The organism is Mesorhizobium sp. EU05-FHT14A09 (genome assembly GCF_058790995.1).
Genome location: NZ_JBYTDF010000002.1, coordinates 783,336 through 837,683, shown reverse-complemented (window position 1 = coordinate 837,683; position 54,348 = coordinate 783,336). Strand labels below are relative to the sequence as shown.

General features: G+C 62.1%; 59 protein-coding genes, 1 other RNA gene and 1 pseudogene (2 of these 61 running past the window's edge). 33 read left to right on the top strand and 28 right to left on the bottom strand.

The genetic code is table 11. The annotated features are described in order from the left end of the window. Window positions 1-3,013: the 5' portion of an indolepyruvate ferredoxin oxidoreductase family protein gene (locus AC3WTO_RS11480; RefSeq protein WP_492460823.1), read on the bottom strand. It extends 428 nt beyond the left edge of the window; only the first 3,013 of its 3,441 coding nucleotides appear in the window; the start codon lies at window positions 3,011-3,013; the stop codon falls past the left edge of the window. 152 nt (window positions 3,014-3,165) lie between these two features. Between AC3WTO_RS11480 and AC3WTO_RS11475 the strand changes: the two genes are divergently transcribed. Next, a complete protein-coding gene (locus AC3WTO_RS11475) occupies window positions 3,166-3,624 on the top strand; it encodes an Lrp/AsnC family transcriptional regulator (protein ID WP_492460822.1) in 459 nt (152 codons plus the stop codon). Window positions 3,625-3,626: 2 nt separating this feature from the next. Here the strand turns inward: AC3WTO_RS11475 and paaZ are convergent, their stop codons facing one another. From paaZ to paaA, 7 genes are read right to left on the bottom strand one after another with little or no spacing between them, the layout of a single operon-like run. Next, entirely contained in the window at window positions 3,627-5,687 is a 2,061-nt protein-coding gene (gene paaZ, locus AC3WTO_RS11470; protein ID WP_492460821.1) for a phenylacetic acid degradation bifunctional protein PaaZ, read from the bottom strand. Between the two features lie 39 nt (window positions 5,688-5,726). Then, a complete protein-coding gene (locus tag AC3WTO_RS11465) occupies window positions 5,727-6,494 on the bottom strand; it encodes a Phenylacetic acid catabolic protein (RefSeq protein WP_492460820.1) in 768 nt (255 codons plus the stop codon). Beyond that, window positions 6,484-7,557 carry a 1,2-phenylacetyl-CoA epoxidase subunit PaaE gene (paaE, locus tag AC3WTO_RS11460; protein WP_492460819.1) on the bottom strand — a complete coding sequence of 358 codons (1,074 nt, stop codon included), beginning with the start codon at window positions 7,555-7,557 and terminating at the stop codon, window positions 6,484-6,486. The genes AC3WTO_RS11465 and paaE overlap by 11 nt, the downstream gene beginning before the upstream one ends. A 7-nt stretch (window positions 7,558-7,564) precedes the next feature. Next, window positions 7,565-8,068 carry a 1,2-phenylacetyl-CoA epoxidase subunit PaaD gene (gene paaD, locus AC3WTO_RS11455; protein ID WP_492460818.1) on the bottom strand — a complete coding sequence of 168 codons (504 nt, stop codon included), beginning with the start codon at window positions 8,066-8,068 and terminating at the stop codon, window positions 7,565-7,567. A gap of 7 nt (window positions 8,069-8,075) precedes the next feature. Further along, on the bottom strand, window positions 8,076-8,837 hold the full coding sequence (paaC, locus tag AC3WTO_RS11450; protein WP_492460817.1) for a 1,2-phenylacetyl-CoA epoxidase subunit PaaC: 762 nt from the start codon (window positions 8,835-8,837) through the stop codon (window positions 8,076-8,078). Next, a complete protein-coding gene (gene paaB, locus AC3WTO_RS11445; protein WP_054313507.1) occupies window positions 8,837-9,121 on the bottom strand; it encodes a 1,2-phenylacetyl-CoA epoxidase subunit PaaB in 285 nt (94 codons plus the stop codon). The genes paaC and paaB overlap by 1 nt, the downstream gene beginning before the upstream one ends. A gap of 17 nt (window positions 9,122-9,138) precedes the next feature. Further along, window positions 9,139-10,137 carry a 1,2-phenylacetyl-CoA epoxidase subunit PaaA gene (paaA, locus tag AC3WTO_RS11440; protein WP_492460816.1) on the bottom strand — a complete coding sequence of 333 codons (999 nt, stop codon included), beginning with the start codon at window positions 10,135-10,137 and terminating at the stop codon, window positions 9,139-9,141. Window positions 10,138-10,512: 375 nt separating this feature from the next. Between paaA and AC3WTO_RS11435 the strand changes: the two genes are divergently transcribed. Next, a complete protein-coding gene (locus AC3WTO_RS11435; protein ID WP_492460815.1) occupies window positions 10,513-10,920 on the top strand; it encodes a GNAT family N-acetyltransferase in 408 nt (135 codons plus the stop codon). 24 nt (window positions 10,921-10,944) lie between these two features. On the opposite strand, the gene AC3WTO_RS11430 is transcribed toward AC3WTO_RS11435, so the two are convergent. Next, complete coding sequence (locus tag AC3WTO_RS11430) at window positions 10,945-11,118, bottom strand: hypothetical protein (RefSeq protein WP_492460814.1); 174 nt, start codon at window positions 11,116-11,118, stop codon at window positions 10,945-10,947. 201 nt (window positions 11,119-11,319) lie between these two features. Further along, window positions 11,320-11,946 (bottom strand): TetR/AcrR family transcriptional regulator, encoded by a 627-nt coding sequence (locus tag AC3WTO_RS11425; protein ID WP_492460813.1) that lies wholly within the window; start codon window positions 11,944-11,946, stop codon window positions 11,320-11,322. 102 nt (window positions 11,947-12,048) lie between these two features. Between AC3WTO_RS11425 and AC3WTO_RS11420 the strand changes: the two genes are divergently transcribed. Next, window positions 12,049-13,563, top strand: a complete 1,515-nt coding sequence (locus AC3WTO_RS11420; protein WP_492460812.1) for an FAD-dependent monooxygenase — start codon at window positions 12,049-12,051, stop codon at window positions 13,561-13,563. 1 nt (window position 13,564) lies between these two features. Here the strand turns inward: AC3WTO_RS11420 and AC3WTO_RS11415 are convergent, their stop codons facing one another. Continuing rightward, the gene (locus tag AC3WTO_RS11415; protein ID WP_492460811.1) at window positions 13,565-13,702 is read right to left on the bottom strand and encodes a hypothetical protein; all 138 of its coding nucleotides are present in this window, start codon (window positions 13,700-13,702) and stop codon (window positions 13,565-13,567) included. Between the two features lie 95 nt (window positions 13,703-13,797). Here AC3WTO_RS11415 and AC3WTO_RS11410 point away from each other — a divergent pair, with 95 nt between their 5' ends. Together AC3WTO_RS11410 and AC3WTO_RS11405 are read left to right on the top strand one after the other, a co-directional pair. Beyond that, window positions 13,798-14,781, top strand: a complete 984-nt coding sequence (locus AC3WTO_RS11410; RefSeq protein ID WP_492460810.1) for a LysR substrate-binding domain-containing protein — start codon at window positions 13,798-13,800, stop codon at window positions 14,779-14,781. A gap of 85 nt (window positions 14,782-14,866) precedes the next feature. Continuing rightward, the gene (locus tag AC3WTO_RS11405; protein WP_492460809.1) at window positions 14,867-16,030 is read left to right on the top strand and encodes a GGDEF domain-containing protein; all 1,164 of its coding nucleotides are present in this window, start codon (window positions 14,867-14,869) and stop codon (window positions 16,028-16,030) included. Here the strand turns inward: AC3WTO_RS11405 and AC3WTO_RS11400 are convergent. From AC3WTO_RS11400 to AC3WTO_RS11370, 7 genes are all read right to left on the bottom strand, one after another. Further along, window positions 16,024-16,461 carry a c-type cytochrome gene (locus tag AC3WTO_RS11400; protein ID WP_492460808.1) on the bottom strand — a complete coding sequence of 146 codons (438 nt, stop codon included), beginning with the start codon at window positions 16,459-16,461 and terminating at the stop codon, window positions 16,024-16,026. The genes AC3WTO_RS11405 and AC3WTO_RS11400 overlap by 7 nt on opposite strands. 3 nt (window positions 16,462-16,464) lie before the next feature. Continuing rightward, entirely contained in the window at window positions 16,465-16,971 is a 507-nt protein-coding gene (locus AC3WTO_RS11395) for a c-type cytochrome (RefSeq protein WP_492460807.1), read from the bottom strand. Next, window positions 16,964-17,503, bottom strand: coding sequence for a methylamine dehydrogenase light chain (locus tag AC3WTO_RS11390; RefSeq protein WP_129411057.1), 540 nt, complete (start codon window positions 17,501-17,503; stop codon window positions 16,964-16,966). The genes AC3WTO_RS11395 and AC3WTO_RS11390 overlap by 8 nt, the downstream gene beginning before the upstream one ends. Before the next feature lie 133 nt (window positions 17,504-17,636). Beyond that, window positions 17,637-18,236, bottom strand: coding sequence for a methylamine dehydrogenase accessory protein MauD (mauD, locus tag AC3WTO_RS11385; protein WP_492460806.1), 600 nt, complete (start codon window positions 18,234-18,236; stop codon window positions 17,637-17,639). Continuing rightward, on the bottom strand, window positions 18,236-18,802 hold the full coding sequence (locus AC3WTO_RS11380; protein ID WP_492460805.1) for a MauE/DoxX family redox-associated membrane protein: 567 nt from the start codon (window positions 18,800-18,802) through the stop codon (window positions 18,236-18,238). Before AC3WTO_RS11380 ends, mauD begins: the two co-directional genes overlap by 1 nt. Window positions 18,803-18,807: 5 nt before the next feature. Beyond that, a complete protein-coding gene (locus AC3WTO_RS11375; protein WP_492460804.1) occupies window positions 18,808-19,965 on the bottom strand; it encodes an amine dehydrogenase large subunit in 1,158 nt (385 codons plus the stop codon). 327 nt (window positions 19,966-20,292) lie between these two features. Then, window positions 20,293-21,312 (bottom strand): AraC family transcriptional regulator, encoded by a 1,020-nt coding sequence (locus AC3WTO_RS11370; RefSeq protein WP_492460803.1) that lies wholly within the window; start codon window positions 21,310-21,312, stop codon window positions 20,293-20,295. A gap of 371 nt (window positions 21,313-21,683) precedes the next feature. Between AC3WTO_RS11370 and AC3WTO_RS11365 the strand changes: the two genes are divergently transcribed. Further along, window positions 21,684-22,592 (top strand): cytochrome c3 family protein, encoded by a 909-nt coding sequence (locus AC3WTO_RS11365; RefSeq protein WP_492460802.1) that lies wholly within the window; start codon window positions 21,684-21,686, stop codon window positions 22,590-22,592. An 18-nt stretch (window positions 22,593-22,610) separates the two neighbouring features. Here the strand turns inward: AC3WTO_RS11365 and AC3WTO_RS11360 are convergent, their stop codons facing one another. Beyond that, complete coding sequence (locus tag AC3WTO_RS11360; protein WP_492460801.1) at window positions 22,611-22,910, bottom strand: DUF982 domain-containing protein; 300 nt, start codon at window positions 22,908-22,910, stop codon at window positions 22,611-22,613. Window positions 22,911-23,200: 290 nt separating this feature from the next. On the opposite strand from AC3WTO_RS11360, the gene AC3WTO_RS11355 reads away from it, so the two are divergent. Then, on the top strand, window positions 23,201-23,728 hold the full coding sequence (locus tag AC3WTO_RS11355; RefSeq protein ID WP_492460800.1) for a DUF4142 domain-containing protein: 528 nt from the start codon (window positions 23,201-23,203) through the stop codon (window positions 23,726-23,728). Window positions 23,729-23,810: 82 nt separating this feature from the next. Beyond that, window positions 23,811-24,680, top strand: a complete 870-nt coding sequence (gene ligD / locus AC3WTO_RS11350) for a non-homologous end-joining DNA ligase (RefSeq protein ID WP_492460799.1) — start codon at window positions 23,811-23,813, stop codon at window positions 24,678-24,680. Window positions 24,681-24,734: 54 nt separating this feature from the next. Here the strand turns inward: ligD and AC3WTO_RS11345 are convergent, their stop codons facing one another. Continuing rightward, on the bottom strand, window positions 24,735-25,172 hold the full coding sequence (locus AC3WTO_RS11345; protein ID WP_492460798.1) for a CBS domain-containing protein: 438 nt from the start codon (window positions 25,170-25,172) through the stop codon (window positions 24,735-24,737). Between the two features lie 218 nt (window positions 25,173-25,390). Here AC3WTO_RS11345 and AC3WTO_RS11340 point away from each other — a divergent pair, with 218 nt between their 5' ends. Together AC3WTO_RS11340 and AC3WTO_RS11335 are read left to right on the top strand one after the other, a co-directional pair. Continuing rightward, the gene (locus tag AC3WTO_RS11340) at window positions 25,391-25,555 is read left to right on the top strand and encodes a DUF3309 family protein (RefSeq protein WP_129411046.1); all 165 of its coding nucleotides are present in this window, start codon (window positions 25,391-25,393) and stop codon (window positions 25,553-25,555) included. A gap of 18 nt (window positions 25,556-25,573) precedes the next feature. Continuing rightward, window positions 25,574-25,963, top strand: a complete 390-nt coding sequence (locus tag AC3WTO_RS11335) for a hypothetical protein (protein WP_492460797.1) — start codon at window positions 25,574-25,576, stop codon at window positions 25,961-25,963. A gap of 18 nt (window positions 25,964-25,981) precedes the next feature. On the opposite strand, the pseudogene AC3WTO_RS11330 reads toward AC3WTO_RS11335, so the two are convergent. Beyond that, window positions 25,982-26,839: pseudogene (locus AC3WTO_RS11330) on the bottom strand (ABC transporter ATP-binding protein); the annotation flags it as partial. A 233-nt stretch (window positions 26,840-27,072) separates the two neighbouring features. Here AC3WTO_RS11330 and AC3WTO_RS11325 point away from each other — a divergent pair. Then, a complete protein-coding gene (locus tag AC3WTO_RS11325) occupies window positions 27,073-29,394 on the top strand; it encodes a Tex family protein (RefSeq protein WP_492460796.1) in 2,322 nt (773 codons plus the stop codon). 49 nt (window positions 29,395-29,443) lie between these two features. On the opposite strand, the gene AC3WTO_RS11320 is transcribed toward AC3WTO_RS11325, so the two are convergent. Then, the gene (locus AC3WTO_RS11320) at window positions 29,444-30,340 is read right to left on the bottom strand and encodes an alpha/beta fold hydrolase (protein WP_492460795.1); all 897 of its coding nucleotides are present in this window, start codon (window positions 30,338-30,340) and stop codon (window positions 29,444-29,446) included. Window positions 30,341-30,734: 394 nt separating this feature from the next. On the opposite strand from AC3WTO_RS11320, the gene AC3WTO_RS11315 reads away from it, so the two are divergent. Both AC3WTO_RS11315 and AC3WTO_RS11310 read left to right on the top strand, forming a co-directional pair. Further along, window positions 30,735-31,565 carry a class I SAM-dependent methyltransferase gene (locus AC3WTO_RS11315; protein WP_492460794.1) on the top strand — a complete coding sequence of 277 codons (831 nt, stop codon included), beginning with the start codon at window positions 30,735-30,737 and terminating at the stop codon, window positions 31,563-31,565. A 161-nt stretch (window positions 31,566-31,726) separates the two neighbouring features. Continuing rightward, window positions 31,727-32,872, top strand: a complete 1,146-nt coding sequence (locus tag AC3WTO_RS11310; RefSeq protein WP_492460793.1) for a GGDEF domain-containing protein — start codon at window positions 31,727-31,729, stop codon at window positions 32,870-32,872. Window positions 32,873-32,998: 126 nt separating this feature from the next. On the opposite strand, the gene AC3WTO_RS11305 is transcribed toward AC3WTO_RS11310, so the two are convergent. Beyond that, window positions 32,999-33,697: a TetR/AcrR family transcriptional regulator gene (locus AC3WTO_RS11305; protein WP_492460791.1), complete on the bottom strand. Its 699-nt coding sequence runs from the start codon at window positions 33,695-33,697 to the stop codon at window positions 32,999-33,001. On the opposite strand from AC3WTO_RS11305, the gene AC3WTO_RS11300 reads away from it, so the two are divergent. Further along, window positions 33,696-34,241, top strand: a complete 546-nt coding sequence (locus AC3WTO_RS11300) for an anthrone oxygenase family protein (protein ID WP_492460790.1) — start codon at window positions 33,696-33,698, stop codon at window positions 34,239-34,241. The genes AC3WTO_RS11305 and AC3WTO_RS11300 overlap by 2 nt on opposite strands. Here the strand turns inward: AC3WTO_RS11300 and AC3WTO_RS11295 are convergent. Continuing rightward, a complete protein-coding gene (locus AC3WTO_RS11295) occupies window positions 34,216-34,764 on the bottom strand; it encodes an AAA family ATPase (RefSeq protein WP_492460789.1) in 549 nt (182 codons plus the stop codon). The genes AC3WTO_RS11300 and AC3WTO_RS11295 overlap by 26 nt on opposite strands. Window positions 34,765-34,891: 127 nt before the next feature. Continuing rightward, window positions 34,892-35,248, bottom strand: a transfer-messenger RNA (tmRNA) gene (gene ssrA / locus AC3WTO_RS11290). Window positions 35,249-35,387: 139 nt separating this feature from the next. On the opposite strand from ssrA, the gene AC3WTO_RS11285 reads away from it, so the two are divergent. The 9 genes from AC3WTO_RS11285 (at window position 35,388) to AC3WTO_RS11245 (ending at window position 45,178) form a co-directional block, all read left to right on the top strand. Then, window positions 35,388-36,413, top strand: a complete 1,026-nt coding sequence (locus AC3WTO_RS11285; protein WP_492460788.1) for a LacI family DNA-binding transcriptional regulator — start codon at window positions 35,388-35,390, stop codon at window positions 36,411-36,413. 70 nt (window positions 36,414-36,483) lie between these two features. Next, window positions 36,484-37,794, top strand: a complete 1,311-nt coding sequence (xylA, locus tag AC3WTO_RS11280) for a xylose isomerase (RefSeq protein ID WP_492460787.1) — start codon at window positions 36,484-36,486, stop codon at window positions 37,792-37,794. A 39-nt stretch (window positions 37,795-37,833) separates the two neighbouring features. Then, window positions 37,834-38,895 carry a sugar phosphate isomerase/epimerase family protein gene (locus tag AC3WTO_RS11275; RefSeq protein WP_492460786.1) on the top strand — a complete coding sequence of 354 codons (1,062 nt, stop codon included), beginning with the start codon at window positions 37,834-37,836 and terminating at the stop codon, window positions 38,893-38,895. A gap of 2 nt (window positions 38,896-38,897) precedes the next feature. Beyond that, window positions 38,898-40,073, top strand: coding sequence for a Gfo/Idh/MocA family protein (locus tag AC3WTO_RS11270; protein ID WP_492460785.1), 1,176 nt, complete (start codon window positions 38,898-38,900; stop codon window positions 40,071-40,073). Beyond that, window positions 40,070-41,605 (top strand): sugar ABC transporter ATP-binding protein, encoded by a 1,536-nt coding sequence (locus AC3WTO_RS11265; RefSeq protein WP_492460784.1) that lies wholly within the window; start codon window positions 40,070-40,072, stop codon window positions 41,603-41,605. Before AC3WTO_RS11270 ends, AC3WTO_RS11265 begins: the two co-directional genes overlap by 4 nt. 28 nt (window positions 41,606-41,633) lie before the next feature. Beyond that, a complete protein-coding gene (locus AC3WTO_RS11260; RefSeq protein WP_492460783.1) occupies window positions 41,634-42,638 on the top strand; it encodes an ABC transporter permease in 1,005 nt (334 codons plus the stop codon). Between the two features lie 67 nt (window positions 42,639-42,705). Then, the gene (locus AC3WTO_RS11255; RefSeq protein WP_492460782.1) at window positions 42,706-43,653 is read left to right on the top strand and encodes a substrate-binding domain-containing protein; all 948 of its coding nucleotides are present in this window, start codon (window positions 42,706-42,708) and stop codon (window positions 43,651-43,653) included. Between the two features lie 269 nt (window positions 43,654-43,922). Next, window positions 43,923-44,234, top strand: coding sequence for a DUF2853 family protein (locus AC3WTO_RS11250; RefSeq protein WP_326895828.1), 312 nt, complete (start codon window positions 43,923-43,925; stop codon window positions 44,232-44,234). 149 nt (window positions 44,235-44,383) lie between these two features. After that, entirely contained in the window at window positions 44,384-45,178 is a 795-nt protein-coding gene (locus AC3WTO_RS11245; protein WP_492460781.1) for a thymidylate synthase, read from the top strand. A gap of 37 nt (window positions 45,179-45,215) precedes the next feature. On the opposite strand, the gene tsaA is transcribed toward AC3WTO_RS11245, so the two are convergent. After that, on the bottom strand, window positions 45,216-45,707 hold the full coding sequence (tsaA, locus tag AC3WTO_RS11240; RefSeq protein ID WP_492460780.1) for a tRNA (N6-threonylcarbamoyladenosine(37)-N6)-methyltransferase TrmO: 492 nt from the start codon (window positions 45,705-45,707) through the stop codon (window positions 45,216-45,218). A 1-nt stretch (window position 45,708) separates the two neighbouring features. Continuing rightward, window positions 45,709-45,915, bottom strand: a complete 207-nt coding sequence (locus AC3WTO_RS11235; protein ID WP_101935060.1) for a TOBE domain-containing protein — start codon at window positions 45,913-45,915, stop codon at window positions 45,709-45,711. A gap of 207 nt (window positions 45,916-46,122) precedes the next feature. Between AC3WTO_RS11235 and modA the strand changes: the two genes are divergently transcribed. The 4 genes from modA (at window position 46,123) to AC3WTO_RS11215 (ending at window position 49,276) form a co-directional block, all read left to right on the top strand. Then, window positions 46,123-46,905, top strand: coding sequence for a molybdate ABC transporter substrate-binding protein (gene modA, locus AC3WTO_RS11230; protein ID WP_492460871.1), 783 nt, complete (start codon window positions 46,123-46,125; stop codon window positions 46,903-46,905). Window positions 46,906-46,935: 30 nt separating this feature from the next. Then, the gene (gene modB / locus AC3WTO_RS11225) at window positions 46,936-47,640 is read left to right on the top strand and encodes a molybdate ABC transporter permease subunit (protein WP_492460779.1); all 705 of its coding nucleotides are present in this window, start codon (window positions 46,936-46,938) and stop codon (window positions 47,638-47,640) included. Next, window positions 47,637-48,749 (top strand): molybdenum ABC transporter ATP-binding protein, encoded by a 1,113-nt coding sequence (gene modC / locus AC3WTO_RS11220; protein WP_492460778.1) that lies wholly within the window; start codon window positions 47,637-47,639, stop codon window positions 48,747-48,749. The genes modB and modC overlap by 4 nt, the downstream gene beginning before the upstream one ends. Window positions 48,750-48,934: 185 nt before the next feature. Further along, entirely contained in the window at window positions 48,935-49,276 is a 342-nt protein-coding gene (locus AC3WTO_RS11215) for a winged helix-turn-helix domain-containing protein (RefSeq protein ID WP_054308175.1), read from the top strand. A gap of 20 nt (window positions 49,277-49,296) precedes the next feature. On the opposite strand, the gene cobF is transcribed toward AC3WTO_RS11215, so the two are convergent. After that, window positions 49,297-50,058, bottom strand: a complete 762-nt coding sequence (cobF, locus tag AC3WTO_RS11210) for a precorrin-6A synthase (deacetylating) (protein WP_492460777.1) — start codon at window positions 50,056-50,058, stop codon at window positions 49,297-49,299. Window positions 50,059-50,178: 120 nt separating this feature from the next. On the opposite strand from cobF, the gene AC3WTO_RS11205 reads away from it, so the two are divergent. The 6 genes from AC3WTO_RS11205 to AC3WTO_RS11180 all read left to right on the top strand — a co-directional run. Then, window positions 50,179-51,189 (top strand): DUF4424 domain-containing protein, encoded by a 1,011-nt coding sequence (locus AC3WTO_RS11205; protein ID WP_492460776.1) that lies wholly within the window; start codon window positions 50,179-50,181, stop codon window positions 51,187-51,189. Next, on the top strand, window positions 51,189-51,707 hold the full coding sequence (locus tag AC3WTO_RS11200; RefSeq protein ID WP_492460775.1) for a dihydrofolate reductase: 519 nt from the start codon (window positions 51,189-51,191) through the stop codon (window positions 51,705-51,707). The genes AC3WTO_RS11205 and AC3WTO_RS11200 overlap by 1 nt, the downstream gene beginning before the upstream one ends. Window positions 51,708-51,857: 150 nt before the next feature. Continuing rightward, window positions 51,858-52,955 carry an FtsH protease activity modulator HflK gene (gene hflK / locus AC3WTO_RS11195; RefSeq protein ID WP_492460774.1) on the top strand — a complete coding sequence of 366 codons (1,098 nt, stop codon included), beginning with the start codon at window positions 51,858-51,860 and terminating at the stop codon, window positions 52,953-52,955. After that, on the top strand, window positions 52,955-53,866 hold the full coding sequence (gene hflC, locus AC3WTO_RS11190) for a protease modulator HflC (protein WP_492460773.1): 912 nt from the start codon (window positions 52,955-52,957) through the stop codon (window positions 53,864-53,866). The genes hflK and hflC overlap by 1 nt, the downstream gene beginning before the upstream one ends. A 2-nt stretch (window positions 53,867-53,868) precedes the next feature. Next, complete coding sequence (locus AC3WTO_RS11185; protein ID WP_101935069.1) at window positions 53,869-54,054, top strand: DUF2065 domain-containing protein; 186 nt, start codon at window positions 53,869-53,871, stop codon at window positions 54,052-54,054. Window positions 54,055-54,177: 123 nt separating this feature from the next. Continuing rightward, on the top strand, window positions 54,178-54,348 hold the 5' end (the start) of the coding sequence (locus AC3WTO_RS11180) for a DegQ family serine endoprotease (protein WP_492460772.1). 1,362 nt of this gene lie beyond the right edge of the window; the window shows 171 of its 1,533 coding nt (coding positions 1-171); its start codon is at window positions 54,178-54,180; its stop codon lies beyond the right edge, outside the window.

Genomic DNA, 54,348 nt, shown 5'->3' with positions numbered 1-54,348 from the left:
AACCGGTCTGCATGTGCAGCCGCGCCACCTCATATTCGTCCTTGTAGGACATCAGCTTGAACAGTGAGCGCGCCACAGCTTCGGTCACGGCTTCGGAGCCGGAAGACCGCTCGGCATCGCGAACCCGATCCACTGTCGCGCGATAACGCTGCGCCCAGGCCCGATCCTGATAGTCCGTAAGGAAAGCCTCGCGCCGGGCAATCATCTCGTCCAGGCTTTCGGCTGCCGCCGCCGGCAGATCGGGAGCAAGTGCGCGCGGGTCGGCGGCAGCCAGTCGGCCGGCGGCAAAGGCCTGTCTGTTGCGTTCGACCGCGACGCCGTTCAGCTCGATCGCCCTTTGCAGCGCGTTGTGTTCGATCGGCACCAGCCCGCGCTGCCAGGCATAGCCCAGCAGGATGATGTTGGCGAAGACGGCGTCGCCGAAGAGCCGCTCGGCAAGGGCATTGGCGTCCAGCGCACGCACATTGTCAGCGCCGGCTACCCGCTCGATTTCTTTGAGCCGGCGGCGCGTCGAAAGATCGGCATCGCGCAGCCGCACGATATCGCCGGTCGGCATTTCAGCCATGTTCACCACCGCCTGCATTCCAGCCCTGTAACAGCCGGAAGCCTTGGGCGATGATGACACCACGATGTCGCCGCCGATCAGCGCATCCGCGGCACCGGCATCGATACGGACCTGGTTGATGTGTGTGGGCGTTGCAGCCAGCCGGATGAAGGAGAGCACCGGGCCGAACTTCTGCGCGAAGCCTGTGAAGTCGAGCACCGAGCTGCCTTTGCCCTCCAGATGCGCGGCCATCGAGATCAGTGCGCCGACGGTTACCACGCCAGTGCCGCCGACACCGGTCACAAGAAGATCGTAGGGATGATCGAGCGAGGGAAGGCTCGGAGAGGGCAGGGCCACAGCGCGGGCACCAAAATCCTCGCTGCTCGCCTGTCGTTTGCGCCTCACCGCGCCTTCAACGGTCACGAAACTCGGGCAGAAGCCATTCAGGCACGAGAAGTCCTTGTTACAGTTGGAAAGATTGATCCTGCGCTTGCGGCCGAACGGCGTTTCCTTCGGTTCGACGCTGAGGCAGTTGGACTCGACCGAGCAGTCGCCACAACCTTCGCAGACCAGGTCATTGATCCAGGCAAAACGCTTGGGGTCTTCCATCGTGCCGCGCTTGCGCCGCCGCCGCTTTTCGGTGGCGCAGGTCTGTTCGTAGATGAGCACGGAGACGCCCTGCACCTCGCGCAGGTCACGCTGCACGGCATCGAGCTGTGAGCGGTTGTGCAGCGTCACGCCCGAGGGAAATGCCGCGATGCTGAACTTATCCGGCTGATCGGAGACGAGCGCGATGCGGTCGACGCCTTCGGCACGCACTTCCTGCGCGATCGCCTGAACGCTGATTGGGCCATCCACCGGCTGGCCGCCGGTCATGGCGACCGCGTCGTTGAACAGGATCTTGTAGGTAATGTTGGCCTTCGCCGCGATCGCCTGGCGGATCGCCATCGAACCGGAGTGGTAATAGGTACCTTCGCCGAGATTCTGGAAGATGTGGCCCTTGCCGGTGAACAGCGAGGAGGCTGCCCAGTTCACGCCTTCACCGCCCATCTGGATCAACGACGTCGTTTCACGGTCCATCCAGCTTGCCATGAAGTGGCAGCCGATACCGGCCAGCGCCTTGGAGCCTTCCGGCACCTTGGTGGACGAGTTGTGCGGGCAGCCGGAACAGAAATAGGGCGTGCGCACCGCGCCCGGCACCTGGATCAGCCGTTCCGATTCCGGCAGCAGGGCTGCCGCGCGGTCGAGCAAGCGCAGGTTCGGGAATACCATGTCCAGCCGCTTGGCGACGATCGGTGCCAGCATGCGCGGCGACAGCTCGCCAATCCACGAGATCAGGCGGTTGCCGTCCTCGTCGCGCTTGCCGACCATCGAGTGCGGCTTGTGACCGGGATAGTCGTAGAAATACTCCTTGAGCTGGCTTTCGATGATGCCACGCTTCTCCTCTACGACGAGGATCTCTTTCTTTTCCTTGACGAACTCCAGTGCGTCGCGGCGCGCCAGCGGCCACACCATGCCGACCTTGTAGATGTCGATGCCAAGCTTGCGGCATGCCTTCTCGTCCAGCCCGAGCAGCCGCAGCGCTTCCATCAGGTCGAGATGGGCCTTGCCGGTGGTGACGATGCCGAAACTGGCATCGGCGATGTCGTAGATGCGGCGGTCGATCGGGTTCGCTTCGGCAAAGGCATAGACGGCCATCTTCTTGGCCTCCATGCGTTCTTCGATCTGCGGACCGGGCAGGTCGGGCCAGCGATAATGCAGGCCGGTCGGCGGCGGCGTGTAGTCGGGCTGCTGGAACCGGCGGTCGGGGACGACTTCCACCGACTGGCCGCTCTCCACGGTTTCCGAGATCGCCTTGAAGCCAACCCACATGCCCGTGAAGCGCGACAGCGCATAACCATACTCGCCGAAGGCCTGATATTCGCCAACCGATGCCGGGTTCAGCGTCGGCATGAACCAAGCCATGAAAGCGACGTCGGACTGATGCGGCATCGAGGACGACACGCAGCCATGGTCGTCACCGGCCACCACCAGCACACCGCCATGCGGCGAGGAGCCATAAGCATTGCCGTGCTTCAGTGCATCGCCGGCGCGATCGACACCTGGCCCCTTGCCGTACCACATCGAAAACACGCCTTCGACGGTCCGCTCCGGATTGGTCTCGACCTGCTGCGAGCCGAGCACGGCGGTGGCGGCAAGGTCCTCGTTCACGGCCGGCAGGAACTCGATGCCGTGCTGCTTGACGAGATCCTTCGCGCGCCAAAGCTCAAGGTCGACGCCGCCCAGCGGTGAGCCGCGATAGCCGGAGACGAAGCCGGCCGTGTTGAGGCCGCGCTCCTTGTCGCGCCGCGCCTGGTCGAGCGTGATGCGCACCAGCGCCTGGGTGCCGGTCAGAAAAACACGGCCGTCCGTGTTCGTGTAGCGATCGTTGAGATTGTAGTCGGCAAGCGAGGGGGCAGCGTCAGCCACGGCCGGATCTCCCAAGAGGGTATCATCCAGTTCAGTCTACGCCTGCTGCCTGAAATATCCTGCCAGTCTTACCTTTGATCGAAGACGATGTGGTCAAATTAACCAAAAAGGGATATTCGATCGGGAAAATAAACCGAAAGGGGGAGATTTCCATGCAACTCACCGAGCCGGACAGGATTCTGCTGCGGCTGCTGCAGCAGGATGCGCGGATCTCCAACCAGGAACTGGCGGAGAAGGCCGGCATGTCGGCGTCCGCCTGCTGGCGGCGGGTCAGGTCGCTGGAAGAGGCCGGCATCATTTCCGGCTATGGCGCCGTCGTCGATCCGATGAAGGCCGGGCTGAATTTCTCGGCGGTGGTGCATGTCATGCTATCACGGCATGAGGCCGAGCATCTCGCCACTTTCGTTTCACGCGTCGCCGCGCGGCCGGAGGTGCTGGAGTGTTTTTCAACCACCGGCGAGGCCGACTACCACCTGCATGTCGTCTGTCGCGACAAGGATGCCTATAACGACTTCCTAGAGCATTTCCTGTTCCGGCTGCCTGGCATTGCCCATGTACGCACCAATCTGGTGCTCAAGGACATCAAAGTGCACGGGCAGGTGCCGGTTTAGGCCTACTGCGGCCAGGTCTTTGCCACCATAGTCAGGACGTCATACTGCGCCACGATCTGCGTGTCCTGGTTGGTCACCGTGCAATCCCAGCGCACCTCGCCATAATTTTCGGTCTCACGCGGATTGATCTGCTTGGCCGTCAACGTCACCTGCAGCATGTCGCCCGGGTTGACGGGCGTGAGGAAGCGCAACGAGTCCACGCCGTAATTGGCGAGCACCGGTCCCGGCGCCGGATCGACGAACAGGCCGGCGGCGAAGGAGACGATCAGGTAGCCATGCGCCACGCGTCCCTCGAAGAACGGGTTCGCCCTGGCCGCTTCCTCATCCATATGGGCATAGAAGGTGTCGCCCGTGAAATTGGCGAAATGCTCGATGTCCTCCAATGTCACCATGCGCGTGCCGGTCACCAACTGGTCGCCGATTTCCAGTTCGGCGAGCGATTTGCGGAATGGATGCACGTCGTCGTGCCTGGCTTTCGCTCCGTGCGTCCAGCGGCCGGTGACTTCCGAAAGCAGCCAGGGTGCCGCCTGCACCGCGGTGCGCTGCATGTAGTGCTTGACCGAGCGCATGCCGCCCAGTTCCTCGCCGCCGCCGGCGCGGCCGGGGCCACCATGCACCAGCACCGGCAGGGGGGAACCGTGGCCGGTCGAGGACTTCGCGCTGGCACGATTGCCGATCATGACGCGGCCGTGCCAGGGCCCAAGTGCGTGCACCGTGTCGCGTGCGAATACCGGATCGTTGGTGAATACGGATGCGACCAGGCTGCCCTTGCCACGCCGTGCGAGTGTGGCGGCTTCCCCGGCGGTTTCGTAAGGGACGATCGTGCTGACTGGCCCGAACGCCTCCACGTCATGCACCGCTTTCGCCGCATCCGGCTTGTCGCAATAGAGCAGGATCGGGCTGAGAAACGCGCCTGTTTCGGCATTGCCGGAGGCGACATTCGGCTTGTCCGGATCGCCGGCGACGATTTCGGCATCGCCCTGCAGTTCCTTGATGCGGGCACGTACCTCGTCGCGCTGCGCCAGGCTCGCCAGCGGCCCCATCTTGATGCCTTCCTCGCCAGGATTGCCGAGCGGCGTCTTGGCAAGCCGGTCGCCGAGCGCCTTGATCAGCGCTTCGACGCCGGCACGCGGTGCGATCACCCGGCGGATGGCCGTACACTTCTGGCCGGCCTTGGCGGTCATTTCACGCGCCACTTCCTTGACGAAGAGGTCGAATTCCTCGGTGCCGGCAACCGCATCCGGCCCGAGGATCGCCGCGTTGAGAGAATCCGCCTCCATGGTGAAACGCACCGAGTTTTCGACGATCGTCGGGTGTGCCTTCAGCTTGCGTCCCGTCGCAGCCGATCCGGTAAAGGTCACCACGTCCTGGCAGTCGACATGGTCGAGCAGGTCGCCGACCGAACCGCTGATCAACTGCAAGGCACCTTCGGGTAGGATGTCGAGATCGATGATCCGGTGCACCATCAGTTCGGTCAGATAGGCGGTCTGGCTGGCCGGCTTGACGATGGCCGGCATGCCGGCGAGCAGGGTGGGGGCGAGCTTCTCCAGCATGCCCCAGCAGGGGAAATTGAAGGCGTTGATGTGGATCGCCACGCCTTCGAGAGGTGTCAGGATGTGCTGGCCGGAAAAGCTGTTGTCACGCGACAGCAGCTCGACGTCGCCATCGACCAGCGTGTGCGTGTTGGGCAGTTCGCGCCGACCCTTCGACGCGTAGGAGAGCAACGTGCCGATGCCGCCTTCGATGTCGATCCAGCTGTCGGTGCGGGTCGCACCCGTTGCCGTCGACAGCGCATAGAATTCTTCCTTGGCTTCCATTAGCGCCTGGCCGAGTGCCTTCAGCATCAGTGCGCGCTCGTGGAAGCTCATTTTGCGCAGTGCCGGGTTGCCAGTTTCGCGGCCAAAACCGAGCGCGGCCTTGAAATCAATGCCGCTGGCGTCGATCAGCGCGACCGGCTCGCCGGTCGCGGCATCGAGCAGCGACACTGCCTTGCCGGCGCCGCGGACCCATTGCCCGGCGATATAGGATTCCAGCTGGCGGACAGTGTTCACGGGCGCGTTCATGGCTGGCTCCTCGATGGCTCTGAAAGGCAAGGCAGGGGATCAGCGCAGGCCGATGTCGCCCAATAGATTGTCGACCTGGCGTGCCCATTCGACCGCGAGTTCCGCGTTGCCGGTGTGGCGCAGGCCGAATTTCTTCTGCGTGTCGAAATGCTGGGAAGCAGCGGCGCCGAAACTTGCCGCGACGCGTGGTCGCCAATAGGCGATTGATGCCGCCAAAGCAGGCTTGTTGGCCTTGTCCTGCAGCAGCTTGCGCAAGCCTTCCTCGCCGAGCTCCATGTGCCGGCGCTCGCGCGGCAGGATCGCCCGGAAAATGTCACCCAGCGGCTGATAGGACAGGCTGGAAAATTCGTCGAGCTGGATCGTCACCGCCCGGCCCATCAGCACGTTCATCACGACGGCATCGAGCCAGCCCTGCAGCGGATAGTGCAATACTGCCAGCCGCATGTCGGACCCGTGGCGGGCCGCACCCAGGTCGCTGTCGCGGGCGACGCGCGCGGTCCAGGGGTGGTGGCTGGCATAGCGGGAGATGTCGGCGCCGAACTCACCCATCACGGCAAGCACGCGCTCGGCATGGTCGAGTTTCTCCAGCACGATGCGGGAAGCGGCGATGCGCTCCTTGATGCCGGGCCCTTGATTGACGATGTCGGCAAAGCCTGCAGCGCCCGCAAGCTCGCTGTCGACGAAGGTCGCCATCAACCGCAGCAGTTCACCGCGATAGCGCGGCGGCGCATTTTCCGGTGTCGTCAGCTTGCCGCCCTGAGCGAGATAGTCTTCCAGCGGCATGCTTTCTTGCGGGTCACTGGTCATAGGTCACCACCACGTGATCCGACAAAGGATGGCACTGGCAGGTCAGAACATAGCCCTGGCGCACCTCGTAGTCTTCCAGCGCGTGGTTGGTCTCCATCTCCACTTCGCCTTCCAGGACCATGGCGCGGCAGGTCGAACAGACGCCTGCCTTGCAGGCGAACGGTGCGTCGAGACTGGCCGCCAAAGCGGCCTCCAGGATGGTTTCGCCCTTCTTCGCCATCTCGATGACGCGGGTGGAACCGTCGAGCGTGATCGTCGCCTTGCAGGTCTCGGCCTTTGCGCTGTCGGCCGCTGTCTTCACGACATGCTTCGCGCGGCGCGGGGCCGAAGCAAACAGCTCGAACTTGATCTGATCGTCGCGCAATCCGTGTTCGCGCAGCGAGGCAGCGATCGCCAGCATCATCGGCTCAGGCCCGCAGATGAAGGCCATGTCGATGGCGGCGATGTTGATCCAGCCCTTGAACAGCCGCGCGCATTTTTCGGCATCGATGCGGCCCGAAAACAGGTCGATTTCCTGCGCCTCGCTTTCCAGCACATGCACCACGTTGAAGCGGCCGAGATGCGTGTTCTTGATGTCCTCCAACTCCTCGCGGAACATGATCGAGTTGATCGAACGGTTGCCGTAGATCAGCGTGAAGCGCGACCTGGGTTCGCGCGCCAGCGTCGTCTTGATCAGCGACAGCACCGGCGTGATGCCGCTGCCGCCGGCGAAGCCGAGATAGTGGCGGCCCGCCTCGGGCTGCAGCGGCACATGGAAGGCCCCCATCGGCGCCATGGCCTCGAGAGCATCGCCCGCCTTCAGTTCCTCATTGGCCCAGGTCGAGAAGGCGCCACCATCGACGCGCTTGATGCCGACCTTGAGCAGTCCTTCGTCCCTGCCGACGCAGATCGAATAGGAGCGGCGCAATTCCTCACCGTCGAACGAGCGGCGGAAGGTCAGGTACTGGCCCTGCGTGAAGTCGAAGGCTGCGCGGTCCTCGTCACGCGGGGCAAGCGTCACCACGACGGCGTCGCGTGTCTCGCGCCGGATGTCCGTGACCTCAAGGGGAAAGAAGCGGGCCATCGGCGCCTCAGATGCTCTTGAAATAATCGAAGGGTTCCAGGCACTCGGTGCAGCGGTAGTGCGCCTTGCACGGTGTCGAACCGAACTGGCTGATGCGTTCGGTTTTCGTCGAGCCGCATTGCGGACACGCGACAATCAGAGGCTTGAGTGCTCCGGCGCAGGCGGCCGTGCCTTCCTGGGGCGGGGCGATGCCGTAGGCACTGAGCTTTTCCCGACCCTCGGCGCTGATCCAGGCCGTGGTCCATGCCGGCGACAGCTGCCGCTTGAGTTCGAGCTTTTCGATGCCATGTTCGACCAGGGCCCGTTCGATCTCGATGTTGATGACGCCGGTCGCCGGACAGCCTGAATAGGTTGGAGTGACCGTCACTTCCAGCGTGTCGTCGCGCCAGGCGACATCGCGGATTATGCCGAGATCGATCAGCGAGATGACCGGGATTTCCGGATCCGGGATCTCGGCGAGCCAGGACCAGATCTGGCTGAGGCGAGGGCGGGTGATCGTGGCGAGCGTCATCGCGGCCTCACCATCTCGCGCCGGGATAAGCGCGCTGCAGGAACTGCATTTCGGCAAGGATGAAGCCGAGATGCTCGGAATGCACGCCGCGCTTGCCGCCCTTCTGGGCATAGCTCTTGTCCGGTGCCTTGAGCGTAGCCTCGGCCAAAGTGCGGCCGACATGCTGATCCCACGCGGGCCGTAGCGAGGCGGGTGCGGGGGCTGCGCCTGCCGTCTCCAGCTCTTCGTCCAGCGCATCGCCGAGGAACATCTCGCCGGTATAGGGCCACAGGAAATCCAGCGCCGACTGCATGCGGGCCTGGCTTTCGCCTGTCCCATCACCCAGGCGCACGACCAGATCGGTGCTGCGCTCGAGGTGATAGGCGACTTCCTTGGAGGCCTTTTCCGCGATCTCGGCAATGCGCCTGTCGCTGGAGTTGGTCAGCGCCTTCAGCATCGGCAGATGCCAGGCATCGAACAGGAACTGGCGCATGATGGTGCGGCCGAAATCGCCATTCGGCTGCTCGACCAGCAACAGGTTGCGATAGTCGGAGGTGTCGCGCAGGAAGGCAAGGGTATCCGCCGTCTTGCCGTTGCCTTCGCTCTCGCAGGCAAGGCCGAGCCACAACTGCGCCTGGCCGACATGGTCGAGCGCGGTGTTGGCGAGTGCAATGTCTTCCTCAAGCGCTGGTGAATGGCCGCACCATTCGGAATCGCGATGGCCCAGGATCAGGCAGTTGTCGCCCATGCGCAGCGCGAATTCCGCAATGGCCGCAGATGTGGCGCTCATTACATGTGCCCCACTTCGTCCGGCACATCGAAGAAGGTCGGGTGCCGGTAGACCTTGGAGTTGGCCGGGTCGAACAGAGGGCCTTTGTCGGAGGGCGCGCTGGCTACGACATCGGAGGAGCGCACCACCCAGATGCTCACGCCTTCATTGCGGCGGGTGTAGACGTCGCGTGCATTGTGGATTGCCATCTTGGCATCCGGCGCATGCAGGCTGCCGACATGGCGATGGTTGAGACCATGCTGGCCGCGGATGAAGACTTCCCACAGGGGCCATTCGCTTGTCATGACAGGCTCCTTTTCGGTTACGCAGCGGCTGCCGTCGTCTTGTGGACGGCGTGTTTTTCGGCATGAGCGGTGAGTGCATCCCGGAACCAGGCGCCGTCGTCCCAGGCCTTGCGGCGGGCTTCCAGGCGCTCACGATTGCAGGGACCGTTGCCGGCGATCACCTCAAAGAACTCGGTCCAGTCCGGCTCGCCGAAATCATGGCCGCCTTTCTCCTCATTCCACTTCAGGTCGGGATCGGGAACGGTGAGGCCCAGGAATTTCGCCTGCGGCACGGTCTGGTCGACGAATTTCTGGCGCAGTTCGTCGTTCGAATCCTGCTTGATGTTCCAGGCCATCGATTGGGCGGAGTGCACCGAGGCATCGTCCGAAGGGCCGAACATCATCAATGACGGCCACCACCAGCGGTTCAGCGCGTCCTGCGCCATCGCTTTCTGTTCGGGCGTGCCGTTGCAGAGCACGGTCAGGATGTCGAAACCCTGGCGCTGGTGAAAGCTCTCTTCCTTGCAGATGCGAACCATGGCGCGCGCATAGGGCCCGTAGGAGCAGCGCTGCAGCGGCACCTGGTTCATGATGGCAGCGCCGTCGACCAGCCAGCCGATGGCGCCGATGTCGGCCCAGGTCAGCGTCGGATAGTTGAAGATCGAGGAATACTTCGCCTTACCCGAATGCAGTTGTCCGTACATCTCGTCGCGGCTGATGCCGAGCGTTTCGGCGGCGCAATAGAGATAGAGACCGTGGCCGGCCTCGTCCTGCACCTTGGCAAGCAGGATCGCCTTGCGCTCCAGCGTCGGTGCGCGCGTGATCCAGTTGCCTTCGGGCAACTGGCCGACGATCTCGGAATGGGCATGCTGGGAAATCTGCCGGATCAGCGTCTTGCGATAGGCTTCCGGCATCCACTCCTTCGGCTCGATCTTCTGGCCGGCATCGATGCGCTCCTGGAATGCGCGCTCCTGCGGCTCCATCTCGTCCAGGCTTTTCACCCGGGCCGCGTCCGTCTTGACCATCTGCGCATACATGGCGACGTCTCCTTGCTTGACCGCGTCAGGCTGGTTCGAGGCTCGATGTGACGGCAGGAAGGGACGCAATCATGTCTGCGCGGGCCACTGATGGCGGGCGGGTTTTCCGGCCGACCGGCATGTGAACCGCATTGCGGACAGTGCCTACTGGCACAGCTTTCCTCCCTGTCGGACAGTTCTCTCGTGTAATTTACCGACCGGTCGGTCATTTAATTGCACAAAATGGTTGGGAGATCAATCGCAAACTGCGGCCGAGGGTCGGCTTGCACTCGATCTGGAACGACAATCTCGTCGCGCCGCCGTCATGCGCGCTTCCTATCGGGAAGGTATCGGCAAAACAGATCATAAGGATTCGAGGTGGAGATCAGGCATCCCGTGCCAGACGACGTTTCTTTTCTAGCGCAGCTGATGACCGAGCTTGGCTATCCGACTTCCATCAAGGACATGGCGGCTCGGATGACGGCCGTGACCGGACGGACAGATCATGCGGTGTTCGTTGCGGTCGAGGATAGTGTCGTGGCGGGAATGGTCGCGGTCTTCACTTCGCCGTCACTTTACAGGAACGACCTGCAAGGCGCGATCGTCGCACTCGTTGTCTCCTCCCGCTTCCGCGGACGCGGGATCGGCTCGCTGCTCGTGGAACGGGGAGAAGGCTGGCTTCGTGACAACGGCGTCGGCTACGTCACCGTGAAGCCGAGCAGGCATCGTGAAGATGCCCACCGCCTGTATGCTCGGCTTGGATACGAGCATAGCGGCCTGCGGTTTTCAAAAAACCTGGCTTAGCTGCTGTATGTGCGGCCTCGCCGCCTAGTGCTTTGCCCTTGGAGCCTCGTTCAAGATCGAGGAAACCTCGACGCGAGCTATCTCGAGGAGATGCGCCAGCATGTCGTGACCGTCGCGAGCAGCCTCGTCGATCTGCAGGGCGAGGGCTTTGCGGATGTTTTCCAGCTTTTTTCGCTGACGATCGTCAAGCCGATACATCGGTGGTCCCAGCCGGCGGCTAGAGGGCCCATCCCGTCATCGGAATGGGCCCCACTAATGGACAAAGGCACGTGGGTTTTATCTCTATCTCAACTTCGCCTGCCTGTCATGCTTAGCGCGTTAAATACCTCGTGAGAGCATCGAAGCCCGGCTTCGAACGAGAGGCCGCCGCCTGGCGTATTTCATCGGAAGCTTTCGGGGTCAGGCGTAAGGCGTGTTGGCGAGTGCGGCATCGACGCCGGCAAAGCCCCGTTCCATGACGCTCATCAACGCGACTTCAGTCTTTCGGTTTGCACGAAAGACACGCAATGCCTCGCGGTAGGCGACAACCAGGGTGGCCATCAGCATTGTCGCCGCCAGGTTCGCTTCGGGATCCGAGCGTGGCCTGCCTGCCGCGTCGGACAACATGGCAGCGAGGTCATTCGCCAGCGTCACCTGCAGTTCGCAGGCGCGCGCCGTCAGCGTCGGGCTTTCTGCCACCATGCGCCAAAACTGGATGGGGCGATCGTCGATCCGGAACAACGGGTGTTGCTCATCGACCAGCCTTCGCATCAATGCCTGGAAAGCCTGAACCGGCGCTTGCCCGTTTCGCTCGACGAGCGCCTCGCGCACCAACTGCCGGACTTCCTCCTCGCGATCGAAGACGAGGTCTTCTTTCCGGGCGAAATAGTTGAACACGGTCTTCCGCGCGACGCCGGCTTCTCGCGCGACGTCCGCGACGGAAACCTGATCGAAGCCGCGCTCGACGAACAGCAGCGTCGCGACATTGGAGATCGCCTGTCGCGTTTCTTGTTTCTTGCGGTCTCGATGGCCGGGCTGATTTGACATGTCGAGCCCTATACCATAGATATTTTTACACTTAGTGTAAAAATATTGGTTTCGACGTTGCGATGAGATGTCGCTTGCCGCGTATCCTATGAGGGCTTTCCCATGATCTATGATGTTGTCATTGCCGGTGCAGGCCCGGTGGGCCTGTTCCTCGCCGGTGAGCTGCGCCTGGCCGGGCTCTCCGTGCTGGTGCTGGAGCAGGCCGAAAATCCGCATTCACCCCTGAAGAGCCTGCCATTCGGCATGCGGGGGCTTTCGGTGCCGACGCTCGATGCGTTCCACCGTCGCGGACTGCTGGACGATGTCGTTGCAGCGCAGGGCGCGATGAATGGCAACGCATCGGCCGCCGTTCACTGGGCGCAGCAGCCACGACGTCCGGGCGGCCATTTCGCCGGCATTCAATTCTTCCATGATCACATCGCTGCCGAGAGGTGGTCCTATCGCCTGCCCAGCCCAAGCGGCACGGGCATGGCCGTCGAGATGCAGTCCCTCGAAGCCGTCTTTGCCGACCATGCCAGCGCCGCTGGCGTGGAGATCAAGCGCGGTTTCGGTGTCGAGGGCTTCGATCAGTCCGATGACGGCGTGGCCGTTCGTGCCGGCGGCGAGACTTTCCACGGGCATTGGCTTGTCGGCTGCGATGGCGGCCGCAGCACGGTGCGCAAGGCCGGCGGCTTCGAATTCGTCGGCACAGATCCCGAATTCACCGGCTATTCGCTCGAAGTCGAGCTTGCCGACCCGGACAAGCTGGAGCCGGGCCGTCACTACACGGCGACAGGCATGTACACCTACGCACGGCCCGGAACCATTGGGATGGTCGAGTTCGACGGTGGTGCTTTCCACAGAAGCCAGCCCGTCACGCTCGATCATGCGCAGGCGGTATTGCGTCGGGTGTCCGGCACTGATGTTTCCGTGACGTCGCTTCGTCTGGCCACCACCTGGACCGACCGCGCCTACCAGGCAACCGTTTATCGAAAGGGGCGGGTGTTGCTTGCCGGTGACGCTGCCCACATCCACTCTCCCCTGGGTGGCCAAGGGCTCAATCTGGGGCTCGGTGATGCGATGAACCTTGGCTGGAAGCTTGCCGCCACGATCCGCGGGCAGGTGCCGGAAGGCTTGCTCGACAGCTATACCGAGGAGCGGTACCCGGTGGGGGCGCAGGTGCTTGACTGGTCGCGCGCTCAGGTCGCGCTGATGCGGCCAAGCCGCAGTTCTCGTGCTCTTGAAGCCATCATTCGTGACCTCATCGGCACGCGCGACGGGGCGACATATTTCGCCGAGCGCGTGTGGGGTGTTTCGCTTCGCTATGACCTCAGCGGCAGCCACCCGTTGGTCGGCAGAAATGCTCCCGATTTCGAACTGGCTGATGGAACCAGGCTCGGCGAGCTGCTCAGGACCGGCAAGGGGCTGTTGCTGGATTTTGACGGCCAGGCGCCTCTCCGGGAACTCGCAAGCCGTTGGAGCGACCGGATCGCCTATGTTGCCGGTCCGCCCAAGGATCGCCTCGGCCTCAGTGCCGTCCTGTTGCGTCCCGATGGTTTTGTCGCCTGGGCGGGGGATGCCATCCTGGATATCGGCAAGGCGGCGCAGGCCGCGGCGCGATGGTTCGGCGAAGCCTGACTCACAGATACTGGAAATAGAGTTTCCGGGGAGCAGGCGGCACGAGACCGATGTCGCGCATCAGGTATGGGCCGAGGTCACGGGGATCGATGCCGCGACTTTCGGTTCGGGTGATGAGTAAAGCAACAATGATGTTCATGCTTTTGATGCACTGATTTCTCATAGTGCATACGTTGCATAGGTCGGTGAGGTCGATACAATGAAATCACCGCATCGGTTGCATGAAGAATTTGAATGCAAAGCAGAACCTATCCGTCGCTCCAAAGCCTGCTCGCGATGCTGGCGGTTTATCGGCAGCGCAGTTTCACACGCGCCGGGTCGGAGCTCGGCCTCACCCAGACGGCAGTCAGTCACCAGATCGCGCAGCTTGAGAGCTGGCTCGGCAGCAGACTGTTCCTGCGTGGACGCGGCGGTGTCGAACTGACTGACGAGGCCGCAGGCATGGTGCCCAGGGTTTCGGAAGCCGTGGAAGCGTTGCTGCGCATCCTCGACGAGGCGAGGGCAGCAAAGCGAGGCCGCAAGCTGCGCATATCGACGACATCGGAATTCGCAACGCAATGGCTTCAGAAGCGACTGCCGGGTTTCTGCTCCGCCAACCCGTCGATCGACGTCAGTGTGACGATTGAATACCGGCGGGCACAGCTCGATGCCGAAAATGTTGGCGTCGCGATCTGGCTGATGGGGGCTCCTCCGCACGATGGCGCGATCCAGCTGACCGACGACCACGAACTTGTTGTCTGCTCGCCCGGCCTTCTGGCGGAGCTTCCGACGACCGATGCGATGCTGGAGGTACCGCTGCTCCGCTATGAAGGTGCCCGCCATACCGTGCTGGACTGGAAGCGTTGGCATGGACAGCTGTATGGCCACGGTCGGGGTGGCGACAAAGTCCAAACGGGCGAAAACGCGATCGGCTTCGATGGCGGGCCATGCTTTCCGACATTTGCCGACATGCTGGCTGCTTGCGAGGCAGGCGCGGGGGTAGCCCTTGTTCGTACCAGTCTTGTCGCCGACAGGCTCGCGAAAGGGGGGCTTGTGCAGGCATTCGTGGAGACTGTGAGGTCGGACCTGCAATATTATCTTGTCTCCACGGCAGCGCAGCGGAGACGTCCCGAAGTCATCGCTTTCCGAAACTGGCTGGTCCAGGCAATGGGTCTTACGGAACAGCCTGTCGGGACGGCTGAACAGACGTTTTCCGCATCCGCGTTGACGAGCCGCTAACCGGACTTGCCTTCGATCGTTGCGAGCGACCGGCTTCTGTGCAAAAGCTGCGCCGCACTCAGGACCGCCAGACTGTCGTACCATCATGCGTGTCCCCTCCAATCCTCTCGTCCTGATCGGACCCGCGATCCTGCTGGTTTTCGCAGCGAGTTTCGTGGCGATCTGGATACGTGACCGGCGGCTGCGCTACCTGCTGTTCTTCAGCGCGGCCTGTCTGTTCTTCTGTCTGGGGACCTTGTCGCAGATACTCGGTGTGCCTTCCGGGGATGGCCCGAACGCTGTGGTATCGTCCTTCCTCTATACATTGAGCGTGGCTCTGCTGAACGATGGGCTGCTTCGGCGGTCCGGACAGCGCCTGAGCCTGGGCGGCTACCTGGCGATCCTCGTCCTGATCTGCGGCGGCATAGCCTATTTCTTCTATGTCGATCGCCAGTTGCTCGTGCGCATCTACATCCTGAATTTCGGCTACGGGCTGATCTGCCTCGTCACAGCGTGGCGCCTGCGTGCACTACGTAGCGGGATGTTCGCCGAGAAGGTCCTGTTCTGGATCCTGCTTGCCTTCTCGCTGCATTTCTTTCCACGTACGGTGTTGACGGTTGGTACGGTGGCTCCATCCGTGGGGACGTTCGGCACGTCTACCTTCTGGCTGGCCCTGCAATTTTCATTGGCGGTTCTGGGTGTCATGCTGGCACTTGCGCTGTTTGCCGTGACGGTGAGCGATATGGTCGCAGACCTGCGCCACGAGCGCGCCGTCGATCCGCTCACCGGCGTGTTGAACCGGCGTGGCTTTGACGAGCGCGCGCAGGAGTTGCTTACGGATGCCCGCAATTGGCCGATCAGCCTCATCCTGGTCGACATCGACCACTTCAAGACGATCAACGATACCTTCGGTCATCCCGTCGGCGATGCGGTTCTCAGGGCATTCGGTCGCCTGCTCCAAGGGATGACGCGCCAGGCGGATGTCTGCGGTCGCCTCGGCGGAGAGGAGTTTGCCTATCTGTTACCCAATTGCGATGCGGGCGGCGCCGATGTCTTTGCTGAGCGGCTGAGGCAAAACGTGCGCCGGCAGCATTTCGAAGGGTTATCGCGGGCGCACCAACTCACCGCCAGTTTTGGTGTTGCTTCGGCACGCCAGGGCGAAGGCCTCGAAGAACTGACCGCGCGCGCGGATGCCGCGCTTTATCGCGCCAAACGGCAGGGTCGTGACCGGGTCGAGGTGGACGAGGCCAGAACGCGAGCCGCTCAGTAGCTCGGCAGTGTAAAACCTTGTTTCTGCAGGTTTTCGGCCACTTTGCGTCGCGCGACGAAGAAGTCAGGCGGTCGATTGGCGCGCGAATGCGCGATCTCTTCGGCCGAATAGGGCTTGAACGGCTCGGTCAGCGATTCCTTCGCCAGCGCTGGTACCAGCCAGTTCATCAGCGTCGCCACATCCTTGTCGTTGAGACCCGAGTTCATGATGCCGGGCGCCTGGGTGAGGAAGATTCGCGATTCCGCAGACTCCATGAAAGTACCGACATTGCCGGCAAGTGCAGGGATGCGGCCGACCGTGGCTGCACTGCCTTGCAGGCCATGGCAGCCTGAGCAGTGCAGCCTGTAGAGAATCTGGCCGCTTTCCGAGGCCGCGGCCGGAACGATGGGAGCGACCATGAAAACGAGCAGGGAAACGAAGGCCGCTTTCATCGGCTATTGGACCAGTTGCGAGCGTGTGCCCAGCAGCGCCTTGTGGTCGACTTTCCTGGCGCGCAATGCCTCGATGTCGGCAGCAGTCAAAGGCTTGAAGTCGGCAGGGGGCGTGTTGAGGGTCGCCAGCACATAATTCGCCAGCGTCGCGATCTCGTCGTCCTTGCGCTGCTTCTGCGCCGGCATGACGCTTTGGTAGGTACGGCCGGCGGCCAGGAGTTTCCCGGACAGTCCGTTGAGGATGACTTCCGGTACGTAGGTGCGGCTGTCCGGCTTGCCGGCTTTGGCCCAGTCGGCGCCGGCGAGCGGTGGTGCCATGCCGGGAATGCCGACGCCGCCCTTGCCGTGACAGGCGCCACAGGTCTGCGTGAACAGAGCTGCATCGTCGGCATGAGCGCTGGCGGTGACCAGCGTCGTTAGCGCGAGGGCAAGGACGGCTGCAATTCTTTGTTTCAGCGCAATTCCGGACGCAAAACCGCTATGCACTTTTGCTGGAATTGCTTCAGCCATTGCTGTTGCCGAGGCCAACAACGGCCGCCACGGTGCAGTGGTAGTTGGTCTGCGTGTTGGCCATGCACCAGTTGATGTCGTTGTGCACGCCCATGCGATAGCCGGGCCGTTCGCGCAGGTTGAAGTTGCACAGGCACTTGCCGCAGGACGCGACGCCGCAGCAGTCATTGTAGCTTATCAGGTAGTCCTTGCCGTCGCCCGGATTCTGGCAGGTGCCGACCCAGGTTACCGCCGAAATCTGCGCATTGGGTGGGCACTGGTTGATGGTACCGCCGCAGCAGGTGCACAGGAAGCCGTCAAGCGCGCAATAGCGCCAGTATTCGCATTCCTGGTCGGTCTTCTCAGCTGCCGCGCGGGCAGTACCGCCACCGTCGCGGTCGAAAGGCAGCAGCGGCATGATCGCGCCGCCGACGGCTACCTTGCCGACGAAGGACAGGAAGGTGCGGCGGCCGAGCCGGTGCGCCATCTGCCGCGAGCCGCGTTCCGTGACGTGGTCGATGGCACCGAAGAGTTTGTCGATCAGTTTCGACATGGTTTGTCTCCCCTAATTCTATCGCATCGGCCCGAAAATCGGCATCGATTTTCGGAAAGCACGATGCGCAGATTCAAAAGTGTTAGAGCGTCCTTTGCGCGTCCAAGCGGACGCGCGGGGCTCTAACGTCTCGTCAGCTGCGCTGCGCGACTTCGGCTTCGATCCAGTTCTGGATAGAGGCCTGACCGAGGTCCTGCGCATTGAGAAGGCTTTCCAGCTGCTCGCGTGAATTCACCAGGCCTTTGCCGCGCACCACACCCTGCGGGTCGAGCAGTACGGCGAAAGGCAGGCGATTGATGCGGTAGGTCATGCCGAGGTCACGCGACAACACATATGGGAAATCGCCCAGGCCCGCGGCGCGGCGGAACTCGGCGTGTTCCAGCGCGTCGCCATCGGAGGCGATGACGATGCCGAGCTTCTGCGCTTCCGCCTGCTTCAGCGATTTCAGCACCGGCAGCAGCTTCTTGCAGACCGGGCAGGTGGTCGACAGGAAGAAGACCAGCGTGCTCTTCGGCGCCGGCAAACCAAGCGTCAGCGGCTTGCCGTCCAGGGTGAGCAGATCAAAGCGTGGCGACTGCTCGCCGATCTTCGGGCCAGCATCGGTCATCAGCGCGCCCATCGGCGCTACGCGCTCAAACAGGATGCCGACCTGCCGCGCCAAAGCGAAGACGACGACCAGGAGAACGATGACGATCGCCCACAGGACGATTACGGCTACAACCAGCGGATCCATCAGTCGTGCCCCTCATGATTGTGCTGCTCGAATGCGCGGTTGGACGCCTGCAGCCAGGACCAGTTGTCGATGAGTTTTTCGATGCCCGCGAAAAGCAGGATGGTGGAAAGGATGCCGGCGGCGGCGCTCAACCAGGCCGCCGCAGTCATCTCGACTGGCAGCAATGAGGCCATGGCCACCAGGCAAAGCATGCCGAGCACGGCATTGCGTGCGACAAGATACCAGGACAGACCTTGTCCGGCGCCGCCACAGCCGCAGTCGATATGGGTGTTGCCGCGCACCAGATTGATGGCGATGGCGGCAGCGTAGAGGGCAAGCAATAGAAGACCAATGCCCGCCGCAAACGGCCGGGTTGCCGGTATGATCAGGCCGAAGATCACCGCGACTTCGAGAACGATAAGGCCGAGCGCGGCCGGCGTCAGCAGTGTTGCCGGCAACAGGCGGTAGCCGCCCATGGTGTGTACGAACATGGTCAGGTCGGTGGCCTTGTGCATGGCGGCGCGGGCAAAGACGCTGACCAGCGTACCTGCCGCGATGACCACAAGGATCGGATGCAGCGCTATCATGGCGTCTACCGCACCTCGACCTGGTCGGGCAGGTCTCCGCCCGAAGCTGTTACCGCTGGTGTCAGTGCGAACTCCTTGCCGGCTTCCGGCAGGTCGTAGCGAACGATTTGCGCCTTCAGCCCGTCGATCGCGAACAGCGCCGGCTTGTCGCCCTGGTTGACGGTGAGCCCGATCGCCGGCACCGATTTCGAACGGCCGATGACCTTCTTGGCCTTGAGGTCGATCGCCCAGATCTCTTCCGCCGGGTTCTTGTGGCTGCCTTCCGTGCCGTTGGAGTGCATCAGCATGTAGGCGATGCCGTTCTTGTCATGCACGGTCAAAGGCTGGTAGCCGCCAGGGCGCCAGTTGCCTTCCACACCCTTGGCCGCTTCGATCTTGTCGACCAGCTTGGCGGTGTCGCCTTCGACATCGATGACATAGATGTTGCCGCCATAGGACGGGAACACCCAGTAGTCACCCCAGCGATAGGCGCTGGTGAAGATGGCGTCCTTGTCCGGATCGAAGATCGTTTCGGACGGCTTCATCTCGCCCGTGCCGTCGGATTTGACGTCGATGGTGCCGACGGTGCCGTCGCCGCACAGCGTAGCAAAGCGTGTCGCGGTCTTTGTGGAAGGGAAGATGCCGTAGCAGCCGGGATTGGGGATGTCGCCGATCTGTTTCTTGGCTGCCAGGTCCACGATCGTCACCGACGTGGCCGGTGTCGCATTCTGCACGAACAGATATTTCATCTCGGCCGATGGCTGGAACAGCGAGCGATAGTTCAGAGCCTGCGCCCTGTTCTTCGAGATCGAGATCTCTTCCTTGAAGGTGAGATCTTCGCCGGAATAGACCTCCACGAAATCCGAGCGTTCGCCGCGTGTCGTGCGCGAAAGATGCGACGTCGCGACATAGATGTCCTTCGAGCCCTGCGGGAACTGCGCCATGCCGAGGCTGCCGGTGCCGATGATGCCGATCGGCTTCAACGTCTTGGCATCCATCACATAGATGCGTCCGTCCACCACGTGGTTCAGCGCGAGGTCCATCGAAAAGACCATCTCGGTACCGGCCGGGATTTTGACGTTGGTGATCTCTTCGGGCTGGATTTCCTTTGCCGCCTCCTGGGCGTAGGCAGGCAAAATCGCTGCGCTGGCCAGCATGGCCGCTGCGAACAGACCGAAACGCATTGGTTGTCCTCCCCTTTGCTTATTCCTTCCGATGCCAGCCCGTCCCATAAAGACCGCAACCGTGCCGTTTCGGCAGGCTCGCGCACTAAACTGGAGGTGGCAGGAACAAACGTGGCAGCGGGCGACATTGCTGGAAGCCGGCGCCGTTGCCGGATCTTGTCTTCCGCGGCCCCTTTACGCTCCTCCCAGGGCAGCAGCAGGCTCTTGATTGCAACTGTGCAACGCGACTTCGGCGGCTCGCTTGACAGAATGCGCCAAAATTCAGGTCCTATCTGGCTGCAGCTCTCGTCACAGCAGACCGACGCGGACATATCCGCGCGGCGCGCCTCAGATATGCCTTTCCCGGGTTCGGTAGTCGGCAGGGGTCTCGCCGACCTGGCTCCTGAAGTTGCGCGAGAAGGCGCTGGGTTCGCTGTAGCCGAGCTGCAGCGCGATCGTTGTCAGCGGGATGTCGGTTGCCACCAGCATGCACTTGGCGATCTGGACGCGCACCTTGTTGCGGATATCGAGGAAATTGACCCCGCATTCGGCAAGCCGGCGCTGGAAGGTGCGCAACGACACGCCGAAGTCGGCGGCTGCGTGTTCGACATCGGCATCGAAGGCGCGTGCAAGCGCGGCGCTCATCCATGCCTGAAGAGCCGTGACCAGGTCGATCTCCTGCTGCATAGCTGACCGGTTTTCGCGCAGCTCTTCCTCGGCGCGCGCATTTGCGACCGGATCGGCGCCGGGAACACTGTGATCGAGATAGGCGACGGGAAAATAGATGGCGTTGCGCGGCCGGCCGGTCTGGATCGGACAGCCGAAATGGTTGCGGTAGGCGTCCACGTCGCGGGAGCAGTCATGTTGGAGATCAATCTGGGAAATGGTTCGCCGTGGCCCGATCACATCGGTGAGCATCTTGTGCTCGAGCGAGATGGTGAAATCGGCATCCTGATGGCGCAGCCGCACCGTCGGGTCGGAGATCGAATAGCTCAGCCGCGCGAGGTCACCGGAAATGTCGAGCCGCACCTCGCTGTTGCTCTGCAGACTTGAGAAGTAGCTGGTGAATTTCGAGAAAGCCCAGCCAAGTGTCGGAGCGGTGAAGAAGACGGTGGCAATGGAGCCGAGCCCCAGCAGATTGTAGCTGCGGCCGAGCTTCAGGCCCAAGATGATGTCGCCTTTCTCACGCGCAGCCGCCTCGAGGATGGTGGTAAAAATGGCGAGCGGTGTGCTTTCGCTGCTCTCGGCAAGGCTGGAACGCGTCAGTCCGAGCCGCGCCAGGATGGTTTCCGGTGGCTGGCCCTTGTTGGCCAATGCGTCGAGCAGCAGCGTCGTTGCGCGCGGCGCGATCGTCCCGCTTCCCTGCATCCCGTACCTCCAGAGCGTTTCCGCTTTTCACGGAAACGCGGAAACGCTCTCACTTTTGTTTTCACGCAATTCCGGACGGAAAACCGCTGCGCACTTTTCCTGGAATTGCTCCCAGAGCGTTTCCGTTTTTCACGGAAACGCGGAAACGCTCTGACTTTTTGTTGCGCAATTCCGGACGGAAAACCGCTACGCACTTTTCCTGGAGTTGCGCCAGTCACGGTCGCCAGGAGCATCCCTCTCGTGCCCTGGTGGGATTTATGCGCGAATTGTTGGATTGGCGCGTGGACCTGTCAATTGCCTTGAAGTCGAACATGCTCTTTGCCGGCCCAGGCCTTAGCTTGGCGCCAATTCGCCGGGGGAACGGTGTGCTGATGAGCCTGCGCGCGAGGTGGCTGCACATGCTGGCCAGCCATGCCGGCCGGGCAGGGCTGGTGTCACTGGCGCTCGGCGTGGGTGTGCTTCTGTTGCAGCCGACCGATGCAGGGTGGTGGGCGGCGCGGCTGTTCGGTGTCGCTGCGCTGATGCTGACGGCTGGCACACTCTTCCTGCGCCCGGCTTCGGGGCAACGTCCCTGGCACAGGATCTTGGGCTGGACGGCGCTGGCCGCACTGGCCGGCCATGTCATCATGACCACGGGGGCCCAGCCTGTCTTCTGGCACTGGATGACGCCTGCGATCCCCATCGAGATCGTCGCCGGCATCGTCGCGCTGCTGTCCTTTCTGGTTGTGGTGCTGGTGCAGCGATCTCGATCGCTGCGCCGGCGGCTTGGTCCGTTTTCCAGCCTTTCCGTGCATCGGACCGCCGGTTATCTGCTGATCGCTGCTGCCTCTATCCACATCGCCTTGAGTGCCGGCATGGCGGTTTTTGCAGCCGCAGCCTTGCTCATCGGATTGGCCTTCCTGCTCATCGAAGGCCTGCTGCGGGAGCGGCATGTCTTGCGGCTGGCGGCCACGCTGGCACTGTTCGTCGGCGCGATCGCCTGGCTGGCGACGGGCTTGATGGCCGAGACGCGGCTGGCCATCCTGCGCCAGGCCCCCATCGACCATGCCCGTTTTCTGCATACCGATCATACCGGGCTCGCCTGCGCCGGCTGCCACCACAACTTCGTCGACCGCACCGGCAGCGAAAATTGCCTCACCTGCCACAAGCGCATCTCCATCTCGGAGGCCACGCGCATCGACGGCATATTCCATCTCTTCTGTTCGGACTGTCACCGCACGGATAAGCGGGCCGGCAAGAAATCCGGCCCGATCGACGATTGTGCGGGGTGTCACGGCTGAGGTGAAACGGAGGGCTTTCTAAGAAGCCACGAACTTCGTGATATCCGCCAGTGTAACGGCGACTTCCTTCGGGAAGCGGTGACGATTGCGAACGATACGGTTCTGCCGGTTGGCAGCCTCCATGAAAGCACCGAAGGCTGCGCGGGGGCTGCACACTCCCTCCTGCGAGCGTTTGATCAGTTCGACTGCCCGCAGATAGCTCTCGCACTCCTTGTCCGGCCAGGAACGGCGCATGGCGTCAGCCATGTCTCTGATGTTGCGGATCATGAATTTGCTGCCGCAGGATGTCCTGAATGTTACCGGTGTGAAACAAGCCATCAGCTATGATCTCCTTTCGTGCCGTGCGTGAACATCAAGTTCGTTCTCGCGGAGGCGATTGTTGATCTTCAGTAAAAGCCGCATCGAAGCTGATAATCATGTCGGATAAATCTCGTTCCAACACAGAGTGTTTCGCCGCCAAACACTTTGTTTGAAAGGTTTGCCCCAAAAACACCTGATTTGAAAATCTCGTTCCTTCCGTCCTTTGATCCGCTGGCGCCACTGGCAAAGCTTTTTATGGAACGATCGCAGCAGGCTCCCGTTCGGATTTTCGACACGGGAGAAAGCTCATGAAGCCATTCGTCCTCGCAGCCATCATCGCCTTTGCGGCGACGCCCGCACTGGCGCAGTCCATTCCCGAAAAGACGGGTGTGAACACGTTGCTCGGCGTGGCGCCATCGACCGATGACTTCGTCAACAAAGCAGTGACAAGCGCTCTGTTCGAAATTGCGGCGAGCAGGCTTGCCGCCGAGCGAGCCGATCCGGCAACCAAGACCTTTGCCGAAGAAATGGTCCGTGACCATGAACGGCTTGCAAACGAGTTGAAACAGCTGCTGCAGAGCGACGCCGTCAACGTCATCGTCCCGGCAGAGATGACGGAGGACCAAAAGGCGACCCTTGGCCAGCTTCAGGCTTTGCAGGGACAGGATTTCAACGGCCGCTACCATTCGGACCAGGTCAAGGCGCTTGCCGATGCGGTGGACCTTTTCCAACGCTATGGTGAGAAAGGCGAGCAGGCTGCGATCCGAACCTGGGCCGCGAGCAATCTGCCGACATTGCGACATCATCTTGAGATGGCCAAGAAGCTGAACAGGTAACGGCTGGACCGTCGCCTGGCCATGCGCCATCCTGCCTCGCGCCTCTGTGTGACGACGAGGCCAAGATTGTGTGGGAGCAGCCATGACATCCGCCAACAAATCAGCTGTCCAGCTTACTCATCCTGACCGGGTCTATTGGGAGGATGCCGGTGTCACCAAGGCAGGCCTTGCTGACTACTACGCCGAGGCGTGGCCGCGCATGGCGCAATTCGTGACGAAGCGGCCTCTGGCTTTGCTACGCTGTCCCGAAGGTGCCGCCGGTCAGTGTTTCTTCCAGAAACATGCCTGGCGAGGCCACGCCAAGGAGGTCCTCGCCGTGCGGGATCCGAACGACAATTCCGAGGAGCCGATCCTGGCGGTCGACAGCTTCGATGGCGTGATGGGGCTTGTTCAGGCCGCGACGCTCGAGATCCACCCTTGGCAAGCATCGTTAGCCGACCTCGAACATCCGGACCAGATCGTCATGGACCTCGACCCAGGGGAGGGCGTTACCTGGCAAGACCTGATCGATGGCGCGCTGGAGGTTCGCGCGCGACTGGAGAAGGTGGGACTCAACGTCTTCGTCAAGACGACAGGCGGCAAGGGCATTCATGTCGTGGCGCCACTCAAACCGGTCATCGGCTGGGCCGAGGTGAAGGAATTCAGCAAGGCAATTGCCGATGACATGGCCTCGGACAGCCCCGACCGGTATGTCGCGACCATCACCAAGTCGAAGCGGGTCGGCCACATCCTGATCGACTACCTGCGCAACCAACGTGGTGCGACGGCAATCGCGCCATATGCCACCCGGGCGCGAGCCGGCGCCCCCGTTTCGATGCCAGTCGAATGGGATGAGCTCGGCCCGTCGATCGGACCAGCACATTTCACCGTGAACAACGCAGCGAGCCGGCTCGGCATGACCGATCCCTGGCAGGATTTTCGCAAGGCAGAGGCAGCTTTGAAGCTCTCTTAAGGTAACAGGTTCGAGCCGAAGCCGCCCACAGTCGGGCGGCTTCGGCTATCTCTGCTAGTGGGTGGTTTGTGAATGCTCGCCGCCGCGCTGCGAGATGCCGCCGAGCGCTTCGCCGGCGTGCATGGCTTCGCCATTGGTGGCGAGATCACCCAGCGACACGATGCCGACCAGACGTTTGTCGCGGTTGAGCACCGGCAGGCGCCGCACCTGAATGTCGCTCATGTTCTGCAGGACGGCGCTGACCTCCTCGTCGTCGAAGCAGTATTTGACATCCGCCGTCATTACCTCGCGTACCGGTGTTTCCGGCCCCTTGCCCAGGGCAACGCCACGAACGGCGATATCGCGGTCGGTGACCATACCGATCAGGTGGTCACCGTCGGCGACAGGCAACAAACCTGCATCCAAGGTGGCCATGGCTTGCGCAACGTCACGCAAGGTTGCATCCGGCATGGCGATGCGTACGTCCTTGGTCATGCAATCTCGTACTCTCATGGTGATCTCCCGGAGTTCGACGCCCCACGCCGATAGGTGATGCAAGCCCAATGAGCGGGTGACGAAAACGTTCCGATGAAGTCGTCCCTCGTGGCCCAGGGCTCTCCAGGCATTGTGGTGAGGCTAAATAATTGGAACTGGCTCACCTTCGGGAGCGTTCGATTACAGTCGAGCTCGCAACTCCGAGCTCGATGCAAGAATTCCGGAAGGAGAGAACCATGAGCCTCGGCACAATTCTGATCATCATCCTCATTCTGCTCTTGCTCGGCGGTTTCAGTGGTTTCGGTGGTGGGCCGTTTTACGGCACCGGTTATTATGGCGGCGGCGGCCTGTCCCTTCTGCTCATCATCATCGTCATCCTTGTGCTGCTGGGGCGGGTTTAGTCACGAAAGGAGAAACCAATGCGCATCTTGGCGCTGGTTACGGCTCTTTCGACGATGGCCGCGGTTTCGCCGGGGCTAGCACAGCAGCCCGAACGCAGGTTGCCTGAGCTGACGCCAGATCACTCGCCGCAGCAATCCGTGCCAATGCCCGGATTGTCGCATGATCAGGAGGTCACTGCGATCAACATCGTCAGGGTCGAGGAATTGCCGCAGCCGGACAAAGCGCGGGTGGAGAGTCAGCTGAAGGACACCAGTGTGGACGACCTGCGGGAATTGCAGACATCGATCCAGGCCTCGCCGATCGCAGTGCTGATGCTGGCGCAGAACGGCGCGGACGCCACACAGGTGGTGGCGGCAACGATAGACCAAACCGGCACGCTCACTTTGGTCGTCCAGGAAACGGCGTAGCCACTCAATCTACCGATCGGTGTCGAGTTGCTCGATGACTTTCGCATCGCCGACATCGGTGAGAACCGTCTCGACCTCTTCGTCGTCGACGCCGAGATAGGCAGCGATGACTTTGGGATCGGAACGGACAAAGGCTGGATCGCCGTCGGAGATCTTGCGGCCATATTCCAGCACGACGATGTGGTCGGAAATCTTCATCACCACCGACATGTCGTGCTCGATGAGCAGGATCGACGTGCCGTTGGTGTCGCGGATATCCATCAAAAGCTCGTTGAGCGCCAGAGATTCCTTCGGATTGAGGCCGGCAGCGGGCTCATCGAGGCAGAGCAGTTCCGGGCCGGTGCACATGGCGCGCGCAATCTCCAGCCGGCGCTGGGCGCCATAGGGCAGGTCGCCTGCGGGATCGTCGGCTCGGTCGATCAGCTCAGCCTTTTCCAGCCAGTGTTGGGCAAGCTCCACCGATTCCGCGGCAGCGCGGCGATAGCTGCCGATGCCGAACAATCCAAGGACGAGGAATCCTGAGGCCTTCATCAGCTTGTTGTGCTGCGCCACCAGCATGTTCTCCAGCACCGTGAGGCCGGGAAAGAGCCGAATGTTCTGGAAGGTGCGGGCGACCTTGGCCTTGGCCGTGATCTGGAAGTCCGGCATGCGCTCGAGCAGGAATTCCGAGCCGTCATGCCCGGTGAAACGGATCATGCCTTCGGTCGGCTTGTAGAAGCCGGTGATGCAGTTGAACACCGTCGTCTTGCCGGCGCCGTTGGGGCCGATCAGCGCGGTGATCTCGCCGCGCCTGGCCTCGAAGGACAGGTCGCCGATGGCGACGAGGCCGCCGAATTCCATGGTCAGATGTTGGACTTGCAGAAGGGTTTTATCCATCGGGGCACGCTCTCTAAGGCAAGTCCGGCAAAAGCGCAGCGGTTTTGCGTGAGGAATTGCGTCAAGATGAAGCCCCTGGGGTTCGGAATGCGCGAGTGGATGATCGGTTCCGCAAGTTTGTCGGGCTGTCCTTGCTCGTTGTGGAGAAACGGCTTCGCCAAGCCAACGCCGTGGCAGGCTTTCGCGCACTTGAATATGGTGCGCCGACTCAACGGTTGGAGACGAAGTAACGCATGAGTGGTGCAGGACAGGCGGGCTATGAGCGGATCGCTTCCATCCTCGCGACAGAAATCGCGGCCAAGCCACAGCAGGTATCCGCAGCGATCGCTTTGCTCGATGAAGGGGCAACGGTGCCGTTCGTGGCGCGCTACCGCAAGGAGGTGACCGGTGGGCTCGACGACACGCAACTGCGCCAGCTCGCTGAACGCCTCGGCTATCTGCGTGAGCTCGACGCGCGCCGCGCCGCGATCCTCGAATCGATCGGCGAGCAAGGCAAGCTGACGGACGAACTCAAGCTCAAGATCGCCGCTGCCGCGACCAAGGCGGAACTCGAAGACATCTATCTGCCCTACAAGCCGAAGCGGCGCACCAAGGCCGAGATCGCGCGCGAACGCGGGCTTGGTCCGCTGGCCGAGGCGATCACGGCCGACCGCGCGGCGGTGCCATTGCAACTGGCCGAAGGCTATATCACCGAAGAGGTGCCGGACACCAAGGCAGCGCTGGAGGGGGCGCGCGACATCCTTTCCGAACAGTTCGCGGAAAACGCCGATCTGGTCGGCAAGCTGCGCACCTATATGCAGGAGCGTGCCTTCATGCGCTCGCGCGTCGTCGACGGCAAGCAGGAGGCAGGCGCCAAGTTTTCCGACTATTTCGATCATGCCGAGCGCTGGGCGACGACGCCCAGTCACAGGGCACTGGCGATGCTGCGTGGCCGCAACGAGGACGTGCTTTCGCTTGCCATCGAAGTCGACGCCGACGACACCTCGGTGGTGAAGCCGGTGGAGCGCATCATCGTGCAGACACTGGGCATCGGCAACGCGCTGCCGGGTGACAAATGGCTGACCGAGGTCGCCGGCTGGACCTGGCGGGTGAAGCTGTCGCTGCATCTGTCGCTCGATCTGATGCGCGACCTGCGCGAACGTGCCGAGGAAGAGGCGATCCACGTCTTTGCTCGCAACCTGAAGGACCTGCTTCTGGCGGCGCCCGCCGGTTCGCGCGCCACGATGGGCCTTGATCCCGGCATCCGGACCGGTGTGAAGGTGGCGGTGGTCGATGGCACCGGCAAGCTCAAGGAAACGGCGACCGTCTATCCGTTTCAGCCGAAGAACGATGTGCGCGGTGCCCAGGTGGAGCTCGCTCGGCTGATGCGCCAGCACAATGTCGAGCTCATCGCCATCGGTAACGGTACGGCCAGCCGCGAGACCGAGAAACTGGTGGCTGACCTGCTCGGCGACATGCCGGCGCCGAAGCCGCTGAAGGTGATCGTCAGCGAAGCAGGCGCATCGGTCTATTCCGCCTCTGAAACCGCTGCCGCCGAATTCCCGAACCTCGATGTTTCTTTGCGTGGTGCGGTGTCGATTGCACGTCGCCTGCAGGATCCGCTGGCGGAACTGGTCAAGATCGAGCCGAAGTCGATCGGCGTCGGGCAATACCAGCACGATGTCGACCAATACCGGCTGGCGCGCTCGCTCGACGCGGTGGTGGAGGATGCGGTGAACGCCGTTGGCGTCGACCTCAACACCGCGTCTGCGCCGCTTTTGGCCCGCGTCTCCGGCCTTGGCGCCTCGCTGGCGGAAGCGATCGTTGCACACCGCGATGCCAATGGCCCGTTCCCGAGCCGGCAGGAACTGCTCAAGGTTTCCCGCCTCGGGCCGCGCGCCTTCGAACAAAGCGCCGGCTTCCTGCGCATCCCGAACGGTGACGAACCGCTGGACGCATCCTCCGTGCATCCGGAAGCCTATGGCATTGCCAAGAAGATCGTTGCAGCCTGCGGACGCGACTTGCGTGCGTTGATGGGCGATCGCGCCATGCTGCAGGGACTGGACCCGCGCGTTTTCGTTGACGAGCGTTTCGGCCTGCCGACCGTGCGCGACATCATCGCTGAACTGGAAAAGCCGGGCCGCGACCCGCGCCCGGGCTTCAAGACGGCGACCTTTGCCGACGGGGTCGACGACATCAAGGACCTGAAGCCCGGCATGTTGCTCGAAGGCACCGTCACCAATGTCGCGGCCTTTGGCGCCTTCGTCGACATCGGCGTGCACCAGGACGGTCTGGTTCATGTTTCGCAACTGGCCGACCGCTTCGTGAAGGACGCGCATGAGGTGGTCAAGGCCGGTGACATCGTCAAGGTGCGCGTGGTCGACGTCGACATCGCGCGCAAGCGTATCGGCCTGACCATGCGGCGCGATGGCGATGGCGGTTCATCGAGGCCGGCACGTCAGGACAGTCCGAGAAAACCCGCCATGCCACAGCAAAGCAAGGGCCGGCCTGACAAGACGCCGCCATCGCAGGGCGCCTTTGGTGCAGCTTTGGCCGAGGCGTTCAAGAAGCGGTGAGCCGCATGCACGGGCGTGTGGTTGCGGCTGGTCCGCTGCCATGCGCCTTTCAATGAGCTGCCTGTCTGGCCGTTCGATCGATCGCATCGATTACCGAGCGGTAGAGGGCGGGCGGCAAATCGTGTCCCATCCCGTCGATCAGCATGAAATCCGCATCCGGAATGGCGGCGGCGGTGTCTTCGCCGCAAGCCGGAGGGATGAGCGGATCGTCAGTGCCATGAATGACAAGCGTCGGCACGGTGATCGTCGCAAGACGTAAACGGCGATCACCGGTCACGGCAATGGCGGCGATCTGTCGTCCGAAGCCGCCTGGATCGTAGGCGCGGCGGCTCTCTTCCAGGATGAGAAGGCGATGAGCTTCTTCATCAAACGGATTGCCGATGCTGGCGATGCGGCGGGCGAAGGCGAGGCCGTGCGCTACAAAGCCGGCTTCGTCGGCGGCCGGATCTGGTGCTGGGCGCATCATCATTGCCATGATGTCGGGAGCGGTCTGAGGCAGGCTGGGATTGCCGGTACTCGACATGATCGATGTCAGGGACAGCACGCGTTCCCGATGTTCGCTGGCGATGATCTGGGCAATCATCCCGCCCAGGGACCGCCCGACAATATGAGCTTTGTCGATGGCGAGGACGTCGAGCAACCCGACGGCGTCCGCGGCCATGTCGTCGAGCGTATAGGGAACATCCGGTCGTTGTCCGGCCATGAGCGCCGCTGCCAGCGCGCTGAAATCGGGCGGGGCGAACTGGCTGAAATGTGTCGAACATCCTGCATCGCGATTGTCGAACCGGATCACGCGATAGCCGCGCGCTGCCAATGCTTCGCAGAACGGAACGGTCCATCGGATCATCTGCGTGCCCAATCCGGCAATCAACAGGACCGCTTCATCAGCCTCGTCGCCGAAACTGTCATAGGTCAGATCGATGTCATTGGCTTTTGCAGCAGTCATGATGATGTCCTGCGGATCTGGCTGGCTTGTAGGTTATTGGAGAGGACGGGTCTTGGATCGCAACCGTACGACCCATAGCCCATGCCGCAGGCCTCACGGTTGGCGATGGATACGCTGCATCATAATCATAGGCAGATAGATTATTACCCGGATAAAATATAAAGTCAATATTACCCGTATAATAAAGACTGTGTGGGCGCCCTCACGGGCGATATGCATGCCGAAATCGCAGGGCAGTGGGCTGACGTTTGTCAGGATGAGGAAGCCGTTTTGGCAGGATGCTGTCTCCACGTGGAGGCCGATCGATAGACAGTCGGGTAGCGGTTCAATATCGTCGCCGCATATTCGCATGAGCTAATGGACTGGTGGCGGGGTGCCTCAAGGAAGTTGCTCTATGAACGAGACGACACCCACCTCGTACATCCTCGGCCATTCGGCGTCGGAAATCCGGCGCCTCATGCTCCAGGCGGAAGTCCTCAGGCCGATCACCGCACGCCTGCTGCGCGAGGCTGGCATCGGGCGCGACATGCGTGTTCTCGATATCGGCTGCGGCGCCGGCGATGTCGCGATGCTTGCCAGCGACATGGTTGGTCCCGGCGGCTCGGTGGTCGGTATAGATCGCAGCGCGGATGCCATCGCGGTGGCGCGGCAGCGAGCATCTGCTGCAGGCTACACGCGCGCTGTCTTTCATGCCGACGCGATCGAGGATTTCGTGGACGAGAGCGGTTTCGACCTGGTGGTCGGTCGTTATGTCCTTGTCCATCAGACCGACCCTATCGCGGTTGTCCGCCGGGCTAAGGAACTTGTGCGTCCTGGTGGTGTCGTTGCGTTCCATGAAGTCAGCCACCGGCATCCGTTCGCGTCGTTGCCTGTGGTGCCTTTGTGGGAGCAAGTCGGCGACTGGCTGTTCACGCTGTTTCACATGGTGGCGCCGCATCATGACGCTGCCGACAAGCTCTTCAGCATCTACTCGGGGGCCGGTCTGCCGCCGCCCTCTCTGTTCAGCGAGACGCCGGTGGCGGGTGGGCCAGACGCACCACACCACGCCTGGATAGCCGAGACGATTCGATCCCTGCTGCCCAGGCTGGTTCAACTGGATCTGGCCAGCGAGGCGACTGTCGATATCGACACGCTGGAGGCGCGCCTGCGCGAAGCGACCGTGGCGGCGCAAAGCCAGATCATCGCCCATGCACAGGTCTGCGCCTGGGTGCGCCGTGACGGCTAGAGCAGCCCCAGCAAAGATGCTCAGCAATGTGCGGCCACTCGGCGGCCGGGCGAAAATGGGTGTTGTCGCGAACCTTTCGTGGCTGCGCTATCCTCTTGTTTACCCGCGTCCTGTAGATGTCAGCTGGCATCTGACGCGGGTCATGGGCGCGGGCGACTACCTTGAAATTCATTCCTTCGGCATTGCTGTTCCTGTTTGCAGCCAGCTTTTTCAGCGTGTGGCTGCTTGACCGCCGCCGCCGGCATCTCGTGCTTTTTTCGCTGGCGTTTCTCTCGGTCAGCGCCGGCACGGTCGTGCAGTTCGCGCTATGGCCGTCGGACATCGGCCTGAACAACCTGGCCTGCGCCGCCCTCTACACGGCTGGCCCCCTGTTCCTGGCGGAAGGTGTGCTCGTACGCTCGGGCGATCGCATGTCCGTTGGTGAGCATGCTGCCTGGATGGCATTGGTGGTCGGGCTGCTCGGCTATTTCTACTATGTCGAGGACAATCTTCAGATCCGCGCCTGCCTGCTCAATCTCGGCATGGCCGGCATTGTGATGAGCGCGGCCTGGAAGTTGCGGCGCCTGGTGCGCGGCAGCACCATCGACAAGGCACTGCTGTGGATGCTGTCGGGGCTTTCGCTGACTTTTATCCTGCGCACGCTGCTCACAGGCGGCTCGGTGCCGATCAATGATGTCGCCGCCTTCTTCGACTCGCCGTTCTGGCTGTGGGCGCAGTTCGCCATGTCGGTGCTGGGCGTGGCGATGGGACTTGGCCTGCTGGTGGTGGTCTGCGCCGATGTGGTGCTGGGCCTGAAGGCGGAGCGGGACAGTGATCTCCTGACCAGCTTGCTCAACCGCCGCGGCCTCGAGGCGCGGGCCGTTCAGGTACTGTCCGGCACCGCTTGCGGCGTTGTCAGCGTGGTTGCCTGCGATATCGATCGTTTCAAGTCGATCAATGATCGCTTCGGTCACGCCGCTGGCGACAGTGTGCTTTCAGCCGTTGCCGGCACGATCAGGAACTGCGTAAGGGCCCAGGATCTGGTCGCGCGCATCGGCGGCGAGGAGTTCGTCATCCTGCTCAGAAATTGCGCGGTCGACGACGCTTACGTGCTGACGGAACAATTGCGGCGCGAGATTGCGGGATGTGAACTGGCGAACTTGCCCTCAGGCCTCAAAGTGACCTGTAGCTTCGGCATCGTCGAATGCCAGCCGGGTGAGCCACTCTGGGATGCGATCGCGCGCGCCGACAAGATGCTCTATGCCGCCAAGCACGCGGGCCGTAACCGGACGGTCGCTGACAGACAAGAACTGTCGGCTGCAGCCTAGCGCATGACCCCGAAAATCGGAATCGATTTTCGGAAAGAATCATGCGCAAAATCAAAGTTCTAGAGCAACTTTTGCGTGTTCAAACCGACGCCGGTACTCTAATGGCGTCGTCGTCAGTTAACGTAATCAGCTTTTCCCAGAAGCCGGCGCATAGAGCCTTACCAGGCGTTCGACCGCTCGGGCTGCAATGACTTCGGCATCTTCGGCGGGCTCATAGGCATTGTGCAGCGCCAGAATCTGGTGATCGCTGATCAGCAGGCCATAGAGCGTCCGGTAGGTATCAAGAGGATCTGGGGCGTGGATAACGCCTTTTCGATCGAGCGTTTCGATCACTGCCATGATTTTCGGCGCGGAGCGTTCCTTGCCGGCAGCGATCAGGATCCTGGACAGATCGCCGCTGGCGTCCCCAAGCGCTGCGCGGTTGATGGCGAGCGATGCCTGCGAAGTCAGCAGTTTCAGCAACTGGGTGGAGATCAGCCTCAACTGGTCAAGTGGCGAGACTTCGACGTTGCTTTCCTGCAGGGTGGCGTTGAGCTGTGAAGCCTGCCGCTCGACGAGGGCGGCCAGGATCGCGTCGCGGTTTTCGAACAACACGTAGAGCGTGTCCTTTGAACATCTGGCGACACGGGCGAGGGCCGTTGTCGTGACGGATTGAAGTCCCCCGCTGGCGAGAAGCTCCAGGGCTGCATCCAGGATGTCGTCGCGCCGACCGGCGGTCATCTTCGCAGGCAAATCGCATTCCTTCATTGCTTGCAGATTTGAGTACCATGCAGTACTAAATAGCTCAAGTACTGGTTGGTACTCAAAATTGAGCGGAGCTTCCATGAGCACGATACGTGAGAACCGAGCGCTGACGGTTGCGGCGCTAGCACTGTCGGCCACCGCACTGCTGCTGGCCGGTGCGATTGCCGGGTTTTTCTACGCTTATACGAGTTCTGTCATGCGGGGCCTGGATGCCGTGGCTCCCGAGCATGCGATCATCGCCATGCAAGGTATCAATGCGACGGTCCGCAACATGGTGTTCGCACCTGCATTTTTCGGCGCGCCGATAGCGGCTGTGCTGGCGGGGACTGCGCTGCTTGCGACAGGGCGGCGCGGGGCAGGGCTCGCCATGCTGGCTGGCGCCACAAGCTATCTGCTCGGCGCCTTCCTGCCGACCTTCGCGATCAACGTTCCGATGAATGAAGCGCTTGCAATTGCGGCGGTGCCGGACGACGTCGCCGAGGCGGCGACGCTCTGGCGCACCTATTCTCTCGATTGGACCTGGTGGAACACCCTGCGCACAGGCTTCAGCCTGCTCTGCCTCGCTCTGGTCGGGCTCGGGCTTTTTCTTGCCGGGCGCTCTACGAATCGAGTTCTTCGAAGATGAAGGCCAGCCGTTCCTCCACCGAGGCCCGCGGCAGCGTGATCAGATCGTAGCCGTAGCGCGGATAGGTGTCGGCCAGAGCTTCGAAGGTGCGCCTGGCTTCATCGAGGTCCTGTTTTCGCTCGGTGTCCTGGGTAAAGATTTCCGGCCATGGCGGCGCGATGAAAACGCGGCTGTTGTAGCGGAAATGGTTGGCCGCCTTGTCCATATGTGCCGGTACAGGCAGGCCGCTCAACTTCAGATAGGCGAGCGTGTCCGGGACGCCTCGGTCGAAAAAGGCAGGTCCCGCCAGGCGCGAAGCGGTATGGTGGGAACGCAGTTCCCAGGCCAGCATCAGTTCGGCGAAAAGGGTCTTGTCATCCCAGGGCAGGGCTGATCCGCCGACCGTCATCTGGTCCTGGATGATGTTGCGGCCTGCCTCGGGCGCGGTGACGTAGCCCTGTGCGGCCAGCGCCTCGATGAGCGTGGTCTTGCCCGATCCTGGGCCGCCGGTCAGCACGAAGAATTGGTCTGTATGGTTTTGCATGGCGAGCTCCATGGTTGAATTCAACGATGCTCTGCCGGCCGTGAGCCGGGTCTGAGGTGCAGGCGCGCATCTGTGATGCCGGTCGGAAGTGCCGGGCAGAGCGACAAACATGATGTTGGGGAAGAGAAGTGGAGGCTTCTGTTGCCAGGTGCCTCCGGACCCCGCCTAGAGGTGCGAACCGCTAGGGCTTGATTTGAAGCGTTCGCGCCGCATTAAGCAGCGAGACGAGCTTCCGCATAGTTGTCGTTGGCAACTATAAGTTTAGCCCGATAACGGTGGTACAATGCCGGGTACAGCGAACTGTCTTTCAACGCCCGTCGAACCCATTTCACCCCCATCATAAGCCGTCACGCTGGACGGTTTATGGTGGAGGTGGCGGTATCGAAACCGCGTCCGGATCGCCTATTGCACAGTCGGTTTAGCACCATAGTCCTGTTGCCAGGACGCTCCCAATATACGGACCAGCCGGCTGGGTTTCAATAGCAAGCCGAACGAAAACAGAGCATTGCACAGAGAGCTTTAGATGCTCTCCGATCGATAGCCGATCAATCATGAGATACGTACATCAGATTCTGCTTTACGTGCCTCAAAACTCCGTGCTAGGTCGACGCCGGGAGTGAGGAATGCGTCCAACGGTTCATGATGTGGCCGGGGAGGCGGGGGTCAGTCTGGCAACCGTCGACCGCGTGCTGAACAGGCGCTCGGGCGTGCGCGCCCAGACGGTGGCGCGCGTCAATGCTGCCATTCTCAAGCTTGGTTACGTGCGCGACATCTCGGCTGCAAACCTTGCCAAGCAGCGTGTCTACAACCTACTCTTCATCGTGCCCGAAGGGTCGAACAGTTTCATGATCGAGCTGGAAAGCCAACTCGGCCAAGCCAAGCTTCATGGCGCACTCGACCGCACCCATCTCGACATTCGCAAGGTGAAGACCTTCGATGCCGAGGCGCTGGCGGCTGCTTTGGAGGCCGTGGATACTACGCAGGTCTCGGGTGTCGCTCTGGTTGCGACCGAATCTGAGCGCGTCCGCAAAGCGCTGGCGCGGCTGAGGGAAGCCGGCATCCCGGTCATCACCCTTGTCTCCGACGTCTCCGACGCCTTTCGGGACCATTATGTCGGCATCGACAACATTGCGGCTGGGCGCACGGCCGCCAGCCTGATCGGACGCTTCTGCGGCCGGCGTTCCGGCAAGGTGGCGTTGGTCGCCGGCTCGATGCTGGTGAAAGATCATGCTGAGCGCCGCGCCGCTTTCGAGCAGGCGATTGGAGAAGCATTTCCCGGGCTCAAATGCTTGCCGGTGCTGGAAGGGCGGGACGATGCCGCCGTAACGCGCACGCTGCTCGCCGAGCTTCTCGATCATGAGCGCGATATCGTCGGCCTCTACAGCATCGGCGCCGGCAATCGTGGCGTGATCGATGTGCTGACGTCGGAGGCCGCATACCGCGAAATCACGGTGGTGGCGCATGAGCTCACCGATCATTCGAAACAGGCACTGCGTGACGGCGTCTTCGATGCGGTCATCAACCAGGATGCCGGCCATGAAGTGCGCAGCGCGATCCGGTTGTTGAAAGCCAGGATCGACGACACGCCCGTTATCGCCAACCAGGAAGCCATCCGGATCGAAATCTACATCCGGGACAATCTGCCATAAGCCCGCACCGACAAGGCTGTCCTCCCGCAGCCTTGCGAAACGGGGCAACGACTTACAAGGAGTTTCTGACGTGAGCACAGGGTTCTTCGGCGATATCGGCCGGATCAAGTATGAAGGCCCGGATTCGGCCAACCCGCTTGCCTATCGTTTCTACGACAGGGACGAGGTCGTGCTTGGCAAACGCATGGAAGACCATCTGCGCTTTGCCGTTGCCTATTGGCACTCATTCGCCTGGCCCGGCGGTGATCCTTTTGGCGGCCAGACCTTCGAACGCCCCTGGTTCGGCGATACGATGGAGGCGGCTCGCCTGAAAGCCGACGTGGCTTTCGAAATGTTCTCGGCTCTCGGCGTGCCTTACTATTGTTTCCACGATGCCGACGTGCGCCCGGAAGGCGAGAATTTCGCCGAAAGCGCGGCGCGCCTCGACGCGATTGCCGACGTCCTGGCAGGCAAGCAGCAGGAGACAGGCGTCAAGCTGCTCTGGGGCACTGCAAACCTGTTCTCGCACCGCCGCTATATGGCTGGTGCCGCCACCAATCCGGATCCGGAGGTGTTCTACTATGCCGCCGCCACGGTCAAGAAATGCCTCGACGTGACAAAGCGGCTTGGCGGCGAGAATTATGTGCTGTGGGGTGGTCGGGAAGGTTACGAGACGCTGCTCAACACGGACATGAAGCGTGAACGCGAACAGGCCGGCCGCTTCCTGTCCATGGTCGTCGACTACAAGCACAGGATCGGCTTCAAAGGTACCATCCTGATCGAGCCGAAGCCGCAGGAACCGACCAAGCATCAGTACGATTACGATGTCGCGACCGTCTATGGCTTCCTGAAGGACTTCGGGCTGGAGAAGGAGGTCAAGGTCAACATCGAGCAGGGCCATGCCATCCTGGCTGGGCATTCCTTCGAGCATGAACTGGCGCTCGCCGACGCGCTCGGCATCTTCGGCTCCATCGACATGAACCGCAACGACTACCAGTCGGGCTGGGATACCGACCAGTTCCCCAACAACGTGCCGGAGATGGCGCTGGCCTACTACCAGGTGCTGAGGGCAGGCGGGTTCACCACTGGCGGGACCAACTTCGACGCCAAGCTGCGCCGCCAGTCGCTCGATCCGCAGGATCTGCTGATTGCTCATATCGGCGGCATCGACTGCTGTGCGCGTGGCCTGAAGGCTGCGGCGCGCATGATGGAGGACAAGGCTTTGTCCGCTCCGCTCGACCAGCGTTACGCTGGCTGGACGAGCGCCGAGGCAAAAAAGGTGCTCGCAGGCGGCGTCAGCCTGGAGGACCTTGCCGCCAAGGTCGTCGCCGACGGCATTGAACCGGAACCGCGTTCGGGGCGCCAGGAATATCTGGAAAATATCGTCAATCGCTATGTGTAAACGCCGCGCGCATGCGGTTGCCTGAATTGGAGGAGTTCGATGAAAACCATCAAGGGGCCGGCCATTTTCCTGGCGCAGTTCGCCGGGGACGCTGCGCCGTTCAATTCGTTCGACGCCATCTGCGAATGGGCGGCTTCCCTCGGCTACAAGGGCGTGCAGATCCCGACCTGGGACGCGCGCCTGTTCGATCTGAAGAAAGCATCGGATTCAAAGGGATACGCCGACGAGGTGACGGGCGTGGCTGCCAGCCATGGGCTGGAAATCACCGAACTGTCCACGCATCTGCAGGGCCAGCTCGTCGCCGTCCATCCGGCCTATGATGCGGCTTTTGACGGGTTTGCCGCGCCGGAAGTCCGCGGCAATCCGGGTGCGCGCACAGAATGGGCGGTCGACCAGGTCAAGCGGGCGATCCGTGCCTCGAGACATCTCGGTCTCAAGGCGCATGCGACGTTCTCCGGTGCGCTGGCCTGGCCCTATGTCTATCCGTGGCCGCAGCGTCCGGCAGGCCTTGTCGAAGCCGCCTTCGACGAGCTGGCGAAACGCTGGAGGCCGTTGCTCGACTACGCCGATGAACACGGCGTCGACCTCTGCTACGAAATCCATCCGGGCGAAGATCTGCATGATGGCGTCAGCTACGAGATGTTCCTGGACCGGGTGAACAATCATGCCCGCGCCAACCTGCTCTACGACCCATCGCACTTCGTGCTGCAGCAGCTCGACTATCTCGACTACATCGACATCTACCACGAGCGCATCAAAGCCTTCCATGTGAAGGACGCCGAGTTCAATCCGACCGGCCGTCAGGGCGTCTATGGCGGTTTCCAGAGCTGGGTCGACCGTGCCGGGCGTTTCCGTTCGCTGGGCGATGGCCAGGTCGATTTCGGCGGCATCTTCTCCAAGCTGACCGCCTATGATTTCGATTCCTGGGCGGTGCTGGAATGGGAATGCGCGTTGAAGCATCCCGAGGACGGTGCGCGCGAAGGCGCTGAATTCATCAAGCATCACATCATCCGCGTGACCGAACATGCCTTCGACGATTTTGCCGGTGCAGGCACTGACGACGCCGCGAACCGCAAGATGCTCGGACTGGACAGGAGCTGACCATGGCAATTGAGGGCAGCAGGCAGGAAACGCAGGCCGGCCGCATCCGGCTCGGCATGGTCGGTGGCGGGCAGGGCGCCTTCATCGGCGCGGTGCATCGTATCGCGGCTCGCCTCGACGACCAGTTCGATCTGGTCGCCGGCGCGCTTTCATCCGATCCGGCACGCGCGAAAGCCTCGGCGCTCGATCTCGGCATCGCGGCTGACCGGGCCTACGGATCGTTCGAGGAGATGGCCAAAGCGGAAGCCGCGCGGCCGGACGGCATCGAGGCTGTTTCGATCGTCACGCCGAACCACATGCACGCGCCAGCGGCGAAAGCGTTCCTGGAGGTGGGCATCCATGTGATCTGCGACAAGCCGATCACCACCACGGTCGCCGAGGCGCAAGGGCTCGTCGATCTGGTCAAGAAGACCGGCAAGGTTTTCGTGCTGACCCACAACTACACCGGCTACCCGATGATCCGGCAGGCGCGCGCCATGGTGACCGCCGGCGAACTGGGCGACATCAGGCTGGTGCAGGTGGAATACCCGCAGGACTGGTTGACCGAACGGGCCGAGCTTTCGGGTTCCAAGCAGGCGGAATGGCGCACCGACCCCAAGCGCTCCGGCGCGGGCGGGGCGATCGGCGATATCGGTACCCATGCCTACAATCTCGCGGCCTTCGTCACCGGTCTGGAAACCGACGAGCTTCTGGCGCAACTGACGGCTTTCGTGCCTGGCCGGCTGCTCGACGACGACGTGCAGATCCTGCTGCGCTACAAAGGCGGCGCACGCGGCATGCTGTGGGCAAGCCAGGTCGCCGTCGGCCACGAGAACGGGCTGAAATTGCGTGTCTATGGCACCAAGGGCGGCTTCGAATGGGTTCAGGCCGATCCGAACTACCTGTGGTTCACCCGGTTCGGCCAGCCGAAGCAGCTTTTCACGCGTGGCGGCAATGGCGCGTGGCCGGAGGCGGCGCGGGTGACGCGTGTTCCGGGTGGTCATCCCGAGGGATATCTCGAAGGCTTCGCCACGATCTATGCCGAGGCGGCACGCGCCATCCGCGCGGCGCGCGAAAGCAGGAAGCCAGACGCTGAGGTGGTCTATCCGACTGTCGAGGACGGCCTGAAGGGCATGCAGTTCATCGAAGCCGCCGTCGCTTCGTCGAAAGCCGGCAATGTGTGGACGAAGGTGGGATGAGCCCGACACCTTCATCCGTTTCGGCCGATCGTATCGTTCCGCTGCTCGCTGTTGCGGGGCTCTCGAAGTCGTTTGGTCCCGTGCAGGTGTTGAAGGGGATCGATCTGGCGGTTGAAGCGGGCCAGGTGCATGCCATCATCGGTGAGAACGGCGCCGGCAAATCGACCTTGATGAAGATCCTGTCCGGCCATCTGCAGCCGACGGCAGGCGAAATCAGGATCGATGGCCAGCCTGTGGTTTTCTCTGGGCCGGTCGATGCCGAGCATCGCGGCATCGTCCTGGTGCACCAGGAAATCCTGCTGGCACCGGACCTGACCGTCGCGCAGAACGTGTATCTCGGGCGCGAGATCGCCAGGGGCTTCGTCGTCGACGACAGGGCGATGAATGAGGGGGCGCGGAAAGCGATCCGTGAACTCGGCGGTGACATCGATCCGACCGTGACCGTCGGGCGCCTGTCGATCGCGCAGCGCCAACTGGTGCAGATCGCGCGCTCGTTGCTGGTGCCGCACCGGCTTGTCATCTTCGACGAACCGACTGCGTCGCTAACGCCGGTGGAGACGGAAGCGCTTCTCAAGGTCATCGCCGATATCCGCGCCAAGGGCACCGCCGTTCTCTACATCTCGCACCGTCTGCCGGAGGTGAAGCAAATCGCCGACAAGGTGACCGTGCTGCGCGACGGGCGGCTGGTCACAACACGCGATGCGGGCGAGGTCGAGCCCGTCGATATGGCCAGGCTGATGGTCGGGCGCGACGTCGCCAAGCTTTATCCGGATCGGGCTACCGCGGATGCGCGCGAGGTCGTCCTTGAGGTCGAGGATATGTCGGTGCCGGGTTACGCCGAGCACGCTTCCTTCCGATTGCGCAAAGGCGAGATTCTGGGCTTTGCCGGTCTGGTCGGTGCCGGTCGCACCGAACTGATGGAGGGGCTGGTCGGCCTGCGACCGGCACGCGGTACGGTTCGCCTTTCAGGCAAGACAGTCAGTTTCGCCAATGTGCAGGACAGCCTGAAGGCCGGCATCGCCTACCTTTCGGAAGATCGCAAAGGCAAGGGCTTGTTGCTTACCAAGGATCTCAAGGTCAATCTGACGCTGGCTTCGCTTGGCCGTTTCGTCCGCTGGGGGCAGGTGGACCAGGTACGCGAACGCGAAGCCCTCGACAGGGCGATTGCCGAATTCGACATCCGCACCGGCAGGAAGGATCTCCTGGCCGGCCAATTGTCGGGCGGCAACCAGCAGAAATTGCTGCTGGCCAAGATGATGATGCTGGACCCATCAATCGTCATCATCGACGAACCAACGCGCGGCATCGATATCGGCACCAAGGAACAGATCTACAAATTCATCGCCGGGCTGGCGGCCGAAGGCCGCTCGATCATCGTCGTTTCGTCGGAGATGCCGGAACTGATCGGCCTGTGCGACCGCATCCTGGTGATGCGCACGGGTCATATCGTCGGCGAGGTGGCCGGCGACCACATGAACGAAAACGAGATCGTCGTGCTGGCGACGGGCGTGCATGCGGGAGAGGCCGCTTGATGCGCGGCAAGCTTTGGGTGGGAGAAGAATGACCGAAACGGCAGCCGCAACGGAAAAGGCAAAGCGATCCTGGAAAGATGTGGACCTGCGGGCAGTGGCACCCTTCGTGGCGCTCGCGCTGCTGCTGGTGCTGGGCGCCTTCGCCAATCCGAACTTCATCAGCGTCGACAACCTGCTCAACGTGCTGACCCGCAGCGCCTTCATCGCGATCATCGCGGTGGGGGCGACCTTCGTCATTTCGTCGGGTGGGCTCGACCTTTCCGTCGGCTCCATGGTGGCCTTCGTGGCCAGCCTGACAATTCTGTTCATGAACAGCGGCGCAATCAGCGACCCGATGATGACGATCGTTGCGGCAGCTGTGCTTGCACTTGCAATCGGTGCTGCCTGCGGACTGGCCAACGGCCTGATCACCACTGTCGGGCGGATCGAACCCTTCATCGCCACGCTGGGCACGATGGGTATCTATCGCGGCTTGACGACCTGGCTGTCGCAAGGCGGCGCCATCACGCTGCGCAATCCGGACGTGCAGTCGCTTTATCGGCCGGTCTATTTCGGCGAGATTCTTGGCGTTCCGTTCCCGATCTATGCCATCGTCATCACCGCCGCCATCGGCGCTTTCGTGCTCTATCGCACCCGTTACGGGCGCCATGTCGTCGCGGTCGGCTCCAATGAGGATGTTGCGCATTATTCCGGCATCCCGGTCAGCCGCGTGCGCACGCTGACCTATGTGATCCAGGGGCTGTGCGTGGCGGTGGCCTGCCTGATCTATATCCCCCGGCTGGGGTCGACCTCAGCAACGACCGGCCTGATGTGGGAGTTGCAGGCGATCACCGCGGTGGTGGTCGGCGGTACCGCGTTGCGCGGCGGGGTCGGGCGCATCTGGGGCACGATCTGCGGTGCGTTCATCCTTGAGATCGTCGGCAACATCATGCTGCTTTCGAACTTTGTCAGCGAGTACCTTCTCGGGGCCATCCAGGGCGCGATCATCATCATCGCCATGCTCGTTCAACGCTCACTGGTGAGGAAAACCTGAAACGGGGCCGGGTCTTCGGGTCGCCCGGCCACTGATCGATCAGACCTGCAAGCATAGGGAGGAAGCAATGCGAAAACGACTAATCGGGGCGGCAGCGGTTGCCATTTTGGCGCTGATGAGTGTTGCCCAGGCACAGGACAAGAAAACGATCGGCGTCTCGATCCCGGCCGCAGACCATGGCTGGACGGCGGGCGTGGTGTTCCACGCCGAGCGCATCGCCAAGAAGCTGATGGAAGAGCATCCTGGCCTCAACGTCATCGTCAAGACCTCGCCCGATGCCGCCAGCCAGGCGAATGCGGTGCAGGACCTGGAGACACAGGGCATCGATGCCCTGGTGATCCTGCCGTCCGATCCGGATCCGCTGGTCAACGCCATCAAGGAAGTGAAGGGCAAGGGCAAGTTCGTGGCGCTTGTCGACCGGGCGCCGTCCAGCAACGACAATTCCGTGCGCGACCTCTACGTCGCCGGCAACAATCCGGCGCTTGGCGAAGTGGCCGGCAAGTACATTGCGGAAAAGACGCCGGAAGCAGAGGTCGTCATCATTCGCGGCCTGCCGATCCCGATCGACCAGCAACGCCAGGATGGTTTCGACAAGGGGATCGCCGGCTCGAAGGTCAAGGTTCTCGATCGCCAGTTCGGCAACTGGAACCGCGACGATGCCTTCAAGGTCATGCAGGACTACCTGACCAAATATCCGAAGATCGATGTGGTCTGGTGCCAGGATGACGACATGGCAGTCGGCGTGCTGCAGGCCATCGAACAGGCAAAGCGCACCGACATCCAGTATGTCGTGGCCGGCGCCGGCTCGAAGGACATGATCAAGAAGGTCATGGACGGCGACAAGATGATCCCGGTCGACGTGCTGTATCCGCCGGCTATGGTCGGCACCGCGATGGAGCTGACGGCGGCGGCGCTGATCGACCAGGTGCCGGTCAGCGGCAACTACATTCTCGATGCGACGCTGATCACCCCGGAGAATGCCAAGAACTTCTACTTCCCGGATTCGCCATTCTGAGCGAAAGCAGTCGCTCATAAAGCAGTGGCTCATAATGAGATGTGGGAAGAAGGCGGCCCGGCTAATTTAGCTGAGTCGCCTTTTCATCCGAAAGCGAGCTTCCGCAACGTAAAAAGGCAAGCATTCCAGCGTGATGCTATGCCAAACCTTGTCTGTAAGGCTTGACTTGCGACGAACTGCAACCGAAGGTTTGCCCCGGTGTGGAGAATCCGGTTCCGGCCGGTCGTTGTCTCACCGGACAGACATGGCTCCGATGAGGGGAATTCCTGATGAGCGATTATCTTGCAGACGTGAAGAAGTACGATGCCGGCGCGAACGCCGATGTCGTCGACAAGATCGTGAAGCACCTGGGCATCGCGCTCAGGAACCGCGACTCCTCGCTGGTGTCCTGCACCGATCCTGAAGAATTGAAGCGCGTGCGCGACAGCTGGGTCGGCAAGAAGCTCGGCATTGCCGACGCCGCAAAGGCTGATGCCGCCATCGAGAAGACCTGCAAGGCGATGAGCGCGGACAACACCAAGAACCGGGTGACTTTCTATTACCTGGTCGCCAAGGACCTCGGCAAGCTCGGCTCGCTCTGAGTTTTCCAGCTTCCAGTATTGTTTGACGACACCTCCGGCGCGCTCTCGCGCCGGAATGCTGTGGTTTGCTCTGTTCGGGCAATAGCCTGGCAAGCTTTCGCCGGATATGATGAAGGCCAACGCCAAAACCGCGAATCGGGGCGATAGCGATGCGCCAATATCTCGATCTGCTCAGCCATGTACTGGAGAACGGCACCGACCGGGGTGACCGTACCGGCACCGGTACGCGCTCGGTATTCGGCTATCAGATGCGCTATGATCTGGGGCAGGGCTTCCCGGTTCTGACCACCAAGAAGCTGCACCTCAAGTCGATCATCCACGAATTGTTGTGGTTCCTGGCCGGCGACACCAACATCAAATATCTCAACGACAATGGTGTCTCCATCTGGGACGAATGGGCCGACGCCAATGGCGATCTCGGCCCGGTCTACGGAAAGCAGTGGCGTTCGTGGCCCGACGCGCATGGCGGCACGATCGACCAGATCGAGAATCTCCTGTGCGAAATCCGCTGCAATCCGTATTCCCGCCGGCTCATCGTCTCGGCATGGAACCCTGCGGAAGTGGAGCAGATGGCGTTGCCTCCCTGCCACTGCCTGTTCCAGTTCTATGTTTCCGACGGACGCCTGTCCTGCCAGCTCTATCAGCGCTCGGCAGACATCTTCCTCGGCGTGCCGTTCAACATCGCTTCCTATGCCCTGCTGACCATGATGGTAGCGCAGGTGACCGGGCTGAAGCCTGGCGACTTCGTTCACACGCTTGGCGATGCGCACATTTACTCGAACCATTTCGAACAGGCGCGTGAACAGCTTCGTCGTCAGCCAAAGGCCTTGCCGACGATGTGGATCAACCCGGATGTGAGAGATCTCTTCGCTTTCCGCTTCGAGGACTTCCGCCTGGAAAACTACGTCGCCGATGCGACGATCAAGGCGCCGATCGCGGTCTGATCTTCAAGTCGGAAAAGCGTTCCGGCCATTCGCCAGTTCAACCGACCTCGAAGTCGCCCGGCTGCGGCGGAGCGATTGGAGTGAACAGTGCACGGTCCGGTTTCAGATCGAGCAATGGCGTTCCGTCGAGACAGTCCAGGCCGCGTACCAGGATTGCAGAGCCTTCGACGCCAACAAGCGTGACGATGGAGGTGCCGATCGGGTTCGGCCTGACCGGTGAACGCAACGCAAATGTGCCGCGTGCCGAACCGTCGTTGGCTGGGCTCTGGCGGACCAGGTCCCGTCGCGACAGGTGCAGCCAGTAGAGAACTTCCAGGCGCTCGAACTCTTCAATGCCGGCGAGCGCCTCCTGCCACAGCGGAAAGACCTCGATACGGCAGACCGGGCCGTCGGCGCGACCCTGGCGCGGCGCCATCAGCCGCGATGCCCAGGGCGTGCGGATCGTGCCGATGAAGACCAGGCCGGCGTCCGTCGGCGCGGGGGCGTCGACGGCGATCTCGCCTTTGCGGATTTCGTTCTCGCGAACCAAATCAGTCGATGCCGACCATGACATCGGATGCCTTGATGACGGCATAGGCGTCCTTGCCAACGGCTAGGCCGAGGTCGGCAACAGCTTCATTGGTGATGGAAGAGGTGACCACGGCGCCGCCGATGTCGATGCGGACATGCGAGGTGGTCGCGCCCTTGGTGATCTCGACGATCTTGCCCTTCAATGTGTTGCGCGCACTGATCTTCATGGGGAATTCCTCGTTGATTTCTGTCCGATGCGCGTGGTTGCGCGAGACAATCACCGTAGCCCGCCGAGGCCGGCTGTTACAACGAGTTTTCAATGAAACTCTTTTCCCGAAAAATGCGCAGCAGCCTTCCCTTTGTTATGTTCATATGGATATATCGCCTAAGGCCAGTGGCCGGACGGGTCTGCACAATCAGGGAGAGCTTCGATGATGAAACGTAACGGTTTGGTGCTGATGGCGCTGGCCACCGGGGCGATGGTGCTGGCAGCGCCTGCGGCGCGCGCCGACGAACAGGTTGTCGTGTTTGCCGCCGCCAGCCTCAAGAATGCGCTCGATGAGGTCAACAAGGCCTGCGAAAAGGATGTCGGCGAAGCCGCAAAGATTTCTTATGCGGCAAGCTCCGCGCTGGCCAAGCAGATCGAGGAAGGCGCGCCGGCGGACGTCTTCATCTCGGCCGATCTCGACTGGATGAAGTATCTCTCCGACAAGAAGCTGACCAAGTCCGATACCGAGGTGAAGCTGCTTGGCAACCAGATCGTGCTGGTGGCGCCCAAGGACTCCAAGGCCGAGGTGAAGATCGAGAAGGGCTTCGGCCTCGCCAAGCTGATCGGCGACGGCAAGCTTGCCATGGGTGACTTCAAGGCGGTTCCGGCCGGCAAATATGGCAAGGCGGCGCTGGAATCGCTTGGCGCCTGGTCTTCGGTGGAAGGCAAGGTGGCGCAGGCCGAGAATGTGCGCGCCGCACTCAAGCTGGTGGCTACCGGTGAAGCGGCTGCAGGCATCGTCTACCAGACGGACGCCAATGCCGAGAAGGGCGTGAGGGTCATCGGTGTTTTCCCGGAAGAGACGCATCCTCCCATTGTCTATCCGGTCGCCCAGACAGCCGAATCCAAGGACAAGGATACGCCGGCATTCCTGAAGTGCCTGCGCTCTGCTAAGGCAGGCGAGCTCTTCAAGGCGCGAGGTTTCACGCTGCTCGCGCCGACCCAGTGAGGCCTTGCCAAGGAGGCAGAATAAGCGCGCATGAACTGGCTGCTGGACCTCAGCCCTGACGAATGGAATGCGGTCCGGCTGTCCATCAAGGTCGCCACGGTTGCGATGCTGGTCAGTTTGCCGTTCGGCATTGCGGTGGCACTGCTTCTGGCGCGCGGCAGATTCTGGGGCAAGACGTTGCTCAACGGCATCGTGCATCTGCCCCTGATCCTGCCACCTGTGGTGACAGGCTATCTTCTGCTGCTCGCTTTTGGCCGTCGTGGTCCGGCCGGAGTCTTTTTCGCCGACTATTTCGGTCTCGTCTTTTCCTTCCGCTGGACAGGTGCGGCACTGGCCTGCGGCGTGATGGGCTTTCCGCTGATGGTGCGGGCAATCCGCCTGTCCATCGAGAGCGTTGACCGCAAGCTGGAGGCGGCTGCCGGCACGCTGGGCGCCAGTCCGCTCTGGGTCTTCGCCACCATCACGCTTCCACTGATCCTGCCTGGCATGATTGCCGGCGCGATCCTTTCTTTTGCCAAGGCGATGGGCGAGTTTGGCGCGACCATCACCTTCGTTTCCAACATTCCGAATGAAACGCAGACGCTGCCGTCGGCGATCTACACGTTCACGCAGGTGCCTGGCGGGGACGAAGGGGCGCTGAGGCTGACGCTGATCAGCATCGTCATCTCGATGGCTGCGCTGGTTGCCTCCGAAGTGCTCGCGCGCCGCGTCGGCCGGCGGATGGACATCGAATGAGTGTGGCGGTCGACATCGGCCAGCGGCAGGGCGGCTTTTCGCTCGAGGCGGCTTTCGAGAGTTCCGGTCGGCTGACGGCGTTGTTCGGTCCTTCCGGTTCCGGCAAGACCTCGCTGATCAATGCCATTGCCGGATTGATCCGGCCGCAGCGTGGTCGTATCGCCGTCGACGGAAAGGTGCTGGTCGACACCGACAAAGGCATTTTTGTCCCCAGGCACAAGCGGCGCATCGGCATGGTGTTCCAGGATGCGCGGCTGTTCCCGCATATGAGCGTGGCAGCCAACCTGCGCTACGGACGCTGGTTTACGCCGACAGCCGAGCGCTACGGCGATCTCGATGCCGTGGTCGAACTGCTTGGCATCGGCCATCTGCTCGACCGCCGGCCAGGCAAGCTTTCCGGTGGCGAAAAACAACGCGTGGCGATCGGCCGGGCTCTGCTGGCCAGCCCGAGGCTGCTTCTGATGGACGAGCCGCTGGCCTCGCTGGATGAAGCCCGGAAGGCGGAAATCCTGCCCTATATCGAGCGACTGCGCGACGAGACGAAAATCCCGATTGTCTATGTGAGCCACTCGGTTGCCGAAGTGGCGCGGCTGGCAAGCGATGTCGTGGTGATGGCGCAGGGCAGGGTCGCCGCGGCCGGCCCTACCACCGAGATCATGCAGCGGCTCGACCTGCTTTCCCACGAAGAGCGTTTGGAAGGCGGGGCCGTGCTGGACACGCGCGTGCTGCATCAGGACGAGCGTTTCGGCATGACCGTGCTTGGATCGCCGGCAGGCGAGATCCGCGTGCCCTACGTGCCGGCAACAGTCGGCCAGCCGGTGCGGATCCGCATTCGTGCGCGCGACGTGATGATCGCAACCGAAAAGCCGCATGGCCTGAGTGCGCTCAACGTGCTGGCCGGTCGCATCGTGGCGATCGAGCCCGGTGAAGGGGCAGCCGTGGAGGTCAGGATCGATTGCAACGGGGTGGCGGTGATGGCGCGCATCACGCGGCAGTCGCAGCATGCGCTGTCGCTTGTCTCCGGTCGCAACGTGTTCGCGGTGATCAAGACCGTGAGTTTCGACCAGGCCAACATGGCGGCTGCTCCCAGGGAGCAGTTCGACGCCTGATGCGCGTCGCGGTCTTTCAGATTTGCTCCCTGCGCGCATCAGGTCTTTGATTTTGCGTGTGTCGTTATCGCAAAATCGCTGCACATTTTTGCGCGACATGCGCGGGGGCAGCCTCTTGCCATGCGCTATTCTCCCATGGAATAACGGCGGGAATAACAAGCAGCGACATAGCGCGGGAGGAAAACGTGCCTTCTCTCAGCCTGCGGATCAATCTCGACCCGGACGGCCGCATCGGTCCCGGCAAGATAGAACTCCTGGAACAGATCGCTGCTTTCGGCTCGATCTCGGCGGCGGCGCGGGGCATGGAAATGTCCTACAAACATGCCTGGGACCTGGTCGAGGACATGAACCGCGTCTTCGGCAAGCCGTTGGTGGCCGCACAGACCGGCGGGCGCAAGGGCGGCGGTGCGCAATTGACCGCGGTGGGGCTTGCAGTGGTCAGCCGCTACCGGGCCATCGAACGGGCGGCGACTGCTGCGGCGCAGGCGCATATGGAAGCGCTGCAGGCTGAAATCGACGCTGCATAAGAGAAGATTGCCTGGGCGGGCTATTCCGGCTTGCGCAGCAGATAGGTGTCCATGATCCAGCCCTTGCGCAGGCGGGCCGCCTCGCGGGTCTTGACGATCTCATCCTCGACGTCGCCCAGGCGGCCATGGATGAGGATTTCGTCCACGGTGCCGAGATAGGCACCCCAATGGATGGTCGTATCCTTGTCGGCGACAGTCTGGAACGAGCATTTGCCGTCCAGCATCACCACCGTGGTGCCGGCGTTGCCGGGCAGGCCTTCTTCCGTCAACCGACGTCCCGTCGTGACCAGGAATGGATCGCCGATGCGGTTCAACGCCATCCTGTGGCCGGCGGCCAGCGCCTGGATGGCGGTTATGCCGGGCATGACTTCGAGCTCGAAGCCGACATTGCCGCGCCGGCTGACGCGCTCGAGGATGCGCAGCGCGGAATCGTAAAGCGACGGATCGCCCCAGATCAGGAAGGCGCCGCAGCCATCCTCTGCAATCTCTTCGAGCAGCAAGCGCTCGTAGATGCCTGCGATCTCTTCATGCCAGTCGTCGACGGTCGTGCGATAGGATGGTGCCGGCTCGGCCCGCACCGGCACATCGAATTCGACGCGGCGCGACTTCGGGTTGCTGACGAAACGGTCGCAGATGTCGCGGCGCAGATCGGCGAGGTCGTTCTTCTTCGCACCCTTGTCGGGAATGAACAGAACGTCGGCGCGGTTCAGGCCGTTGATGGCCTGGACCGTCATATGTTCAGGATTGCCGGCGCCGATGCCGATCACGAGAACCTTGCGCATGGCGCTGTCCTGCCTGATCCCCGGCGGCCTGTCCAGAGCGGCAGCGGCGGCGATTGAAGGCTTGATGCAGCGTTCGAAGCAAGTAGGCTCTGGGAGCTTCATCAGAAGGGAATCGCTTCGATGGTCCGCATCGCGCTGACATTCGGCATGGCGCTCGCCGTGGCTCCCGCCTTTGCCAATGATTCCACCGCCGAGCTTGGCGCAGGCGGCCTCATCCTGTCGCGCAACGATGTCGTCTCGATGGACAGCGAGGACCTTTTCATTTCGCCGGACAAGGTCGCTGTCGACTATGTCTTCCGCAATACTTCCGACACGGACGTGAACACCATCGTCGCCTTTCCACTGCCGGAGATCGAGGCCAATCCTTATGAGATGCCTTCCATCCCGGAAGAGGGGAGCGACAATTTCCTCGATTTCTCGGTGACGGTGGATGGCGCTGCCGTCAAGCCGGAGCTTGAGCAGAAAGCCTTTGCAGTGGGGGTCGATATCAGCGCCGATCTTAAGGCGCAGAACGTTCCGTTCTATCCTTACGGCAAGGCGGCGCTGGCCGCACTTGCAAAGCTGCCGCAACCGGTGGCGGACGACTGGCTGGCGCGCGGCATCATCGTCATGGATCAGTATGATGACGGTTCCGGCTGGAAAAGCGTGCGCTCGCCCTATTGGCAATTGCGCTCGACATTCTGGTGGCGTGCGGCTTTTCCGGCTGGCAAGCCGGTGCATGTGTCGCATCGCTACAAGCCGAGCGTCGGCGCAACAGCGGGGCTCTCCTTTTTCAACGATGGCAAGTTTGAAGGCGAGTATGACAGCTACAAGCGCCGCTACTGCATGGATGACGCCTTCGAGGCCGCGGTGCGCAAGGCGCAGAAGGACAATACCGACAGCAGCCCGCAGCTGTATGAGAGCCGGATCGCCTATATCCTGACCACCGGCGGTAACTGGGCGACCGGCAGCATCGGCAAGTTCAAGCTCACGGTGGACAAGATCGACGCGCGCTCTCTGGTCTCCTTCTGCGGCACCGGCGTGAGGAAGACCGGCCCCACGACTTTCGAGATGACAGCCGAGGATTTCGTGCCCGAGCGCGACATCGACATCCTGCTGCTCGACAGACCTGAAAACGAAAGCGGCAAGTAATGCTCGTCTCTATCCATGTCGCCATCGCCGAAAACGGCATCATTGGCCGCGAGGGCGGTTTGCCCTGGCGGCTTTCCACCGATCTGAAGCGCTTCAAGGCCGACACGCTGGGCAAGCCGGTCGTCATGGGGCGCAAGACCTGGGAGAGCTTTCCAAAACGTCCGTTGCCGGAGCGTCTGAACATCGTCGTCAGCCGAGACCACTCCTATAAGGCAGAGGGGGCGGAAGTAGTGGCTTCCCTGGAGGACGGGCTGACGCTTGCTCGTGTTCGCGGCGGCTGCATGGCTGGTGTTGACGAAATCTGCGTTATCGGCGGCGGTCAGATTTATGCGCAGGCACTGCCATTGGCGGACAAACTTCATGTCACGCATGTGCTGGCGTTGATCGATGGCGATACGTCCTTTCCATCGATCGACCCCGCGACATGGCGCGTGGCCAGTTCCGAGGACATTCCTGCCGGCGAGAAGGACAGCCATCCGACACGCCATGTCGTCTATGAAAGGCGGGTTAGGGATTAACCACGACAAAGCGTCGCGGCCAAACTGCTGCTAAGAAGGGCGCATAAAAAGTCGGACGCGTTGAAAGCGCGCGGAGGCATCCCTATAGAAGGACGATAAGGATTTTGCGCCGGCTCCGGCGTGTGAGGGAATCCCAACGAAAGGACATTCATGCCCTGGAACGACAAAAGTGGCGGTGGAGGCGGCCCCTGGGGAGGCGGCGGCGGTAACAACCAGGGCCCATGGGGGCAAGGTCCGCGCGGACCAAGCGGCCCTCAAGGCACGCCACCCGATCTCGAAGACATCATCCGCCGCGGCCAGGACCGGTTGCGCAATGCACTTCCCGGTGGCGGCGGCAGCCCGGCTGTCTACCTTCTGATCGCGCTCGTGCTGATTGCCGGCTGGCTGTTCAAGGCTGTCTATACGGTTCAGCCTGACGAGGTGGCGGTAGAACTGCGCTTCGGCAAACCGAAGGAACAGCTCTCAGAGCCTGGTCTGCATTTCCATTGGTGGCCGATCGAAACGGTCGAGACCGCCAAGATTTCCGAACAGCTGGTCAACATCGGTGGTGGCGCCCGCAGCGGCAACACCTCCGGACTGATGCTGTCGGGTGACCAGAACATCGTCAACGTGCAGTTCTCGGTGGCCTATCAGGTGGCTGACCCACGCGCTTTCCTGTTCGATGTCGCCGATCCGGACGAGATGTTGAGGCAGGTGGCCGAAAGCGCCATGCGCGAGGCTGTCGGCCAGCGCCCGGCGCAGGATATCTTCCGCGACGACCGTCAAGGCATCGCGACCGTTGTGCGTGAGAATATCCAGGCGACGCTTGACAGCTACAAGGCAGGCCTGACGGTCAATGCCGTGTCCATCGAAGATGCTGCACCACCACGCGAAGTGGCTGACGCATTCGACGAAGTGCAGCGCGCCGAGCAGGACGAGGACCGCTTCGTCGAAGAAGCGAACCAGTATTCCAACCAGAAGCTCGGTCAGGCTCGCGGTCAGGCAGCGCAGGTCCGCGAAGAGGCGGCCGCATACAAGAACCGTGTCGTGCAGGAAGCGCAGGGTGAAGCGCAGCGCTTCATCTCGATCTACGATGAATACGCCAAGGCGCCTGACGTAACGCGCCGTCGCATGTATCTGGAGACGATGGAGAAAGTGCTGAGAGACTCCAGCAAGGTAATCGTTGAGCCGAATACCAATGGCCAGGGCGTTGTGCCTTACCTGCCTCTGCCGGCACTGCAGCCGAAGACCTCGGGAGGTAACCAGTAATGGCCAATCGTCTTCCCGCGATCATCGTCGCCGTCGCCGTCCTGTTGTTCCTGCTCTATTCGTCGGTTTTCGTGGTCAACGCCCGCCAGCAGGCGATCGTGCTGCGTTTCGGCGAAATCATCGACGTCAAGAGCGACCCCGGCATCTATTTCAAGGCGCCGTTCCCGTTCTTCGACGCCGATACCGTGCAACTCGTCGAGAAGCGCGTGCTGCGTTTTGACCTCGACAACATCCGTGTCCAGGTTTCGGGTGGCAAATTCTTCGAGGTCGATGCCTTCATCGCCTACCGCATATCCAATCCGCGCGTTTTCCGTTCCGCGGTTTCCGGCCAGATCGAACTGGCCGAGCAGCGGCTGAAGACGCGTCTCGATGCGGCGCTGCGTCGGGTTTACGGCCAGCGTGCTTTTGAGGCCGCTCTCTCCGAAGAGCGTGGCATCATGATGCGTGAAGTGCGCGACCAGCTGCGTCCGGACGCAACGTCACTCGGTCTCGAGATCGATGACGTCCGCATTCGTCGCACCGACCTCACGGCGGAGGTCTCGCAGCAGACCTACGACCGCATGAAGGCCGAGCGTCTCGCGGAAGCCGAGCGGCTGCGCGCACGTGGTAATGAAGCTGCGCAGCGTATCAAGGCTCGCGCCGACCGCGAGGTAGTCGAGATCGTTGCCGAGGCGAACAAGGAATCTGAGATTCTGCGGGGCCAGGGCGATGCGGAGCGCAGCTCGATCTTCGCCAACGCCTACAACCGGGATGCAGCCTTCTTCGATTTCTACCGCTCGATGAACGCTTATGGCACGGCCCTGGACAACACCGGCACGACCATGCTGCTGTCGCCGAACTCGGAGTTCTTCCGCTACTTCCGGGATCCGGCAGGTGGGGCTGCTCCGACGGCTCCGAAGCCTGCGCAATAACCGTGCAGGATTTTCTTGCCGCCATGGGCCTGGTCCTCGTCGTCGAGGGTCTGGTCTATGGCGGTTTTCCACGTCTGGCCAAGCGTCTGGCGACTGACGTCCTTGCCATGCCGGAAGGTGTGTTGAGGATAGGTGGGCTGGCGGCAATCGCGATCGGTGTCGGCATCGTCTGGCTGGTGCGCGGCTGAAGCGGCGTGGTTGCCTGGGGATTTATCGCCATCGGGTGGTCAGGGCCGTAAACGTGCCTTATTTCTTTTCACACTGACGACACGTCGTTGAAAGCGTTGTTGCTGACTTGCCGGGAGGCCCTGATGAAGTCCGAAACCATCCTGCGTGCAGCAAGCAAGACGCTTGCGGCCGCCACCGCCGCGCTGATGCTTGGCGCGGCCACTGTTCCATCCGCCATCGCACAGACCCAGGCTACGACGCAGGCCGCACCCGCAGCCAATGGTCCGGCTTCGGTCGCCGACCTTGCCGAGGGG

Coding starts and splice junctions, on each gene's coding strand:
- AC3WTO_RS11475 (WP_492460822.1), top strand. CDS start 3,166: ATGCAACTCACCGAGCCGGACAGGATTCTGCTGCGGCTGCTGCAGCAG.
- paaZ (WP_492460821.1), bottom strand. CDS start 5,687: ATGAACGCGCCCGTGAACACTGTCCGCCAGCTGGAATCCTATATCGCC.
- AC3WTO_RS11465 (WP_492460820.1), bottom strand. CDS start 6,494: ATGACCAGTGACCCGCAAGAAAGCATGCCGCTGGAAGACTATCTCGCT.
- paaE (WP_492460819.1), bottom strand. CDS start 7,557: ATGGCCCGCTTCTTTCCCCTTGAGGTCACGGACATCCGGCGCGAGACA.
- paaD (WP_492460818.1), bottom strand. CDS start 8,068: ATGACGCTCGCCACGATCACCCGCCCTCGCCTCAGCCAGATCTGGTCC.
- paaC (WP_492460817.1), bottom strand. CDS start 8,837: ATGAGCGCCACATCTGCGGCCATTGCGGAATTCGCGCTGCGCATGGGC.
- paaB (WP_054313507.1), bottom strand. CDS start 9,121: ATGACAAGCGAATGGCCCCTGTGGGAAGTCTTCATCCGCGGCCAGCAT.
- paaA (WP_492460816.1), bottom strand. CDS start 10,137: ATGTATGCGCAGATGGTCAAGACGGACGCGGCCCGGGTGAAAAGCCTG.
- AC3WTO_RS11430 (WP_492460814.1), bottom strand. CDS start 11,118: ATGTATCGGCTTGACGATCGTCAGCGAAAAAAGCTGGAAAACATCCGC.
- AC3WTO_RS11425 (WP_492460813.1), bottom strand. CDS start 11,946: ATGTCAAATCAGCCCGGCCATCGAGACCGCAAGAAACAAGAAACGCGA.
- AC3WTO_RS11420 (WP_492460812.1), top strand. CDS start 12,049: ATGATCTATGATGTTGTCATTGCCGGTGCAGGCCCGGTGGGCCTGTTC.
- AC3WTO_RS11415 (WP_492460811.1), bottom strand. CDS start 13,702: ATGAACATCATTGTTGCTTTACTCATCACCCGAACCGAAAGTCGCGGC.
- AC3WTO_RS11410 (WP_492460810.1), top strand. CDS start 13,798: ATGCAAAGCAGAACCTATCCGTCGCTCCAAAGCCTGCTCGCGATGCTG.
- AC3WTO_RS11405 (WP_492460809.1), top strand. CDS start 14,867: ATGCGTGTCCCCTCCAATCCTCTCGTCCTGATCGGACCCGCGATCCTG.
- AC3WTO_RS11400 (WP_492460808.1), bottom strand. CDS start 16,461: ATGAAAGCGGCCTTCGTTTCCCTGCTCGTTTTCATGGTCGCTCCCATC.
- AC3WTO_RS11395 (WP_492460807.1), bottom strand. CDS start 16,971: ATGGCTGAAGCAATTCCAGCAAAAGTGCATAGCGGTTTTGCGTCCGGA.
- AC3WTO_RS11390 (WP_129411057.1), bottom strand. CDS start 17,503: ATGTCGAAACTGATCGACAAACTCTTCGGTGCCATCGACCACGTCACG.
- mauD (WP_492460806.1), bottom strand. CDS start 18,236: ATGGATCCGCTGGTTGTAGCCGTAATCGTCCTGTGGGCGATCGTCATC.
- AC3WTO_RS11380 (WP_492460805.1), bottom strand. CDS start 18,802: ATGATAGCGCTGCATCCGATCCTTGTGGTCATCGCGGCAGGTACGCTG.
- AC3WTO_RS11375 (WP_492460804.1), bottom strand. CDS start 19,965: ATGCGTTTCGGTCTGTTCGCAGCGGCCATGCTGGCCAGCGCAGCGATT.
- AC3WTO_RS11370 (WP_492460803.1), bottom strand. CDS start 21,312: ATGCAGGGAAGCGGGACGATCGCGCCGCGCGCAACGACGCTGCTGCTC.
- AC3WTO_RS11365 (WP_492460802.1), top strand. CDS start 21,684: ATGAGCCTGCGCGCGAGGTGGCTGCACATGCTGGCCAGCCATGCCGGC.
- AC3WTO_RS11360 (WP_492460801.1), bottom strand. CDS start 22,910: ATGGCTTGTTTCACACCGGTAACATTCAGGACATCCTGCGGCAGCAAA.
- AC3WTO_RS11355 (WP_492460800.1), top strand. CDS start 23,201: ATGAAGCCATTCGTCCTCGCAGCCATCATCGCCTTTGCGGCGACGCCC.
- ligD (WP_492460799.1), top strand. CDS start 23,811: ATGACATCCGCCAACAAATCAGCTGTCCAGCTTACTCATCCTGACCGG.
- AC3WTO_RS11345 (WP_492460798.1), bottom strand. CDS start 25,172: ATGAGAGTACGAGATTGCATGACCAAGGACGTACGCATCGCCATGCCG.
- AC3WTO_RS11340 (WP_129411046.1), top strand. CDS start 25,391: ATGAGCCTCGGCACAATTCTGATCATCATCCTCATTCTGCTCTTGCTC.
- AC3WTO_RS11335 (WP_492460797.1), top strand. CDS start 25,574: ATGCGCATCTTGGCGCTGGTTACGGCTCTTTCGACGATGGCCGCGGTT.
- AC3WTO_RS11325 (WP_492460796.1), top strand. CDS start 27,073: ATGAGTGGTGCAGGACAGGCGGGCTATGAGCGGATCGCTTCCATCCTC.
- AC3WTO_RS11320 (WP_492460795.1), bottom strand. CDS start 30,340: ATGACTGCTGCAAAAGCCAATGACATCGATCTGACCTATGACAGTTTC.
- AC3WTO_RS11315 (WP_492460794.1), top strand. CDS start 30,735: ATGAACGAGACGACACCCACCTCGTACATCCTCGGCCATTCGGCGTCG.
- AC3WTO_RS11300 (WP_492460790.1), top strand. CDS start 33,696: ATGAGCACGATACGTGAGAACCGAGCGCTGACGGTTGCGGCGCTAGCA.
- AC3WTO_RS11305 (WP_492460791.1), bottom strand. CDS start 33,697: ATGGAAGCTCCGCTCAATTTTGAGTACCAACCAGTACTTGAGCTATTT.
- AC3WTO_RS11295 (WP_492460789.1), bottom strand. CDS start 34,764: ATGCAAAACCATACAGACCAATTCTTCGTGCTGACCGGCGGCCCAGGA.
- AC3WTO_RS11285 (WP_492460788.1), top strand. CDS start 35,388: ATGCGTCCAACGGTTCATGATGTGGCCGGGGAGGCGGGGGTCAGTCTG.
- AC3WTO_RS11275 (WP_492460786.1), top strand. CDS start 37,834: ATGAAAACCATCAAGGGGCCGGCCATTTTCCTGGCGCAGTTCGCCGGG.
- AC3WTO_RS11270 (WP_492460785.1), top strand. CDS start 38,898: ATGGCAATTGAGGGCAGCAGGCAGGAAACGCAGGCCGGCCGCATCCGG.
- AC3WTO_RS11265 (WP_492460784.1), top strand. CDS start 40,070: ATGAGCCCGACACCTTCATCCGTTTCGGCCGATCGTATCGTTCCGCTG.
- AC3WTO_RS11260 (WP_492460783.1), top strand. CDS start 41,634: ATGACCGAAACGGCAGCCGCAACGGAAAAGGCAAAGCGATCCTGGAAA.
- AC3WTO_RS11255 (WP_492460782.1), top strand. CDS start 42,706: ATGCGAAAACGACTAATCGGGGCGGCAGCGGTTGCCATTTTGGCGCTG.
- AC3WTO_RS11250 (WP_326895828.1), top strand. CDS start 43,923: ATGAGCGATTATCTTGCAGACGTGAAGAAGTACGATGCCGGCGCGAAC.
- AC3WTO_RS11245 (WP_492460781.1), top strand. CDS start 44,384: ATGCGCCAATATCTCGATCTGCTCAGCCATGTACTGGAGAACGGCACC.
- AC3WTO_RS11235 (WP_101935060.1), bottom strand. CDS start 45,915: ATGAAGATCAGTGCGCGCAACACATTGAAGGGCAAGATCGTCGAGATC.
- modA (WP_492460871.1), top strand. CDS start 46,123: ATGAAACGTAACGGTTTGGTGCTGATGGCGCTGGCCACCGGGGCGATG.
- modB (WP_492460779.1), top strand. CDS start 46,936: ATGAACTGGCTGCTGGACCTCAGCCCTGACGAATGGAATGCGGTCCGG.
- modC (WP_492460778.1), top strand. CDS start 47,637: ATGAGTGTGGCGGTCGACATCGGCCAGCGGCAGGGCGGCTTTTCGCTC.
- cobF (WP_492460777.1), bottom strand. CDS start 50,058: ATGCGCAAGGTTCTCGTGATCGGCATCGGCGCCGGCAATCCTGAACAT.
- AC3WTO_RS11205 (WP_492460776.1), top strand. CDS start 50,179: ATGGTCCGCATCGCGCTGACATTCGGCATGGCGCTCGCCGTGGCTCCC.
- AC3WTO_RS11200 (WP_492460775.1), top strand. CDS start 51,189: ATGCTCGTCTCTATCCATGTCGCCATCGCCGAAAACGGCATCATTGGC.
- hflK (WP_492460774.1), top strand. CDS start 51,858: ATGCCCTGGAACGACAAAAGTGGCGGTGGAGGCGGCCCCTGGGGAGGC.
- hflC (WP_492460773.1), top strand. CDS start 52,955: ATGGCCAATCGTCTTCCCGCGATCATCGTCGCCGTCGCCGTCCTGTTG.